45 protein-coding genes, 1 pseudogene and 1 riboswitch (1 of these 47 cut by a window edge) are annotated in these 43,427 nt (G+C 34.2%); of the genes and pseudogenes, 1 reads left to right on the forward strand and 45 read right to left on the reverse strand.

Annotated elements, in window-relative coordinates; all coding sequences use genetic code 11:
• The 45 genes and pseudogenes from rnr to HFD15_RS06850 all read right to left on the reverse strand — a co-directional run.
• Positions 1-866 carry the start of a ribonuclease R gene (gene rnr, locus HFD15_RS06630; protein WP_167593447.1) on the reverse strand. Its footprint begins 1,588 nt before the window's first position, so 866 of the gene's 2,454 nt are visible here — the first part of the coding sequence; it begins with the start codon at positions 864-866; the stop codon falls past the left edge of the window.
• Positions 867-1,115: 249 nt separating this feature from the next.
• Entirely contained in the window at positions 1,116-1,364 is a 249-nt protein-coding gene (secG, locus tag HFD15_RS06635; RefSeq protein WP_003130913.1) for a preprotein translocase subunit SecG, read from the reverse strand.
• 142 nt (positions 1,365-1,506) lie between these two features.
• A complete protein-coding gene (gene trxB / locus HFD15_RS06640; protein WP_010905642.1) occupies positions 1,507-2,433 on the reverse strand; it encodes a thioredoxin-disulfide reductase in 927 nt (308 codons plus the stop codon).
• 194 nt (positions 2,434-2,627) lie between these two features.
• Complete coding sequence (locus tag HFD15_RS06645; RefSeq protein ID WP_004255037.1) at positions 2,628-2,855, reverse strand: DUF4059 family protein; 228 nt, start codon at positions 2,853-2,855, stop codon at positions 2,628-2,630.
• Position 2,856: 1 nt separating this feature from the next.
• Positions 2,857-3,609 (reverse strand): amino acid ABC transporter ATP-binding protein, encoded by a 753-nt coding sequence (locus tag HFD15_RS06650; RefSeq protein WP_058208382.1) that lies wholly within the window; start codon positions 3,607-3,609, stop codon positions 2,857-2,859.
• An 11-nt stretch (positions 3,610-3,620) separates the two neighbouring features.
• Positions 3,621-4,508: an amino acid ABC transporter permease gene (locus HFD15_RS06655; protein WP_004255026.1), complete on the reverse strand. Its 888-nt coding sequence runs from the start codon at positions 4,506-4,508 to the stop codon at positions 3,621-3,623.
• 267 nt (positions 4,509-4,775) lie between these two features.
• Positions 4,776-5,621, reverse strand: coding sequence for an amino acid ABC transporter substrate-binding protein (locus HFD15_RS06660; protein WP_058208381.1), 846 nt, complete (start codon positions 5,619-5,621; stop codon positions 4,776-4,778).
• Positions 5,622-5,758: 137 nt separating this feature from the next.
• A complete protein-coding gene (locus HFD15_RS06665; RefSeq protein WP_047206359.1) occupies positions 5,759-6,334 on the reverse strand; it encodes a C40 family peptidase in 576 nt (191 codons plus the stop codon).
• 126 nt (positions 6,335-6,460) lie between these two features.
• Complete coding sequence (locus tag HFD15_RS06670) at positions 6,461-8,128, reverse strand: formate--tetrahydrofolate ligase (protein WP_167593449.1); 1,668 nt, start codon at positions 8,126-8,128, stop codon at positions 6,461-6,463.
• Positions 8,129-8,283: 155 nt separating this feature from the next.
• Positions 8,284-8,610 carry a heavy metal-binding domain-containing protein gene (locus HFD15_RS06675; RefSeq protein WP_010905638.1) on the reverse strand — a complete coding sequence of 109 codons (327 nt, stop codon included), beginning with the start codon at positions 8,608-8,610 and terminating at the stop codon, positions 8,284-8,286.
• Between the two features lie 83 nt (positions 8,611-8,693).
• Positions 8,694-9,140: an ASCH domain-containing protein gene (locus HFD15_RS06680; RefSeq protein ID WP_004255012.1), complete on the reverse strand. Its 447-nt coding sequence runs from the start codon at positions 9,138-9,140 to the stop codon at positions 8,694-8,696.
• Between the two features lie 139 nt (positions 9,141-9,279).
• Positions 9,280-9,984 carry a purine-nucleoside phosphorylase gene (deoD, locus tag HFD15_RS06685; RefSeq protein WP_167593451.1) on the reverse strand — a complete coding sequence of 235 codons (705 nt, stop codon included), beginning with the start codon at positions 9,982-9,984 and terminating at the stop codon, positions 9,280-9,282.
• A gap of 70 nt (positions 9,985-10,054) precedes the next feature.
• Positions 10,055-10,324: a zinc ribbon domain-containing protein gene (locus tag HFD15_RS06690; protein ID WP_167593453.1), complete on the reverse strand. Its 270-nt coding sequence runs from the start codon at positions 10,322-10,324 to the stop codon at positions 10,055-10,057.
• A 55-nt stretch (positions 10,325-10,379) separates the two neighbouring features.
• A complete protein-coding gene (locus HFD15_RS06695) occupies positions 10,380-11,615 on the reverse strand; it encodes a phosphopentomutase (RefSeq protein WP_004255006.1) in 1,236 nt (411 codons plus the stop codon).
• A gap of 184 nt (positions 11,616-11,799) precedes the next feature.
• The gene (locus HFD15_RS06700; RefSeq protein ID WP_235586249.1) at positions 11,800-12,444 is read right to left on the reverse strand and encodes an LCP family protein; all 645 of its coding nucleotides are present in this window, start codon (positions 12,442-12,444) and stop codon (positions 11,800-11,802) included.
• 326 nt (positions 12,445-12,770) lie between these two features.
• A complete protein-coding gene (locus HFD15_RS06705) occupies positions 12,771-13,490 on the reverse strand; it encodes a DUF4811 domain-containing protein (RefSeq protein ID WP_014570501.1) in 720 nt (239 codons plus the stop codon).
• Positions 13,490-15,034: an MDR family MFS transporter gene (locus tag HFD15_RS06710; RefSeq protein WP_058208380.1), complete on the reverse strand. Its 1,545-nt coding sequence runs from the start codon at positions 15,032-15,034 to the stop codon at positions 13,490-13,492. Before HFD15_RS06710 ends, HFD15_RS06705 begins: the two co-directional genes overlap by 1 nt.
• Positions 15,027-15,491 (reverse strand): MarR family winged helix-turn-helix transcriptional regulator, encoded by a 465-nt coding sequence (locus HFD15_RS06715; protein ID WP_012897558.1) that lies wholly within the window; start codon positions 15,489-15,491, stop codon positions 15,027-15,029. Before HFD15_RS06715 ends, HFD15_RS06710 begins: the two co-directional genes overlap by 8 nt.
• A 148-nt stretch (positions 15,492-15,639) precedes the next feature.
• Positions 15,640-16,293, reverse strand: coding sequence for a DUF4767 domain-containing protein (locus tag HFD15_RS06720; protein ID WP_058208379.1), 654 nt, complete (start codon positions 16,291-16,293; stop codon positions 15,640-15,642).
• A gap of 131 nt (positions 16,294-16,424) precedes the next feature.
• Positions 16,425-17,163: pseudogene (locus HFD15_RS06725) on the reverse strand (class I SAM-dependent methyltransferase).
• A 212-nt stretch (positions 17,164-17,375) separates the two neighbouring features.
• Positions 17,376-17,564: a hypothetical protein gene (locus tag HFD15_RS06730; RefSeq protein WP_021465420.1), complete on the reverse strand. Its 189-nt coding sequence runs from the start codon at positions 17,562-17,564 to the stop codon at positions 17,376-17,378.
• A 105-nt stretch (positions 17,565-17,669) separates the two neighbouring features.
• Entirely contained in the window at positions 17,670-19,625 is a 1,956-nt protein-coding gene (gyrB, locus tag HFD15_RS06735; RefSeq protein WP_003131421.1) for a DNA topoisomerase (ATP-hydrolyzing) subunit B, read from the reverse strand.
• Positions 19,626-19,777: 152 nt separating this feature from the next.
• Positions 19,778-20,425 carry an HAD family hydrolase gene (locus tag HFD15_RS06740; protein ID WP_058209187.1) on the reverse strand — a complete coding sequence of 216 codons (648 nt, stop codon included), beginning with the start codon at positions 20,423-20,425 and terminating at the stop codon, positions 19,778-19,780.
• Positions 20,426-20,478: 53 nt separating this feature from the next.
• Positions 20,479-21,111, reverse strand: a complete 633-nt coding sequence (locus HFD15_RS14275; RefSeq protein ID WP_235586248.1) for a hypothetical protein — start codon at positions 21,109-21,111, stop codon at positions 20,479-20,481.
• A gap of 538 nt (positions 21,112-21,649) precedes the next feature.
• Positions 21,650-22,549, reverse strand: a complete 900-nt coding sequence (locus HFD15_RS06750) for a DMT family transporter (protein ID WP_025016673.1) — start codon at positions 22,547-22,549, stop codon at positions 21,650-21,652.
• Positions 22,550-22,880: 331 nt separating this feature from the next.
• Positions 22,881-24,158 carry a citrate:cation symporter gene (locus HFD15_RS06755; RefSeq protein ID WP_003131417.1) on the reverse strand — a complete coding sequence of 426 codons (1,278 nt, stop codon included), beginning with the start codon at positions 24,156-24,158 and terminating at the stop codon, positions 22,881-22,883.
• A gap of 14 nt (positions 24,159-24,172) precedes the next feature.
• The gene (locus tag HFD15_RS06760) at positions 24,173-25,795 is read right to left on the reverse strand and encodes a malolactic enzyme (RefSeq protein WP_021722333.1); all 1,623 of its coding nucleotides are present in this window, start codon (positions 25,793-25,795) and stop codon (positions 24,173-24,175) included.
• A 416-nt stretch (positions 25,796-26,211) separates the two neighbouring features.
• Complete coding sequence (gene abc-f / locus HFD15_RS06765; RefSeq protein ID WP_167593455.1) at positions 26,212-27,753, reverse strand: ribosomal protection-like ABC-F family protein; 1,542 nt, start codon at positions 27,751-27,753, stop codon at positions 26,212-26,214.
• Between the two features lie 84 nt (positions 27,754-27,837).
• On the reverse strand, positions 27,838-27,999 hold the full coding sequence (locus HFD15_RS06770; protein ID WP_003131412.1) for a hypothetical protein: 162 nt from the start codon (positions 27,997-27,999) through the stop codon (positions 27,838-27,840).
• A gap of 273 nt (positions 28,000-28,272) precedes the next feature.
• Complete coding sequence (locus HFD15_RS06775; RefSeq protein ID WP_012897548.1) at positions 28,273-29,034, reverse strand: (S)-acetoin forming diacetyl reductase; 762 nt, start codon at positions 29,032-29,034, stop codon at positions 28,273-28,275.
• A 29-nt stretch (positions 29,035-29,063) separates the two neighbouring features.
• On the reverse strand, positions 29,064-30,134 hold the full coding sequence (locus HFD15_RS06780) for a 2,3-butanediol dehydrogenase (protein ID WP_058208375.1): 1,071 nt from the start codon (positions 30,132-30,134) through the stop codon (positions 29,064-29,066).
• A 224-nt stretch (positions 30,135-30,358) separates the two neighbouring features.
• Positions 30,359-31,603, reverse strand: coding sequence for an FtsW/RodA/SpoVE family cell cycle protein (locus HFD15_RS06785; protein ID WP_021722277.1), 1,245 nt, complete (start codon positions 31,601-31,603; stop codon positions 30,359-30,361).
• 221 nt (positions 31,604-31,824) lie between these two features.
• A complete protein-coding gene (locus tag HFD15_RS06790) occupies positions 31,825-32,430 on the reverse strand; it encodes a TVP38/TMEM64 family protein (RefSeq protein WP_012897545.1) in 606 nt (201 codons plus the stop codon).
• A complete protein-coding gene (locus HFD15_RS06795; protein ID WP_003131405.1) occupies positions 32,427-32,858 on the reverse strand; it encodes a CvfD/Ygs/GSP13 family RNA-binding post-transcriptional regulator in 432 nt (143 codons plus the stop codon). The genes HFD15_RS06790 and HFD15_RS06795 overlap by 4 nt, the downstream gene beginning before the upstream one ends.
• A 1-nt stretch (position 32,859) precedes the next feature.
• Positions 32,860-33,450 (reverse strand): peptidylprolyl isomerase, encoded by a 591-nt coding sequence (locus tag HFD15_RS14280; protein ID WP_058208374.1) that lies wholly within the window; start codon positions 33,448-33,450, stop codon positions 32,860-32,862.
• A gap of 102 nt (positions 33,451-33,552) precedes the next feature.
• A complete protein-coding gene (locus tag HFD15_RS14285; protein WP_023189829.1) occupies positions 33,553-34,359 on the reverse strand; it encodes a Cof-type HAD-IIB family hydrolase in 807 nt (268 codons plus the stop codon).
• Between the two features lie 70 nt (positions 34,360-34,429).
• Complete coding sequence (locus tag HFD15_RS06805) at positions 34,430-35,059, reverse strand: response regulator transcription factor (RefSeq protein ID WP_003131402.1); 630 nt, start codon at positions 35,057-35,059, stop codon at positions 34,430-34,432.
• Between the two features lie 27 nt (positions 35,060-35,086).
• Positions 35,087-36,085 carry a sensor histidine kinase gene (locus tag HFD15_RS06810; protein ID WP_039115117.1) on the reverse strand — a complete coding sequence of 333 codons (999 nt, stop codon included), beginning with the start codon at positions 36,083-36,085 and terminating at the stop codon, positions 35,087-35,089.
• Positions 36,082-36,711 (reverse strand): cell wall-active antibiotics response protein LiaF, encoded by a 630-nt coding sequence (gene liaF / locus HFD15_RS06815; RefSeq protein ID WP_058208373.1) that lies wholly within the window; start codon positions 36,709-36,711, stop codon positions 36,082-36,084. The genes HFD15_RS06810 and liaF overlap by 4 nt, the downstream gene beginning before the upstream one ends.
• A gap of 165 nt (positions 36,712-36,876) precedes the next feature.
• The gene (gene rpsN, locus HFD15_RS06820; protein WP_058208372.1) at positions 36,877-37,146 is read right to left on the reverse strand and encodes a 30S ribosomal protein S14; all 270 of its coding nucleotides are present in this window, start codon (positions 37,144-37,146) and stop codon (positions 36,877-36,879) included.
• Positions 37,147-37,243: 97 nt separating this feature from the next.
• Complete coding sequence (locus HFD15_RS06825) at positions 37,244-38,542, reverse strand: LCP family protein (protein ID WP_167593457.1); 1,299 nt, start codon at positions 38,540-38,542, stop codon at positions 37,244-37,246.
• A 30-nt stretch (positions 38,543-38,572) separates the two neighbouring features.
• Entirely contained in the window at positions 38,573-39,772 is a 1,200-nt protein-coding gene (locus HFD15_RS06830) for an FtsW/RodA/SpoVE family cell cycle protein (RefSeq protein ID WP_058208370.1), read from the reverse strand.
• Positions 39,773-40,144: 372 nt separating this feature from the next.
• A riboswitch (M-box (ykoK) riboswitch) is annotated at positions 40,145-40,306 on the reverse strand.
• Positions 40,307-41,057: 751 nt separating this feature from the next.
• Complete coding sequence (locus tag HFD15_RS06840) at positions 41,058-41,225, reverse strand: hypothetical protein (RefSeq protein ID WP_014735081.1); 168 nt, start codon at positions 41,223-41,225, stop codon at positions 41,058-41,060.
• A gap of 391 nt (positions 41,226-41,616) precedes the next feature.
• Positions 41,617-42,450 (reverse strand): VOC family protein, encoded by an 834-nt coding sequence (locus HFD15_RS06845; RefSeq protein WP_058208369.1) that lies wholly within the window; start codon positions 42,448-42,450, stop codon positions 41,617-41,619.
• Positions 42,451-42,781: 331 nt separating this feature from the next.
• Positions 42,782-43,228 (reverse strand): CHAP domain-containing protein, encoded by a 447-nt coding sequence (locus HFD15_RS06850; RefSeq protein WP_238785302.1) that lies wholly within the window; start codon positions 43,226-43,228, stop codon positions 42,782-42,784.
• On the opposite strand from HFD15_RS06850, the gene HFD15_RS14290 reads away from it, so the two are divergent.
• On the forward strand, positions 43,209-43,427 hold a 219-nt coding region (locus HFD15_RS14290; protein WP_238785305.1), incomplete at its 3' end, for a hypothetical protein. The genes HFD15_RS06850 and HFD15_RS14290 overlap by 20 nt on opposite strands.

The raw sequence follows: 43,427 nt of genomic DNA on the forward strand, positions 1-43,427 counted from the left end.
TTTTCCAAACGTTTAGCATGCACAGCATCATCAAGGTCTTTTGCGTCTGCTCCATCAATTGTAAAAGTGATTTCATTACGATAATCGACCCGTCCCATAATTTCATTTTCTGGAACTTCTTCTGGAACAGCTTCAGCTTGGTCTAAAACTTCTTTTGGAAATTCAGAAACAATATCCATTGAAGCCAAAACTTCCAAAACGTCAATTCCTTGGTCATCTGCTTGACCAATAATTTCAGTGACTAATCCTTGCATTGTCTGTGGAAATTCCTTATCTGGATAATGAGTGATTTCAACACGAACAATCGCTTTATTTTCAGGAATTAATCCTTCATTTCCTAAATAAACACGATAAGGGATTTTTTTATTCCGAGATTTAACAAAACCAATCAGTCCTGTTTGCTCTTTTTCATCATCATTCAAAGCTACAAAAGTTCCAACAACCTGATGGACGTCATGGTGAATGATTTCGACAACATGCCCTTCAGCAGAAGTTCCTTTGAGCGCATTGGCATTTTTATCAATTTCAATAAAAACTTCGTCACCATCAAGGGCGAAAGCCGTTTGGCCTCTTGCGACAAAAACGTCTGGTTCTTCAGCATCAATGCTGACAAAACCAAAGCCAGCTGCATTGGCCCGGAAAATTCCGCTGATGACAACTTTTGCCTCTTCTTTTTCGGCTAGTTCAACTTTACCTTTTGCAGTAAAATTAAGCAAATGCTCGGCTTCTAGTGAAGCTAAAGTTTTGACAAATACTTTGTAATCTTTAGCCTTATTCATATGTAACGCAACTGACAATTCTTCTACTGACAGTGCTTTTTTTGAACTATTCTCAAGATAGTCCATGATTACTTCTCTAATACTCATTATATTCTCTCAATGAACTTTTTGACCACAAAAATTGGACAAAAAGCCCCTTTCTTTTTTTGTTTCAAATATTAACTTGATTTTTTAGCTAATATTTTAAGAGATTATCAGTGGTATTAATCATTTTATCAGACATTTTTGACTGATAGAATCAATTCTACCACTGACAATTTGGACAATTAAACATTTGACGCAATTAGAAAAACATTTATAAGAAAATAAAATACGGACTGTTTTCAGCCCGCAATTTTAACGTGTTGATAAAACAACAAGAGCAAATCCAATAACTAGCCATAAGCCAATCATGATTGCTGTAAAACGCTGCATCACTGCCTCAAAACCGCGCGCTTTACGACGTTCAAACAATTCACCTGTTCCACCCGAAAAAGCATCTGCTGCTCCATCTTGTTTTGAAGGTTGCATGAAAATCGCTACAATAATAAATGCTGAAACTACAAGCATTGCAACAAGCAAAATGTCATAAATTACTTTTTCCATAGTCTTATAAATTACTTAGGCGATAAACCTAATCTCCTTTTTCAAAATTGCGTTACTTACATTTTACCATATTTTCGATTAAAAGTCATTCCGAATCCTTTAATAAAAAATTACTGACGATTTTGTCAGTAATTTTTTTATTTTAATCAAGTTCAGCTACAAATTTATAAGCTTCTTGAGCTGCTTGCGCTCCATCACCAATAGCTGTAGTGATTTGACGGAAATCTTTTTGACGAACATCACCTACGGCAAAAATACCAGGTAGACTTGTTCTCATATGGTCATCGGTAATAATCCAACCGGCTTCATCAGTAATTCCAAGATTACCAGCAAATTCAGCAACTGGGTCAAGTCCCACATAAATGAAGATTCCACCAAAAGCTTTTTCAGTTACTTCACCCGTTTTAACGTTTTTATAAACAACGGATTGAACTTTTTTGTCATCCCCTTTAATTTCCATAGGAACAGAATCCCAAATAAAGTTGATTTTTTCTTCTTTGAAAGCTCTTTGTTGGATAATTTCTTGTGCACGCAATTTATCACGACGATGCATAATTGTTACTGATTGACCAAAACGAGTCAAGTAGAGAGCTTCTTCAACAGCAGAGTCACCACCACCAATAACTAAAATTTCTTGGTTTCTAAAGAAAGCACCATCACAAACGGCACAGTAGGAAACTCCGCGAGCTCCATATTCTTCCTCACCGGGAATTTCAAGCTTACGGTGATTAGCTCCTGTCGCAATAATAATTGATTTAGTGACAAACTCATCATCTTCTGTGATAATTTTTTTGTAATCCCCATGGTCTTCAATAGCCGTCACAAAACCATAAGCATTTTCTACGCCTAAACCTTCCAAAGGTTCAGCCATTTTCATTGAAAGTTCAGGACCCATGATTGTTTCATAGCCAGGATAATTTTCAATCTCAGCTGTGTTATTCATTTGACCACCAGGAACACCACGTTCTAAAAGCAAAGTTTTCATTTCAGAACGTGCAGTATACATCGCTGCAGTCATTCCCGCAGGGCCTGAACCAATGATGACAACATCATATTTCTTTTCTGTCATTTTTAATCCCTTTTCTAAGAGCTAAAGAACTCCCCTTAAATTCATAAACTCAAGCTAGCATTTCAGCAAACTTGAGCCCTTTTTTATTAGTTCTAAAAACTCTTTTTTCTAATATCTAAAATCTTATAGCACCATTTTACATTGTCAAACGATATTTTTCCATTAATTAGATTTATTTAAAGCATAAATAGAAATCAAAGTCCACGAATTCTTAGTATTACAAGTACTCCTAAAACAGCAAAACTCAGGATAGGCGTCGTTAAAATACCAACTAAAATTAAATCAAAAATTCGATTTCTTCTTTCAGTCCACGGTTTTTTCGTATTTCGCACAAGGTAAGTGAAAGCATATAATCCACCTACCAATAAAACAAAGATAGCTGAAATTAATAGACCTTTTAAATAAAACTGTAAAATCATCATTTTAGTTATTAACCTCTAAATTCTTGACATGACGTGATAAAAACTCTCGTGTACGAGAATTTTTTGGTGAGTAGAAAACTTCTTGAGGAGTTCCCGCTTCAATGATTTTCCCTTGTTCAAGAAAAAGCACTTTTGTTGCTACATTATAAACAAAGTCCATTTCATGACTGACAAGAACCATTGTTTGTTTATTTTGAGCTGCATTTAAAATTACTTCTTGAACTTCACCAACTAATTCAGGGTCAAGGGCAGATGTCGGTTCATCTAAAAGTAAAAGTTTTGGTTGCATCGCTAAAGCACGAGCGATTCCAACCCTTTGTTTTTGACCACCTGATAAAAATTTTGGATAGTAATCTTTCCGGTCAGTTAGACCAACCTTATCTAATTCAGCTTCGGCAATCTCTTTTGCTTGCGCCTTAGATAATTTTTTAACCTGAATCAACCCTTCCATTACATTTTCAAGGGCAGTCCGACGTTCAAAAAGATTAAATTGTTGAAAAACCATTCCAGTCTTTCTGCGAAGTTCAAGCACTTCTTGCTTTGTGATTGTCGAATAATCAATCTTTAAGTCATCAATTTCAATTTGACCACTATCTGGTCTTTCAAGATCATTTAAAGCGCGGAGAAAGGTTGATTTCCCAGCACCAGAAGCGCCAATAAGGGCAACAACATCTCCTTCTTCAATTTCCAAGCTAATGTCATTGAGAACTTGATTACCCGAAAATGTTTTACTTATATTTGTAATTTTAATCATTATCGTCCTCCTTAGGCTTGGTTAAATGGATTTTTGCTCAATGAAATTTGTGCACGATTTTTACGTTTATCATTTGGCATTCTTACGTCTAATTTACGCTCTAATCCACGAATTAAGAGTTCAAAAATAATACAAATTGGCCAGTAAACTAAAGCTAAGGCTAAATAAGTTTCAAATAAACGGAAGGTTGAGCCCCCAATAATTTGAGCACGAGCTGTCATTTCTACCACACCTGCAACGAAGGCAAGTGAAGTTGATTTCAAAAGTCCAATCAGAGCGTTTCCTAAAGGAGCCGTTGCAACGGTTGCTGCTTCAGGTAAAGTCACACGCATAAAAACTTGGAAGTTTGTCATTCCGAGTGATTTGGCTGCTTCGATTTGTCCTTTATCAACGGATTGAATTGCAGCACGAATTGTTTCCGAGTTATAAGCTCCTTCATTGAGTGCGAAAGCAACAATGACAAAAAGCATAGCTGGAATTGTATTGACATTAAAATTCGTTCCATAATTCATATTGATTGCTTTTAAAATCAATGGAATCCCTGTATATGAAAGGTATAATTGTACCAAAATAGGGGTTCCACGAATGAAACTAACAAACAAAGCACGCAATTGATTCAAAATTGGAATTTTATTAATACGAACCAAAGCAAGAATGAGTCCTAAAAGTAACCCAAAGACCATGGCAATTATTGTCATTTCAAGAGACGACGGAATCATTTTTATAATTGGTAAAAAGGCATCTACAAATGCTGACCAACTAAAAATCTTTGTGAAAAACATGGTCCAAAAGTCATGAAAATTATACTGACCTTTGATTAAGAGAAAGGGAAGAGCTGGCAAAATAATTAAAGCCAAAAGCAAGACAATCCCAAGAATTATTTTTTTATTTTTTTTCATATTTTTTATTTTTCTAATAGGGAAAACTCTGTCAGTAAAAAAGTGACAGAGTTTATTCGGATTTATTGAACTTATTATTTAATATTTTTACATTTACTTATAAGTTCGATTTTTTACCTGACCATCACTTCTACTATTATACAAAATTTTGGTCTTTTTTTCTCCTATTTTTTACGAACTGAACTGTCAGTAAATTTTGATTGGTCAAGAGACAAATATTTTACTGACAGCTCTTCGATTTTAGGTTAAATTTCTTGTCAGTAAAATTTACTTAAACATTTCTGCTTTTGGCACGAAATCCCCACCAAGATATTTCTTGGAAATTTTCGCCAAACTACCATCAGCCTGCATTTTTGCCAAAACTCCATTCACATCTTTTTGAAGTTTTTTACCTTGCGAATCTTTGCCAAAGAGGAAATATTCATAACCGTCATGTTCAGCATCACCAGTATCCATACTGATATCTTCAATTTTTAGATTGTCAAAACCTTGTTCTTTAACTGCAGACTCTAAAGAAATCTTATCATAAAGCATGAAATCAATTTTTCCTGATTCAACTTGCGTGAATCTTGTGTTAATTGAAGTAGAATCTGCTGAGTAACTAATTTTGATTTCTTTATCTGGATTGGCTTTGTTCCAATCTTGAATTGACTTTGTATAATTTGATGCTGGATTACCAATTGTCGATTTCCCAGCCAAATCTGCCAAAGTTTTATAAGTCCCAGATTTCACAAGAACTGCATTGTTTGATTTTGAAAGTGGTGATGAGAAATAATATTTTTCAGCTCTACTTTTTTCCCAACCAAAATCATTAGCACCCATTTGGTAACGGCCAGAATCAATCCCTGGTGAAATCCCAGAAAAATCTGTCACTTGAAATTTCACTTTATATTGTGGCAATTTCTTGAAAACCGCACGAGCGACCTCAATATCGTAACCCGTTAAATTCCCTTGACTATCTGAATAAGTAAATGGCTTTGTTGCCCCATCTGTCGCAATCACAACAGATGTTGCTTTATCTGATGAATCTTTTGAACCTGATGAGCATGCAACCAAAGTTCCAGCAGCGATAAGTGAAAGAGCGGCAAATATGACCTTTAGTGATGTTCTCATAAAAGTTCCCCTTTAAAAATTTGATAGACCTATCTTAACACGAACTTAAGACCTTTGCCATAAAAAAAACTTATAGCCAGATTTAGCTATAAGAATAACAAAAAAATAGCAATAAATGCTATTTCCTTCTATTATATTTAATACTCTAATGCAAAATCCGCCGACATATCAGTAACTGAACTGATTTTAACTGACTCACCAGGTTGTGGTGCATGAATCACTTGGCCATTTCCAAGATAAATTCCCACATGGTCTCCGCCATAAAAGATAATCAAATCTCCAACTTTGGCTTGGTCAAGTCCGACTTGTTTTCCACTTGCAATTTGGTCCCAAGTTGTACGACCAATTTCTTTACCTAAAACTTCTCTATAGACGTAACTTGTGAATCCTGAACAATCAAAGCCAGCTGGTGTAGTTCCACCCCAAACGTAGGGAACACCTAAATATTTTTTGGCTGTACTGACAAGTTTGTCAGCTCGTGTCTGAACTTCTTTAGCAGCACTTTGTGTTTTTTCTACTTTTGAAACGGCACTGACAGTATCATTCATTGTTTTTGTTAAAACATCAAGTGAATTTGTTGCTGCTGACAAATCTGTCAGTGAACTTTGTGCCTTATTATCATCAAATACTGAATCTGCTTTTGCAGGATTCGCAATCAGGGCAGCACTAAAACTTGTAAGAAGCGCTGCAGAAATAATTATTTTTTTCAACATTGTTAGCAAGTATAACACAAAAAAACCGCCTGACAAGCGGTTTTACAAGCTTTTAATTTTTTGTAAATTTGTTACCGAAAAAATTTACATTTAATCTTTACGTAACAAAACCACTTAAACTCATTTCTAAAATAATCCTGAGATTTTTCCATCATCAGTGACATCCATTTTTAAAGCTGCTGGATTTTTAGGAAGCCCTGGCATTGTCATCACGTCCCCCAAAAGAGCAACGATAAATCCAGCTCCAATTTTTGGAAGTAGTTCACGAACTGTAACTTCAAAGCCTTCTGGCGCCGCTAAAAGATTTGGTTGGTCTGAAAATGAATATTGAGTTTTAGCCATGCATACTGGCAAATCATTCCAACCATTTTCTTCAATTTCTCTCATCTGACGCTTAGCCTTTGGTGAATAATTGACTTTGGAACCGCCATAAATTTCTGTCACAACTTTGTCAATTTTAGCTGATAATGGCTCTTTTAGGTCATAAAGATAGCTAAAATCAGATTTTTCTTGTAACATTCCTGACAGTTTTTCGGCCAAATCTAAACCACCTTCACCACCCTTAGCAAAGACTTGGGTCAATGAAACTGGAACTCCCAATGCTTCTGTCAGCTCTTTTAATGCTGAAATTTCAGATTTAGTATCTGATGCAAACTCATTAATTGCCACAATTACTGGCAAACCGTAACCCTGCATATTTTTAATATGACGTTCTAAATTAGCAAAGCCCTTTTTAACAGCCTCTACGTTTTCCTTAGTCAATTCTTTTTTATCAAGGCCACCATGCATTTTAAGTGCACGAAGTGTAGCCACAATTACTACCGCATCAGGTTGTTTTCCGAGCTGACGAGTTTTGATATCTAAAAATTTCTCACCACCAAGGTCAGCTCCAAACCCAGCTTCTGTAATGACAATATCCGATAGTTTTAAGGCTGTTTTCGTTGCCAAAACAGAATTACAACCATGTGCAATATTGGCAAAAGGCCCACCGTGAATCAAAGCTGGCGTTCCCTCAATTGTCTGAACAAGGTTTGGTTTCAGTGCATCTTTCAGGAGCATCGCAATAGCCCCTTGAACCCCTAAATCACCAAGGGTTACAGGTTTACGGTCATAAGACTGAGCCAGAACAATTTTTCCTAAACGTTCTTTCAAATCGCTGATTGAAGTTGCCAAACATAAAACCGCCATAATTTCACTGGCTACTGTAATATCAAAACCATCTTCACGGGGCACACCATTTAAAGGGCCACCAAGTCCAACAGTGACATGACGAAGGGCACGGTCATTCAAATCAACAACACGTTTCCAAATGATTCTTCTTGGGTCGATATTTAACGGATTTCCTTGATGAAGCGAATTATCAAGAAATGCCGAAATAGCATTATTGGCAGTTGTAATCGCATGAATATCCCCTGTAAAATGAAGATTAATATCTTCCATTGGTAATACCTGTGCAAAACCACCACCAGCAGCTCCACCCTTAATTCCCATAACAGGCCCTAAAGAAGGTTCACGCAAGGCCACCATTACATTTTCACCTTGTCTTGCAAATGCATCAGCCAAACCGACAGTAACTGTCGATTTTCCTTCACCAGCAGGTGTGGGATTAATTGATGTCACCAAAACAAGTTTTCCTTCAGACTGTTGGTCAAATTTATCTAAAACCTCTAAAGGAATTTTAGCTTTGTATTTACCATAAAGTTCGATATCATCAAATGATAGTCCAATCTTTTCAGCAATTTTGGTAATAGGTTGAATGTCAGCAGCTTGAGCAATTTCAATATCCGTTTTCATAATTCTCCTCTAAAGGCTTCTCATATTTGAGTTTAATTATACTAATTTTAATATTATTCTAACAAAAAATGAAGGAATTTTCCCTTAATAGTATTTCTTTTGGCAGGCTTAACTAAAAATTGTTCGGAAATAAAAAAACTAGCTTTCGCTAGCCTTTAGATTTTTTCAATTTTAACAGCTGTTCCATAAGCAGCGACAGAATCAATATTTTGGAAAGTCGATGAGTCAAAACGCATCGCAACAATTGCATTTGCTCCTTTGGCTTTAGCTTCCTCTCTCATACGATCAATCGAAGTTTCACGGGTTTCATGTTGAAGTTTTGTATAACCATTTATTTCGCCACCTACAACAGTTTTCATCTGTTGACCGGCACTTGAAAATAAATTTCTTGAACGCGTTGTTAATCCGAAAACTTCACCATATACTTCAGTAATTCGATAACCAGCCACTTCATTTGTAGTCACAATAAGTATTTCTTCCATTTTATTTCTCTTTTCATAAAGCATAATTTTAAAATAATTATAGCATGACTAAAAAAATAGTCAACAATTTTTATTTACTACTTTTAGTTTTGGTAAAGAACTTCAAATTCTTCGCAAAGCACTTCCATATTAGGACTATATACTTTTAAGTCACTCCAAAAGTCTTGATGCACTTTCCGCCAGTAGTCTAAACTTTGATCCCCTTCTCCTTCTTTAAAAGCATGCTCAGCGCTGACATCAAAAAAATTTCGCACATAAACTTTAGAAGTTGTAATAGCAGCTCTTGGTTGACCTTTTCCATCTAGTAAAATATCAAATTTTCCATCAACTGAAGGGAATGGTTCATCTTCACCATATTCAGCTACAGCGCTAGCCGTCGCACTTTTCTTTCCTTCTAATACTAAATCTAAAAGTTTATCAGCCAATTCTGGCTCAGTTATTGGACCATCAACCTCATTACAAAATGCCCAAGCCCACCTAAAATTTTCTCTTGCCAATCCTGCTTCTTTGATAAAATCTTCGTAAGTCATCTTTTCTCCTTTGTTTGAAGGAAAATTTAATTTCCTAGTTTATTCCATCATATCAAAATTTTTTAAGCACAGATGATTAAATGCTTTTTTATTGATAATAAATAAAAAAGTCCTGTCATTAAGACAGAACTTTAACTAATTATTCAGAAATCAAAGTTTCCAAACCAACTTTCATCATATCTGTGAAAGTCAATTGACGCTCTTCAGAAGTTGTTGATTCTCCAGTCAAAATATGGTCAGAGATTGTCATAATTCCCAAAGTTTGAACTTTATATTTTGCCCCAAGATAATAAAGGCCAGCAGCTTCCATTTCAACAGCCTTCACACCAAGTTTTCCAACTTTAACTGCATCTGGTCCACCGTAGAACAAATCAGAGCTGAGAATATTTCCAACGTGAGTTGTAATTCCAAGGTCTTTTGCAATATGATATGCTTTATCAAGCAAATCAAAATCAGCAATTTGGGGGAAATCAAAATCAGGGAAATCATTACGAATAATCGCTGAAGTTGTCGCAGCTGCTTGCCCAATGACAAGGTCACGAATATGAACATCTTCATTTACAGAACCAGCAGTCCCAACACGAATTAATCTTTTTACACCGTATTCTGTAATTAATTCATTAGCATAGATTGAGATTGAAGGAATTCCCATTCCTGTTCCCATAACAGAAACACGATGGCCCTTGTGAGTTCCAGTAAAGCCAAGCATTCCGCGAACTTGGTTAAATTGCACAGCATCTTCAAGGAAGTTTTCTGCGATAAATTTTGCGCGAAGTGGATCTCCTGGTAAGAGAATTTTATCTGCGATTTCGCCTTTTTGAGCTTCGATATGTGGTGTTGGCATTTTTAATTTCCTTTTCTTTTAATATAATTATCAAATTTACTGACAGAATTTCCATCAGTAAGTTAAGAACTTAATTTTTCCAGCGTTTCAAACCTTTGAGTTGCATTGGATAAAGCTTTTTGAAAAGCCATTTTTGCATTTTGGGCATTGAATTATTATCTAAACCTTTTCGCCCAGTTTCAACCATTTCAGCAAAAGTAAGTTCTGGTTGGACAAATCGTCCTTGCATATAGCAATAGATACAATAGTCTGTTGAAAACTCTCCATTTGCTTCAGTTCCCTTATAAGAATCATCAGCAATTGGCATTCCACACGACTGACAAAATGCTTTCTTAGCCATAAATAAATCTTTCTAAACTCTGTCAGTAAAATTTACTGACAGAAATTTTTTCCTATTAAACCAAAGCATCCAAGAATGATTCACCAGTTTGAGCCTTCTTAACAGAGAAGTTTTCGGCAACAGTTGCTGAAATATCAGCAAAATGTCCCACTGGTAAAACTTTAGGGTCTTTCAATGATTTAGAGAAAATCACAAGTGGAATATATTCACGAGTATGGTCAGTTCCTACGTATGAAGGGTCATTTCCGTGGTCAGCAGTAATCATCAACAAATCATCTTCTTTCATTGCATCAATGATTTCTGGCAAACGACCGTCAAAGTCTTCAATTGCTTTTCCGTAACCTTCAACATCGCGACGATGTCCATATTTAGCATCGAAGTCAACTAAGTTTGTGAAAGAAAATCCTTCGGTAAACTCAGCTTTTGTCATTGCTTTAAGCAGACGGTCAACCCCGTCCATATCGTTATGATTATGCCCCATATCATATTTCACACCTACTGTGTTGAAAATATCTGAAATTTTCCCAACTGAATAAGTATCAATTCCAGCCTTATAAAGTTTTTCCAAAACTGTTTCAGCAAATGGTGACAAAGCATAGTCACGACGTCCATCAGTCCGTTCAAAGTTTCCAGCTTCTCCAACATAAGGGCGAGCGATGATTCGGCCAATCATGATTCCAGACCCTTCAAGGGTAATTGAACGAACATATTCACAAATTTTATAAAGTTCTTCACGAGAAATGACATCTTCATGTGCCGCAATTTGCAAAACAGGGTCTGCTGAAGTATAAATAATCAACTCACCAGTTTCCAATTGACGAGGACCAAAATCTTCAATGACTGCTGTTCCAGAATAAGGTTTATTTGCTTCACGAATGATTTTACGGCCAGAAAATTCTTCAATTTTTTCAAGTAAATCCTCTGGATAACCTTCTGGATAAGTTGGGAATGGCGTTTGAATATTTAAGCCCATAATTTCCCAGTGCCCAGTCATTGTATCCTTACCTTTTGAAATTTCTTCTAGTTTAGTGACATATGCTGCTGGTTTATCAGCTTTTGGAACCGTTTTGAGCGGACTTTCGCGCGGGATATTTCCCCAACCCAATTTTTGAAGGTTAGGCACATCAAGCCCACGAATTTCTGAAATATGACCAATCGTGTCTGAGTTCACATCATTAATTGCTTCATGCGTTTCAACGTCATGATTAAAGAATTTGTCAGCATCTGGTGCAGCACCAATTCCGACAGAGTCCATTACAACAAGATGAATACGACCAAATTTTTTAGGCATTATATCTCTCCATTTCTGCTGCTATATCAATAGCAAAACTAACTAATTCTATTATACATAAACTCTTCCAAAAAGGGCAGTCAAAGCTGTTAAAAAATACATTCTTTTTGTCAAAAATTGCATTTTCTACTAAATAGATGTCATAAAAAAATCATTAGATGTTTGTCCAATGATTTTTTTCTTTTTATTTTAAACTTTCTTGAAATTGTATTTTCGCCAAATCAAGATTAGCTTGTGAAATTGTCGTCACTTCTGACTGTCCCTCCACTTTATCGCTATGGATATTAATTTTTTTAATCCTTATTGCTCCATGGTAATTTAATGCTAAAGCCTTAACATTTCCAAAGTTAAAACTTGTTTTAAAAACCTTAGGGAATGCCGTCAAAATTTGACCATAATTTCTAATTAAAACACGTGGACTTTTGAGTTTGCTAACGACTGCCATCACTACTTCTTGCTGACGTGCAAAAGCTTTTTTAGTATCTCCAGCATTTAACAAAGTAAAATATGCTGCCACTTCCTCTGCTTTATTTAAAGCAACTGTCCCTTGAGGAAATTTAAATCCTTGTGCCGAAAATTCATTAGCATTTTGAATGGATACGCCACCAATCGCTTGAACTAATTCTCCCATTTGATCGAAATTCATTCCTACAAATTTATTAATTTTAACCTGAAGTAGTTTTTCCATTTCTTTAATAACCGCAGCTTCTCCCTTAGAATTATAGAGAGTTAATAAGGTTTGTTTGTCTGGAAGTATGGCACTTGTAGAAAGATTGATAACGGTTGTTTGTTGTAAACGAGGGTTTGTTGCTGCCAAATTTGCCGACACCAATACATCTTTCCCATCAATAGTAAATAAAAACTTAACTATAACTAAATCCTTTTAATTATATCACTACAATTTTTAAATGTCTATTAATGATTAAAATATTAACCCGAAACATATCTAATACATCTCAGGGTTATCGTTTTGTTATCTTCTGAAGGATATTTTGTGATGTATAAAAATCAGACTCTTTTTATTTATAAATTGTATTATTAGTTTTATTTATTGTCAAGAAAAATAACGCAAAGTAACTTTCTTTGTGCTATTTATATTTACTTAACTTAAATGTAATAAAAAGACCTCAAATAATTTTGAAGTCTTTTTATTATTTATTCAGTAATTCCAAGAAGTTGCTTAATTTGTTTTACTTGCATTTTAGCATATTCTGTTGGATTTGATTTTTGAAGTGCAGCAAGTTGAGCCGCTTTTTGTGGGTCAGCTTTAAGTTGAGCTTCCATTTGTTTTTGCATTGCTGGAGCTTCTTGACTCAATTTTTTAACTTGATCTTGAGTCAAAACTAACCATGTATCTTTAGGTACTGAAACAACTGAATTTTGTTTAACTAATTCATTTTGTTCACCACCTACACTAAATAGTAATTTATAAAAGTCAGATGACCAAACGCGTCTTGTCGTTTTAGTTGTAACTGTTGCTTTAGTATCATCCACTAATTTATAAGTCGCTGATTTTTTAACAGCTTCTGAAATGTGTTTTTCATCAGGTTTAAAATTAGTGTCGGCTTTTTCCGATTTTTCATTATTTCGGTAAACAAAGACATAATTATCAGTGTTTTTACCAATTTCTGCTTTAATCATCATTCCATAAGGAGCTGATTTATCTCCAGCAGTATAAATTTGGTGCGTAGTTGAAGTTGTTACTTCTTTCATTCCCCAGTTATCTCTGATATGCATAGTTAGCATGGTCACAGAACCAGCTAATAAGAGAAAGGAAATTCCACCAACTAACCAATGAGCGATTGTGTTTTTTATAAACATGAAACCAAAGAAAGTTCCAATCATAAACACTACCAATAATAATATAATTAGCATTATTTATTTTCTCCTTTCAAGTCTTGTTCTTCAACAGGGACACCAGAAATCATTCGACCACTCTTCAAGAAGAGAGCAACTCCGATACCAATAATGGCAAAGACGAGTCCAATTGCGAATGAAGCGTGGTAACCTTGTAACATTGCTTCAATTGCTTTATTTGCAAATTGCAATGGATTTGTTGATTTTAATGATGAAGCAGGCATATTGTTAGTAATTACATTTTGAGCGACTGAAGAAAGGAGGGCAACAACAACTGATGACGCGACTTGACGCGCTGTATTGTTTGAAGCTGTTGCTTGAGCGACTTCATTAACTGGAACTGCATTCATGGCACTAGTTGTTAATGGCATCATTACCATACCAACACCAACCATACGTAATCCATAAAGAAGAGTAACAAAGTGGTCAGGAGTCGTAGCTGTAAAGAACATAAATGGTATAGTTCCCAGTGCTAAAACGAGGAAACCAATCACCGCAAGACGTTTTGAACCAATTCGGTCATAAACTCCACCAGCAAGTGGGGCAACAACAGCCATCATTAATGACCCAGGTAAGAGAACCAAACCTGAATTAAAGGCAGAAAGTCCATGAACATCTTGAAGGTAAAGAGGAAGCATCATTTCAACACCCATCATTGCCATTGTACTTAAAGCAAGTGCAAGAGTTACCAAAGTAAACTGTCTAATTTTAAAGACGCGAATATCAAGGAATGGATCGTCCATTTTAAGTTGACGTAAACCAAAGAGGAAGATAATAATCAACCCTCCAACAATTGGGGCGATAACGGTATTAAATTTGCCCCATCCGTCAGTTGCAACATTAGTGAATCCCCAAAGGAAAGCACCAAAACCAACAACTGAAAGTAAAACTGACAAGAAGTCTAATTTCATTGAACGGTTCGGAATAACATCACGCATAGCAAAGATTGAAATAAGGAAAACAACTCCGACAACAATCATTGGAATAAGGAAAATTGTTCTCCAACTTGCTGCAAATGTCCAAAAGATAAGGTTAAATTTATGAGTAATTAACCAACCTGCAAATGTTGGACCTAAGGCTGGCGCAAGGACAAGAACAACTCCGGCAACCCCCATGATTGCTCCCATTTGTTTAGCTGGAAACATGTTAACAAGGGCAACTTGCATCAAAGGCATTGTAATCCCAACTGCAATAGCTTGCAGAATCCGACCTGCTAGGAAAACCCACCAGCTTGATGTTGGAGCCGAGTAAGCAACAAACATTCCGATAAATAAAATTGCGTATGCTGTAACGTAAAGCCAACGTGTAGGGAATTTTGTTGCTAAATATGCTGAAATAGGAACCATAATCCCATTGGCTAATAAAAACCATGTTGTTGCTTGTTGTGCTGTTGACATGGAGATGTTGAAGTCATTCATCAATGTTGGAATTGCTGTCCCGAGTGATGTTTGCATCAACATGGCTCCAAATGTACCAACCAGAATCAAAATAAGCATTCCGATTCGGCTATAATGTTTACCATGTATATCTAAATGGTAATCTTTTTCGTATGTATCAGGCATTTTTTTCCTCCTCTTTTTCTTTGTCTTCTTTAGCTAGCTTCATTCCAATTTCTAAAAATAATTTGAAATTTTCAATGAAACTTTCTGTTCGTTCTTCACCCATTTCTTCAAAAACGCGTGCTAAATTTGAGCAAGCTTCTACTCGAATCTCTTCTGCAACATGACGTCCTTTATCAGTAATGGCTACTAAAATTTTTCGACGGTCTGTTCTTGAAATCTCACGGGTAACTAAATTTTTACTCTCAAGATTATTCAAGATTGTCGCAATTCTTGCAGTACTTGTATGCGTAAATTTTGCAATCTTACTTGGAACAATTTGCTTACCAGCTTCCTTATAAAGATAGCCCAATACCAAATGCTCCCCTTGGGAGTAGGTATTAAAGCGGTGCATCATCTCTGCTTTTCCTCTTTTGATAACAGTTGTGAGGAAAACCTCCGCTGCCTTATTGTAATCCATTTTCACTCCTCCCTAACGGTGATATTTACTAACGACGTTAACTATTATAATCCGTTCACTATCTTTTGTCAAGAATAAAAATTTTAGTTTTTAATTTTTTAAAAAAATAAAAAAACCTATTCCAAAATAGGCTTTTTTATTTTTAAAATTATCCAACAATTCGTGCGAAGGCATTTTTTAATTCATTATTCTCTGTTTCTTTTAGATATAAATAATTATTTGTATTTCCTTGATTTTGTGCGGTATAAAGCACCATGGGATTTCCTGATTTAATAACAAAGAGATAAACATGATTAACACCAGAGTTTTTCTCATTCATATCTGAATAAACATCAACTAATTGATATCCTCCTGAATCTTCTCCTGTTTCTGACCATTTTAATTCGATAGGCTGATTATTTATTGCTGCTTTCCAAGTTGAATTATTATCTATAACTGACCAAGGAATAGAGAGACCATATAAATTAAGATTGTGATTAGGATCATACTGATTGTAAGATTGTCCCATTTCTATCCCCCAAGCTGACATAAACTCTGCAAGACGTTGATTTTTCTCTGGGTTCCATTTTCTTATTTGTGTAGAAGTTGAGGGAGAAATTGATTTTTCTATTGATGAAGAGGACTCTTTAGTAATACTTGATGACTGGGTAGTACTCGAAGTGCTCTCAGTTATTGAAGAGCTTCGTGAGCTTTGGCTACTTTTAGAACTTTCTTTTGTTGTTTGAGAATTTTGTTTTGAACTACAGGCTGACATTCCAAGTGTTGCTACTAAAAAAATTGCAACAAGATATATTTTTTTCATCTTTTCTTCTCCTAACTACAATTTTACTTCAAAAGTAATTAAAAAACTACTAATATCATTAAACGAACTAAATAAAAATAAGAGTCCCATACTTTATTCAAATAGGAACTCTTATTATAGTTACTTTATGACTATGATTTTTTATTTCTTGTAGAAATAAGCAACATCATTGGACGTCTCATCTCATTTTTCATTTCTTCAAGCTCTCTCATTTCTATAGGAGGTTTGGGTTCAATTACATTAGTAAGTTCAAAACCAGAACTTAACAAAGAATTTATATAGCCTGTTAATGTCCGATGATACTTAATAATTGGCTCACCTAAGAAATTGACTTCACGTTTTCCTTCATAATAATAATTTATCAACTGGAAAATGAAGAATTTTACCCTCTGCATCATAACACCAATCTTGTTTCCCTGATGAGGTATAGAGAGGATGTTCAACAGAGAAAATAAATTCACCATTCTTTTTAAGACACTTTGAAATTTTGCAAACCAGGTCTTCAAAATTTGAAATGTAGTGAAAAGCTAATGAACTAAACACAACATCAAAAGTATCTGCAGGAAAGTTAATATCCTCTATTGCGGATTGTTGATAGGTAATTTTTTTATCATTATTAATATCAAGAGCAACTTCAAGCATCTTGTGTGAAAGGTCTATTCCTACTACTTCTTTAGCTCCATGATTGACTGCATATTTACAGTGCCATCCACATCCACACCCTAAATCCAAAACTTTTTTATCCTGAAAATTTGGGAGTAGTTTTTCTAATTCAGACCATTCACCAGCGGCCTTCAATCCCTTTTGGGACCTTGACATTGATGCATAATTTTTGAAAAAACGTTCATTATCATATTTATTTTGTTTCATTTTTTATTCTCCATGTAAATATAGTTCATCATTTTATAAATATTTACATGGAAACTACAATTTTTTGAGCAATAATTCCTTTGTTCATCTATCTTCTTTCATATTCGATTAATTATTTTTTATGTATTTTATAGTCATATTCTATCATAAGCACTTTAAATAATCATTAAGTAGATAAATAAATACATCTTAATAATAAAAAGTAGGAGAACCTACTTTTCTTTATCTTCAACTTCTTTGAGCGCTTTTGAAGCCTCACTAAACAGCTCCTCAGCTTTACTTGTGGTCTTTTCAAAGGTATCTTGAATTCCTGTTTGCGTACCAACTGTTGCATTTCGGAGTGCTTCATCTTCAAGTTCCTTCATTTGCTCATTGCTTAATTTGGGGTTTATTTCAGGCATAATCCACCTCCTTCTTGACTTCATTATATTACACCTTTCGATAAAGCGCTAACATTTCGTTCAATAAAAAAACAACTCAAACAAAAATGAGTTGTTTTTACTATATTATGCATCAATTGTCGAGTACTGAGCATTATTTTCGATAAATTCACGACGAGGTTCAACTCTGTCTCCCATGAGCATATCAAAGATTTTGTCAGCTTCTGCTGCGTCTTCAACAGATACACGTGCCATTAAACGGTGCTCAGGATCCATTGTTGTATCCCAAAGTTGATGGTCATCCATTTCCCCTAAACCTTTATAACGTTGTACAGTAGGCTTTGTTCTTCCTTGTGCCCAACGTGCTAAAGCTTCTTGTAAATCTTTTTCTTGATTTTCACCTGGTTGAATGTATTCTTTTGTTTCTGAACCAACTTTGATACCGTAAATTGGTGGCTGAGCAATATAAACATACCCTGCTTCAACAACTGGGCGCATATAACGGTAGAAGAGTGTTAGTAAAAGCGTACGGATGTGTGCTCCGTCGACATCGGCATCGGTCATGATAACAAGTTTGTGATAACGTGCTTTCGACAAATCATAATCTGCTCCAAAACCAGTTCCCATTGCAGTGAATAGAGAACGAATTTCTTCATTGGCCAAAATTTTATCCATCGTTGCTTTTTCCACATTCAAAATCTTACCACGAATAGGTAAAATTGCTTGGAATTCACGATTACGTCCTGATTTAGCCGAACCTCCAGCCGAATCTCCTTCGACGATGAATAATTCTGTTTGTTCTGGATTATTTGATGAACAGTCAGCTAATTTACCAGGAAGGTTGGAAATTTCAAGCCCTGATTTTTTACGTGTCACTTCACGCGCACGTTTTGCTGCAATCCTTGCTTTACTTGCCAAAATCCCTTTTTCAACGATTTTACGAGCAACTTGTGGATTTTCTAACATAAATGTTGTCAAAGCTTCCGCAAAGAGTTTGTTAACAATTCCTGTTACTTCTGAGTTCCCAAGTTTTGTTTTGGTTTGCCCTTCAAATTGTGGATTAGGATGCTTAACCGAAATAACTGCTGTCAATCCTTCGCGGACATCATCCCCAGTTAAATTATCTTCGTTTTCTTTAAGAATTTTATTTTGTTTTGCGTAATTATTAATAACACGAGTAAGGGCTGTTCTAAAACCTTGCTCATGTGTTCCACCTTCATGAGTGTTGATGTTGTTAGCAAAGGACATCACTACTGAATGATAAGTATCAGTATATTGCATTGCTACTTCAACAGCAATTCCATCCATTTCACCTTCAGTAAAAATTGCTGGTTCAAAAATGACTGTCTTATTTTCATTTAAATATTCAACATAAGACTGAATTCCACCTTCATAATGGAAGTGAACTTCATTTTTTTCATTTCCTTCACGTTTGTCTGTTAAGGAAATGCGAAGACCGCGATTCAAAAAGGCTAACTCACGAACACGTGTTGCAAGCTTATCAAAATCAAATTCAACAGTTTCTGTAAAAATTTCTGGGTCTGGTACAAAGTGAACAGTTGTCCCTCTACGGTCAGTTTCACCAATAATTTTTAAATCATCTCCAACGAGACCACGATGATATTCTTGATAATATTTTTGGCCATCTTTATGAACAGTAACATCTAGTACTGTTGACAAAGCATTAACAACAGATGAACCAACACCGTGCAATCCACCAGAAACTTTATAGCCGCCTCCACCAAATTTACCTCCAGCATGCAACACTGTGAAGACTGTTTCCACGGCTGGACGACCCGTTTTTTCTTGAATATCAACCGGAATTCCACGTCCATCATCAACAACAGTAATTGAATTATCAGGCTCAATAAAAACCTCAATATGGCTTGCAAATCCTGCAAGTGCTTCATCAATTGAATTGTCAACAATTTCCCAGACTAAATGGTGCAAACCTTCTTTTGAGGTTGAACCAATATACATCCCTGGACGCATACGTACTGCTTCAAGACCTTCAAGTACTTGAATTTGACTGGCGTCATATTCGTCTGCAAGCATTTCTAAATTTTTATTTTCTTCGTTCAAAGTTAACTCTCATTTCTATGAAAAACTTACTACTATTATACCATAAATCAGCGATTTTAGCTCTAGTGCATGGTATTTTGTCACTCAAACTTGTAAAAAAAATAAGCAATTTTGACTAAAAATCTGCTTATCATTAATTCATTTTTTTAAGATTACAAAATAATCTCTATCAGCTGATGAATAATGTGAGTTGGCTTGCTATTAAGCGAACCATCACTTACAGTGTTAATCGCTTGTCCTGACAGAGTTGAATCTGTTGAGCTATCAAAATAAATTGTTGATATCCCAGCAGCATTTCCTGCTTCAATATCTAAAGGACGATCGCCAATCATCACTGTCTTCTTTGGATTGAGTTTATATTTATTTAACAAATAGTTAATTGATTCTGGTGCTGGTTTTCGTTTGAAGCCATTATCAGACGTGACAACCTCTGTAAAATATGAATCAATTTCAGCTGCTGACAGAATTGTCAGAACTTGATGATTGCGATGTGAAATCATAAAATTCTTATTTCCTTTTACTGATAGGTCTGTCAGTACTTTTTTAGCACCGGAAAAGAGAATTGGTTTTTCTAATTCCTCTGCTTCTAGCTTTTTGTATTCTTCCAAAAAGCCTGGCAAATCACTGGCATATTTTTCAACAGCGTAAGCCGTTGAAACTTTTAGCGCATCATATACATCAGTGCGCAAAACAACACGCTCTGCCATTGACCAAAGCGTTGCAGCAAATGCATGACTAGAACTTTCATAATTGTCCAATAAAGTTCCGCCTAAATCCCAGATATAATTTTCGTAGTCCATGTTAATATTATAACACACTTTAGTAGCTAACATTTTGTCAGAAATGGATATTTTTATTTTGCTTTCAAAATTTTAACTGGAAATTTTTTACCTTTAAATTGATTCTGAGTTAGTTCCATCTGTGCTGTTAAATAATTCTTTAAAAGTGGTTTTTTTATACTCGTTAATGTAATTTTTTGAAGTTGATTTTTCTTAACATATCTACTGAAATCAAAGGTTTGTTTCCACCAAGTTGGATGACTTGCAGCTACAATTGCAAAATTTTCTCCCGTTAATAATTGATGATCATAATATTTTCTCTCAATATCCTTGAAATAATCCTCTGAATAGTAACTAAGCTCTCTCATAGCTCTGTCAGTAACAATACTCGCTTCTTGTTTTTTTTCAAAAGTTGAAGTTTCAAAGGCAAATTGTACATTATTTGTTTTTGAATCTACAACATAATAAACTTGATTATCCACTAAACTGTAGGTTTCTTTAATTTTATCTTTAAATATTAAACCTCCCAGAGCAATAATAAAAAATACAGCATAAAGTAGAATCCTTTTCCAAGGATTTAATTTTCTTGCTCTAGTGGCCTCATCAATTTTTTCAAAAGGATTTTCTGTAAATAAATCCCTTTGTTCAAAACCACTCTGTTTTAACCATACTTCTTCACAAATAATAGAAAGTTCATTAATATCCATAGATATGATAGAGCCCTGTATCGACAATACAATTTTTAAATTGTGACCTGGGTCAAAATAATTTTGATAAAACTTTAGCCGTTTATACCAAATTTTCTTTTCAATATAGACAGGATTAAATGAAGTTTGTTCACAAATATATAGTACACCTGAACGAACATACATTCCTCGGATGTCTCTCCACTCAATCTTAACTTCACGAAATGATAGCCGTAATTGAATTCCTTCTTCGTTGATGATGACCAACTTTCGTCGAGAATGATTGATGAGAAATATCAAAAAATATATAAGTAATAGTCCAATTAATAAACTTAAAATAATATGGCGCAAACTTTCAGAATTGATAGATTCCTGAATAAAAAAATTCTCGAAAAAAGACAAAAATATAAAAATTGACCAAAGAAATGCTAACTTCCAAACGTCCGTTTTAAGTTCCAATGGTAAATAATACTCTTCCATAAAAATTCTCTCCTAATAAAAATATTATATCAGAATTTTCTAATAAAACAGTTTAAAAAAAGAAACCCCTAGGTTTCTTTTAAGCTTGTTCTGATTTCGATAGAAGAATAACAGAAACGATGACCATAACAATTCCTAGTAATTCAAGTGGGGTTAATTTCAAGCCAAATAATGGAATACTTAAAAAAACAGAAGTCAATGGTTCAGTAGCTGTTGCAACAGAAACAACAAGCGGTGAAATCAATTGAAAGGCTCTTAAAAGCAATAAAAAAGCCAGTGCTGTTCCAACAATAGAAATTGTTAAAACATAAAAAATTGACAAGGGTTCAATTCGAAAATCAATACGCCAAACTGGATAGAAGATATTACAGGCAATCCCCGCAAGCATCATTCCCCAACCTGTCATATTAAGTGCGCCATATTTATCTAATAATGGCCGAGGGATGATTGAATAAATAACAACAGCTACACCAGCGAGAAGGCCTGTTACAAGAGCTAGGGGACTGATTGATAAATGTTTGATATTTCCGTCCGTAATCAACAAAAAAACACCTATCATTGCTAAAATGACGAATAAGACCGATTTGGGTTTTGGTACTTGACGTTGAAAAATGAGTAAATAAAGCATAATAAAAACAGGTGCTGTATATTGTAAAATTGTCGCTGTAGCACTATTTGAAAGTTGAATGGCCACATAATAAAAATATTGAACAGAAAATACCCCACCAAAAACATACAAAAAGAGGGTTGGCATATTCTTTTTTGATTTCCAGACATCAAAAAAACGCTTATGGTCTCGCGAAAAAGACATGGCCAATAAAATAACACCAGCAATCGTTAAACGTGTTGATGTAATCCAAAGCGGGCTACCATGATAATCACGGAAAAAAAGCTGACCAAAAATGCCAGAAATTCCCCACATACAACCGGCAACTACTGCATAAAGTGTGCCTTTAAAAATTTGTTTTTTTACATTCATTTTTATATTATACCATACATCAAGAGGGTTCATTAGGGTTCAATCATCATTATATTTTTATATATTACGTTCTCGATTATTAGTGAGTTTAAGACATAATGGAGTTAAAAGAATAGCTTAATATTTTATCAAACAAGGAGTGTGTATCTTAAAGATTAGCAGAAAATTTGTTAAATCTTTACATTATTTTACTATCAATATGGCTCCAAACTTTTATATTTACTTGAACCACTTCATGCGAGAGGCGATATAGTCCCAACTATTTTATTTCCTTAATCAGTTAATTTTGTAAAAAAAAAAACATTTTATATAAAATGTTTTTTTGGTTATTTTAATAAAAGAATCGGATAAGAATTCCACCGAAGATAAGAACAATTGCACCACAGAGTCTATTAGCCATCTGTGCAAAAGCAATCATTTCCATTCTATCTGATGCAGACAAGACAGCAATGTTACCTGTTCCACCCATAGAATTATTGATCATCCCTGCACCAATGGCAGTTTCGACTGGATAAAGGCCAAAGAGGCGAGCCAAGAACCAACTAGCAAGTCCCATTACAACAACACTTGTCAAGCAAAGTACAACAAATTGCCATGTAAATGCTGAAGCAAGAGTATTCAAGTCAATCAAAGCAAGACCAATACCTGCCAAAACAGCATGAGTAAGGTTTGTCATAATCACTTGGTTAAACATCACTACAGATTCTTCTAAATCTTTAGGAACAGTATTTGTTGCTTTCAAGATAAATACAATAATAATCATAAATGCATATTGATGAATATTAGGGAAGAATTTGTTCAAGATGTCACCAGCCATCAAAAGAGCAAAGGCAAAGAGCATTCCTGTTCCGATTTGTTGAGCATCTAATTTTATTTTAGGTTTAGCCAACTCTTCTTTAGTTGCTGCAACAAGAGTCCCATGTCCATTATATTTAGATTTGTTGAATACTTTAGCGATAGATAAGGCACCAATAATCGCAAGGATATTACCAAAAGTAACTGCTGGAGCAAGTTGAGAGAAGATAGCTGCTTGGTTTCCATGAGCCAATCCGGCTGCATAGATTTGAGAGAGTGGAGTAATTCCGGCTCCCATACCACCTGACATCATTGGCATAGAAACATACATTACAGAATCAGCAAATCCATTACCAATAAGCATTCCTACAAGACCTACTGAGAAGAAACCAATAACCATAGTGATTAAAGCAATCGGAATAAATTTCTTGGAAGCTTTAACCAAAAGATTTCTGTTCATTCCTAAAATAGATCCACAGATAAGTGCAGCTATATAAAAATCAAGAAATCCAAATTTCCCTCCCATAAAATTGGAAACTGCTCCAATAACATTTGAAGGAACAATGTGGAAGAAAGATAATAGAGTAGCACCAATTAAAGTGAAAACAGATCCCCCACCTAAGTATGAATTCATAATAGGGAGTTTTTCTCCTATGAAGTATAATAGGTGACCTAATGTTACAAGTAGGAGAGTTAACCCTACCATATCAAGTGGAAGTTTTCCTAATAGTGTTACAACTATGATGACAGCTACGAAAAAGGCATATAAGGGAAGACTAATTCCCGATATTTTCGTTTCTTTAAGTTTTTTCATTTAAGATATTCCCCTTAGTACTCTGGATACCATTTAAGATCACGAACTGCTTTAGCCATATCAGTTTCTTTAGATTCAGTAAGACCTTGTTCTTGAGCTTTCTTAGCAACTGCTTCTGCAACTTTAATTGATACATCAGCAACAAATTCAAATGGAGGAAGAACAGGAGCACCTGGTTTACCTGGATCTACTAAACCGCTCAATGAATGTGCAGCTGCACCGATCATTTCATCTGTCAAAAGTTTTGCTTCAGATGCCAACATTCCTAAGCCCAAACCTGGGTAGATAAGTGAGTTGTTTGCTTGACCAATTTGATAATCAACACCTTTGTAGTTGATTGTTCCTGAAGGAACACCAGTAGCGACAAAAGCTTTTCCATCAGACCACTCAATAACTTGTTCAGCTGTAGCTTCCATTTTTTTAGTTGGATTTGAGATAGGGAATATTACTGGGCGTTCTGTATTAGCACACATTGCTTCAACAACTTCTTTTGTAAAGGCACCTGGATTAGTTGAAGTTCCTACTAAAATAGTTGGTTTTACTGTCTTAACAACGTTAAGAAGGTCAGTCATATCTCCAGCATCTTTATAATCAGCACGTTTTTTAGCAAATGGTTTTTGAGCTGGTGTAAGGTCTTCCATATCATCAAAAAGTAAACCTTGTTGATCAATCATGAAGAAATGTTTGTAAGCTTCTTCTTCAGAAAGACCTTCACTAACCATTTCAGCATGAACACGACCAGCAATCCCTGCACCGGCTGAACCACCACCATAGCAAAGGTATACTTGATCAGTTAATTTTTCACCTGTAATATCAAGTGATCCGAAAATACCACCTAAAACAACAATACCAGTTCCTTGAATGTCATCATTAAATGTTGGGATTTTTGTTTTGTAGTTATTTAAAATTGTTGCAGCATTTGAACGACCGAAGTCTTCCCAGTGAAGGTACAATTTAGGGAAAATTGATTCTGCAGTTTCTACAAATTGATCGACGAAACTGTAGTATTGGTCACCGTAAATACGTTCTTGATGGTTTCCAAGATACAAATGATCTTCTAAAAGTTCTTTTCTATTTGTTCCTGCATCAATAACAACTGGAAGTACAGACGCTGGATCAATACCTGCTGCGGCTGTATAAATCATTAATTTACCAACTGAGATATCAACACCTTGAGTTCCCCAATCTCCGATACCAAGGATTCCTTCAGCATCAGTTACAACAATAAGACGAATTTCTCTGTCACCTGCTGCATTTTTTAATGTTTCAGTAATGTTTTCAGGGTGGTTAATATCAAGATAAGCAGCATATTGTGGATCTACGAACAAATGACTGTAGTTTTCAATTGTATCAGCAATTGTTGGATCATAAACAACTGGATTAAATTCTACAATATGTTTGTTAAATAAGTAGTAAAACAAAGTACGGTTTGTATTAAAAATTTCCATCAAGAAATGACGTTTTTCTAAATCAGATGGTTTTGTCAAATATTGTTCGTAAGTTTGTTCAGCTTGTTCTTCAATTGTTTGAACAGTTGGTGGAAGAAGACCAATCAACCCCAATTCTTGACGTTCTTTCATAGTAAAAGCTGTTCCTTTATTTAAAAAAGGATTGTTTAAAATTTCATGTGCACGCATCGTACAACCTCCATAAAAATTATAATTAATGTTATTACTTTATTACTATAAACTTCTTTTATCGTTATAGTCAAATCCCTTGGTGTTGATAAATTTTATTTATAACGCATAAATAATGTCAATGTTTATCTAAAAAGCTTGATATAAAAATAGATGATATTAATCAAAGAAATGATAGTAATAATTAGCTTATAACTATTAAATGATGAACTATTCTTCTCCTATTACTATTCCTAATTTATCGGGCTTTCAAACAATTTAAGATTAATATTTTTTGTCAATGGTGGTTGGGTATCTAAAGTATACATTTTTTTAAATAAAAACAAAATTGTGCGCTTTGCTTTATTCATATTTTCTATTATATGAAAGTATTCTAAAAAAGTAGAGTAAAATCACTCTACTTTTATTTTTTAAATTTATGTATCTTTTAGGTTAATAATTTGATTAGAAATTTTTTCAACAAAAGCTTGATCATGTTCGACCAGAAGCATTGTTGGATGATAAGTTTCTAGAAGTTGAATTATTTGTTCACGATTAAACACGTCAAGATAATTAAGCGGCTCATCCCAGAGATAAAGCTCTGCTTCTTGTGATAAACTACGAGCTAATTCAACCTTTTTTTGTTGTCCTTGACTCATCGTTTCTATCTTTTGGCTAAATTGCTTGCGCTCCATCCCCAGTTTTCTGAGATTAGCTAAAAATAATTCATAATCTAATTGATATTCGGTAGCAAAGTCTTTCAGATAACCACGATTATCATAAATCTGACGTACAAATGATAGCCTTATCCCCTTAGGAAATTGAACAAATCCACTGTGCTCACCAGAAAATTCACCAGATAAATATTTAATAATACTTGATTTCCCTTGACCATTTGGTCCGACAATTGCTGCAATCTCTCCCACTTTCAAAGAAAAATCAATCGGCTGGAAAAGTAATTTTTCGGTAAATCCAAGAGAAAAATTTTCAAACTGAATCAGTCTTTTATGATGTGAAGGTTGAAAATTCATGACAAGAGGTTCAGTTTTTTCGATATTTTTGAGTAATTTCTCTTTATTCTCAACTTCCTGTCCCATTCGTTTTTCAATTGATTTTGCTCGTTGATTCTGTTTTTTGGCAACTTTTTTATCCACAAAGGTTGCTCCGGCAACATTTTCTCGTTGATTAGACCAATCTCTTTTTTCTAACGAAGTCTTTTTCAGTCTTGAAATATCTTTACGTAATTTTTCATCTTCAGCAAGTTCAAAGTCATCACGCAACTGTTTCTCTCGTTCATAGGTTGAGAAATTTCCCTGATAGAGAACTATTTTCTGACGTTCAATTGCCAAGGTGTGGTCACAGACTTCGTTAAGAAAATTTCGGTCATGTGATACAACGATAAATCCTGATTTCTTTTGAATATAGTCAGCAACTATTTTTCTGCTTTCCATATCCAAATGATTTGTTGGTTCATCAATTAGTGGAAAATTGTCCTCATCTAAAAATAAAATTGCCAAGAGACACTTGGTTTGTTCCCCACCTGATAAACTTCCAAAAGGACGCCAAAGAATTTCTAAATCAACTTTCAATAAAGATAATTCACGTTCTAATTTCCATTGTTCAAATTCGGCTAATTCATTTAGCACATAATAAGTTAATTGTGAATTTCTGTCAGTAATTTTTACTGACAGACTTTCTACAGAATATTTATCAGCAGTATTTTGTTTTTTAGATTTATCTTTATCATTAAAATCTTCTTCTGTCAGTAATTGGGGGAAGTAAACAAAGTTTTTGTCAGTAATTATCGAGCTGTCAGTAGTTATTTTACCTTGTAGTAAGTTTAAAAGGGTTGATTTTCCACGGCCATTTCGCCCTACTAATCCTAATTTCCAACGGTCATCAATATTTATTTGGGCATGATTGAAAATCAGATTATCCCCGTAGCCAAAGGTTAAGTCTTTAAATTCAATATTTGACATTTAATTCTCCTCTCATTTGTGAGAATTAAGAAATCTAATTTGAGTAGGAAACTCAGAGTGAGTTCCTCTGAATGTTCATAAATCTCAAATTCCCGCTTTTCTTGGAGCATTAATTTTTGCTCCGTGTTGATTTTGCTTGGTTGCTTTTACTGCTGTCATCCCATTAGTATTTTTCCCAGCAAATTGCGGTTTATTCTTCTTAATTTGTTCTAGTTTAGCTTGCATTTCTTTTTGTTTTTGATTCATTATTTTCTCCTTAAATTAAAAAACTCTTTTCACAACTTAGGTGAAAAGAGCTTTAAAAGATACAAATTCTGACAAATTGCCCAATCTGTAAACATAATAAAAGTCTATTCTCTCTAAGTTATGAAGACAACAAAAACACTCGATTTTTACGAATATTTTTAAAGTTCAAAACTTAGATTTTCAATAGACCTTACCTCGTTCATTTATTTAAGACAATTATAGCACAAAATAAAATGAACTGTCAAGATAAAAACTTGACAGTTCATTTTTAGATTAATGGAATTGCATTCCTCCATCAACAATAATTGTTTGACCAGTAATATAGTTTGAATCAGGGCCAGCTAAGAATGAAACAACATTTGCCACATCTTCAGGCTCAGATAAACGTTTCATGGCAATATCTTTTGCGAAAGTTTGCATTCCCCATTCATCATCTTTACCAGCATTTTTACCAACTTGATGCGCAATATCAAACATCATTGGTGTTTTTACAATCCCTGGTGCATAAGCATTAACTGTGATTCCTTCTTCTGCTAAATCACGAGCAGCAATTTGAGTCATCCCACGAACAGCAAATTTTGAAGAAGAATAGAGCATTAGATTTGGATTTCCAACAACTCCAGCTTGTGAGGTTGCGTTGATAATTTTACCTCCATGACCTAATTTTCTAAAAAGTGCTGTTGCTGTTTGTGTCCCCCACAAAACTCCACCAACATTAATATTATAGACCTGATGAAATTGTTCAGGTGTAATTGTTTCAATTGGTGTTGTTGGGGCAATTCCGGCATTATTAACTACAACATTTAAATCACCAAATTTGTCGACAACAGCATTCAAAGCTGAAATAACTTGTTCACGGTCGGAAACATCAGCTTTAACCGCAAATGAGTTTTCTCCAAGTTCTTTTGCTGCTTTTTGAGCTGTTTCTTCGTTGTAATCAATAATAGCTACTTTAAAACCATCATTATAGAGACGTTTTGCGATTGCAAAACCTATTCCTTGACCTGCTCCAGTAACTGCTGCAATTTTAGACATCTTATTTCTCCTTTATTTATTTATTTATTTTATAGACCTTTACCAGTTGGTGAAACTAAAATTTTAACAGCTGTTTCATTATGATGAATCAGCGTATCGAATCCTTTATCAATCAAATCATCCAAACCGATTTTAGCTGTGATGAATTGGTCCAATTTTATTTTACCTGTTGATACTAAATCAATTGTTTTTGGATGAGTGTTATTATAAGCAATCGTTCCTAAAAGGTTAGCTTCTTTGATTACTAATTTTGCCATATCAACACTAGCAGGCTTGCCCCAAATTGCAACAATGACAACTGTTCCACCCATACGAATCGCATCTAGACAAGCGTCAAATCCCGGTTGGACAGAGGTACATTCAAAGGCTGCGTCCACTCCTTTTTTATTAATTTCATGAACTTTAGCTTGAATGTCATCTTCAATTGGATTGAAGAAATAATCAGCAACTTGTGCTTCTTGTGCTTTTTTACGACGAAGTCCACTAGGTTCACTGATGATAACAGTATGTCCTTGCGCTTTTGCAACGGCAGCAGTTAATAGTCCAATTGGTCCAGCACCAACAACTAATACCGTACTCTTTTCACTTAAATTTGCTCGTTCAACAGCGTGATAGCCGACTGATAGTGGCTCAATTAGAGCAGCTTCATCCAATGGTAAGTTATCAGGAATTTTGTGAACCCAACGTTCATCAACAGAAATTTTTTCAGCCAATCCTCCACCATTTCCGCCCAAACCAATAAAGTTTGAACCTTCTGAGAGGTTATAATGTCCAGTTTCACTTGTATCAGTCCCTTCGGGAACGATATAAGGTTCGACAACGACATGGTCACCCACTTTAAGTCCGCTTACTCCTTCACCTATAAAATTTACAACCCCAGACATTTCATGTCCAAGAGTGACTGGTGGTACTTCTCCAGTAATTGGATTAGGATGTTCTGCTGACGGACAAAAAATTGGGCCATCTAAAAATTCATGAAGATCTGTTCCACAAATTCCACACCAAGCCACATCAATGCCAACTTGGCCAGCTTTTACTATTGGTTCATTAATTTCATCAACGCGGATATCCCCGCGGTCGTAAAAACGTGCTGCGCGCATAAAAACGCCTCCTCTATATAGGATGGTTGTCGTTTCAGGCAATCAATTAAATTTAGTATTTGAGATTTCTCTCACGAGTTTATTCTATCATTATTTCTAATAATTTACAAAAATTTAAAGCGCTTTCTCCCTTGGTATATATAGACTTTTAAATATTTTATCGTAATAAAAAAGCTACTGAATTTTCTGTCAGTAACTTTTACTTTTTGTATTCTTATTAATTGTTAATGTCTATTTCTTCGACGATTTTTTCGACTATCACCCTTAACTGGAATTTGTCTTTGTTCCTTGACAAATTCTGGTAATTGATTATATTTCATTGATAAAACGAGCCCTAAGCCGATGATATTTGCCATTAAGGCCGATCCCCCTTGAGAAATGAAGGGTAAGGGAATACCTGTTAAAGGAACAACACCAATCGCTGCTCCAATATTTTCAAAGACATGGAAGAGAATCATCATAATAATACCCGTTGAAATATAGGTATAAAACTGATTATTTGATTTGAAAGTTACTCGAATCATTCGATAAATCAGCATAAAGTAAAGGAAAATCAAAAAGGCTGATCCAACAAATCCGAAATCTTCAGCAATGACAGTGAAAATCATATCTGATTCTCGAACGGGAACATTGACATTAGCTACACCAATTCCTTTACCCCAAAGACCACCAACACCAACTGAAATCAATGAGCGTGCTTGTTGAAGACTGAAAGTCTGAGAATATTCAAAAGGATGTAACCATGCGATAAAACGATTGACCTGATACTGAGCAAAACTGGTACTTTCAAGAAATTTTTGTCCTTCTGGTGAAGCAACTAGAGCAACAATTCCTACAGCTACTGCTGCTACGAAAAGAAAAGCTGGCGCAAGTATTTTCCAAGAAATACCAGCAACTAAAATAATTCCAGCAAAGATAGCTGCAAAGACCAAGAAAGTTCCGAAGTCTTTTTGAAAGACTGATAAAATGGCAACTGGAATTGTTTCAAGTATCAGAAGTCCGATTAAGCGGAAATCATCTTTGAGTACTCGTTTTTTTAGATTATTTTGGAAGGTAACCACAATCCTAGCCGAAAATAAAATATAGGAAAGTTTCATAAACTCCGACGGTTGAAAAAGATTTCGTCCTCCAAAAGCGAGCCAGTTTTTTGCACCTGTTGAAGCATAGGTTGCTTTATCGTAGAAAAAGATCGGTAGAACCATTAATATAAGACCTAATAGGTAAAAAAATGGTGTTAAATTCCATAAAAACCTTGAATCCATATGCATGACAATTAAAGCAACAAAGAGTCCGACAATAACCCAAGTTCCTTGTTGAACAACTAGATTCGTTGCTTGCGTGGGGTGGTCATGACTTACTGCAACATAAAGTGCGTAAAGACCAATCAATATTAACATAAAGGCTGGTAAAATTAGCCCATAATCAATTCGTGAATCAAATGTAAATCTATTTGCTTTCTTGTTTTTCAAAACTAGCTCCAGTCAGTTTAATCTTGTTTTGGCAATTCATTTGGGGCAATTTGCTATCACTTAGTTCTAACTTTTGCTTCAAATTTACAAAAACAATTTTATTATTGAGGTGACTTCTGTTTAAAATCATAAATCCATTCTATTATACAATTTTTTTGGATGATTTGGGCATTCTTTCTCAAAAATTCCAAAAAAAAAACACTGAAAGCACTTTCAGCATTTTATAAAATGTGCCCAAGAAGGTCTCCTCCAAAAATCAGAAGATAAGAATAGAGGAGAATTGGCAATGGTTTACATAATAAGATACTCCAAGTGAAGAATTTCCAACTCATTTTTGTTTGACTTGCTATTAAAACAAGGGCATCATCTGGGGCAATAGGAGATAAAATGAGGAGCGCGAAAACAATATTAAAGCGTTTTTGCCCCTTATCCAACCAAGCCATGTATTTATTATATGTTTTTTCTTTGACAAAAGTTTTGGCTAATGAAGAACCATATTTTTTACCAAAGTGAAAAAGTAAAAAAGAGCCCGCAACAATTCCAAAGTAATTATAAATAAAACCCCAAACTGGTCCAAAAATCATGACCCCTGCTGCCATTGTAATCCCACCTGGTATGATTGGAACAATGACTTGCAAAATTTGCATACAAAGGAAGATTAATGGTCCTAAAAAACGATGTGCCACAATCAATTGTTGTAAGACTGCTTGATTTTGAAATGCACCTAGGCGCCATAAATAAATGCCACCAACAATTGTCGCAACAAAGCCAAGAATAGTAATTAAATTAAAAACTCGTTTGATATATCTTAATACGTTATCATTCAAAGAAAATCCTCACTTTGGGCATTTTTTTTGGCTTTAAGGTAGGCTTCATTTTCTTCAATCCAACCTGGCAAATAATTAGCAAGGGTTTTAAAGCCAATTTTATCCCGAGAATCAGTAAAATGTTTTTTTCGGTAAATATGGTGAACTTGCGGATTTTTTTCCAGACTGCGAATTGACAGGCTAATTTTGCCATTATATTCGTCAATATCAATAATTTGTGCCATCACTTTTTGGCCAATTTTAGCAATATCATGAATACTTTTGACATAACCAGATTGAATTTCAGAAATATGAATCAATCCTTTTTGTTCAATTTTTTCTTTATTTGATGAATTATCCAGGTAAAATTTTACAAATGCACCATAATCTTGCATTCCAATAATTTCAACCTCAACAATATCACCGATTTTAGGACTTTTCTTCTCCATATTATGGCTCGATAATCTCAACTGATTCAATAACGACATCATCGACTGGTTTATCTTGCGCACCTACACGAACAGCGGCAATTTCATCGAGAACTTTATAGCTTTCTTCATCAACCAATTGACCAAAGACAGTGTGACGGCCATCAAGATGAGGAGTTCCACCGCCAGTATATGTTTCAGCTACTTCTTCAGGCCACCCTCCTTGGATAAGTGAATCTTTAGGATAAGGCAAGTTTTTATTTTGAACAATGAAAAATTGACTTCCGTTTGTATTAGATCCAGCATTGGCCATTGACAAAGCTCCCCGAAGATTAAAGAGGTCCATTGAGAACTCATCTTCAAATTTTTCTCCGTAGATTGAAGAACCACCCATCCCAGTTCCTGTTGGGTCTCCTCCTTGAACCATGAAATCTTTGATGATACGGTGGAAAATTACTCCATCATAATACCCCTCTTTGCTAAGTTCAATAAAGTTTTTTACGGTTTTTGGAGCAAGATTATCAAATAATTTTACAGTCATTTTTCCATGATTTGTATTGATAATTGCTGTAGTACCTTTGTAGTTTTCAAGTTCAAGTTGTGGGTAAGTCATATTTTTTAGTTAGTATTTTTATTTCTAAAAATACCTTCCTTTCTTTTTATAAGTTAATAAATTTCTGTCAGTAATTTTTACTGACAGTTTTTACTGATAGCTTTAATCAATAATTTTTAAGGCTTGTAAGGCTTTTAGAATTCCATCATTTTCAACAGAATCAGTAATGTAATCTGCTTTTTCTAAAATTTCAAGATGTGAAACCTTCATAGCTACTGACAGACCGGCAAAATCAAAGAGTTCACGGTCATTAAGTCCATCACCAAAGTTCATCATGTTCTCAGCTTTCAGACCAAGTTCTTGTAAAACTTTTTGACAGCCGATTGCTTTAGAACCTTCCATTGGAACAATATCTGAACTGTTTGGATGCCAACGAACCAAACGAATTTTATCGGACAAAGCTTCTGGTAATTCTAATTGGTCATCATGGTCAGAAATTGTCAACATTTGATAAATTTCATTTGTTTTATAATAATTGGGATTTTCTTCCAATTCCGAATAAACTGGACCAATTGCATCACTAGCAATTTTATCCCATTTTGAAATTTTCAAACTATCCGCAGCTACAAAAGAATATCCACTTTGTTCATTTTTCAGCCAAGTGATAATTTCTTCAATTAATTCCTTAGAAAAAGTATTTTTATATAATACTTCTCCTGTTTGTGCATTTTCAACATAGGCACCATTGATTGCTACATAGAAATCTGGTTTTAATGCCCTAACTTCTGGAACAACTCCGAAAAGATTTCTTCCCGTTGCAATTCCTGTCATAATTCCTTTTTCACGAAGTTTATAAAAAACTTCAGTAATTGATTCAGGCATGAAAGCTGAATCTTTGACCCTCAAAGTATCATCAATATCAAAAAAAATGATTTTTATTTTTTGGGCTTTTTCTAATATTTTTTCCATCTTTTTTTCACTTTAATTTTATTTGTACAAACTTAATTATATCATATTTCTAACTTGTTTTTCCTCAGGTTTAAACTAAGTGATGTTGAATGGCATAAATTGTTGCTTGAGTTCGGTCTGACACTTCAAGCTTATTAAAAATATTAGAAACATGAGTTTTGACTGTTTTTAAACTGATAAAAAGTTCATCAGCAATTTCTTGATTAGAAAGTCCCGTCGCAAGTACTTTTAATACTTCTAATTCTCTTTTTGATAAATCATCATATAATTCATGTTTTCGATGTTTTTGTTGAGCAATCTTTTCCTTGACAGCATCGGAAAGGACATCTTCTCCATTGGCAACTTTTCTGATCGCAGATGCGATATCAGCGGCTTGTGATGTTTTAAGAATATAACCTTTAGCTCCAGCAGCTAAAGCTGGAAAAACTTTTTCGTCATCAATAAAACTCGTTAGAATTAAAATTTTTCGTTCTGGATTTTTGGCTAAAATCTTTTGCGTTGCTCCAATTCCATCAAGTCGATCCATCACTAAATCCATGAGAATAACATCAGGGTCAAGCATTTCAGTTTTTAAAAATCCTGACTCGCCATCGGCAGCTTCACCAACCACTTCGATATCGGGTTGAATATTCATGAAACTTGATAAACCTAGTCGCACCATCTGGTGGTCATCAACAATTAAAAGTTTAATTTTTTCCATTTTGTTCTTTCTAAATACGCATCATTTTTAAAGGCTCGGCTTCGCTTTAGGGATAATGATTTCAACAGTTGTCCCCGCACCTGGTGCCGAGATTACTTTGGCATCTCCGCCGATTAATAAAGCACGTTCTTTGATATTGGCTAAACCGTAACTGGCCGTCTTATCACTAGTAGAAACATCAAAACCAACTCCATCATCAGCAATTTTCAAGAAAATGTTTCCAAGTGATTCTCTTAAAGAAACTTCAATGTGCTCGGCTTGCGAATGACGCAAAGTATTCGATAAAATCTCTTGAGCCATTCGAAATAAATTGTCCTCAACATTACTCGTCGCTTCAATGTTAGCCAATTTAACCGTAATATTTGCTGATATTTTCGCTTGGAGCTCGTCTGTCAGTGCTGACAACCCTTCTGCTAGACTCTTACCATCTAGCTCTACTGGTCTAAGATGTAGTAAGAGTGCTCGCATTTCATTTTGTGCAGAATGGAGCACTTTTAAAACCAATTGTGTCTGTGTTTCGATTTGTTCTTTAGTCAAATTTTGTGTCGAACCAGCAACAGAAGATAAAATCATTGTCGCTGCAAAAAGTTCTTGACTGACAGAATCATGAAGTTCCCGTGAAATTCTTTTACGCTCTAATTCAATAATTTCAGCTTTGTCAGCAGATTTTTGCTTAGATAATTCTTGGAGTTCAGCTGACATATTCATAATTTTATCATGAACAGCTTGTAATTCAGGAGATTCAGGTTGTTGATTTTCTTCTAAAAGTTTAATATCATCTTGAAATTTTTGTTGAATAGCCATATTTTCAATATGATTAAAAAGGGTAAAAATCAGCGCAAGTAATCCTGCAACTGATATAAATATCCATAAACCATAGAAATTATCTCGAAGTTCCCTAATAATATTAGCGGTATTTAGTCCCCCTAAAGGTTGACCACTATTCATCATTATAAATAGTAGAAGGTACATAATAAGTATGATACTAAAAACTGCTAAAAAGGTTGTGAAAAGTGATTTTTTCATCCTCTAATCACCTCAATATTTCCTGAATCAACACGGATATTGATTTTAATTCGTTTTTCCACCTGATCTAAATTTTCACTAAAATAACGAACATTTCCCGCATTAATTTGTGCTGCCTCATTGAAAATCTTTACAAGCCCAGCATTTGTTGTTAAATCAAGCGAAACTCCTACATCCTCAGGAACAATAATTTTTGTATTACCTGTCATTTTTTTAATAGAAAGACTATTTCCAGAAGGTTTAAAAGTAACATCATCAAGATCAATGATATCATTTTGATTTTCATTCATGATTGACTCAGATTCATCTTGAGAAATATCTTCGTAAGAAAAATTTCTTACTCCTCCTTCTCGTGGATTATTTTTCCAAAAAACGATGCAAGCAATCGTAGGGAAGATAATTGCTAACCAGAACCATCCAACTGTGAAGAGAATCATTACCGATATTGCCCAAAAAATGAAACTGATGATACGTAATACACGCGCACGCGAACGAGTCGCCAAGATAGTAAAGAGAATAGCTAAAGCTAGAACTACCCACATACGCGGTGTACTAATCACATGAAAAATCAATCCTAATACAATAAAAATTTCTATAATAAAGATTGCTTTCAATTTTTTATTCATAAATCTATTGTACCAAAAAAAAGCTTACTTTTTCTCGGACTTAAGACTTAAATTTTACTTAAGCAAGATAGAGAAAAAATACTCCATTCATTAAGACGAAGTATTCTTTAAATTACATAATAAAAATATTTTTATCATATCCCATAAAATTTTTCAAAAAGATTTCTACCAGCTTGACTTCTTAACCCCTGGAATCTTACCTTCATGCGCCAATTTTCTAAAATTAACTCGTGACATACCAAATTTTCGCATGTAGGCTCTGGGTCTTCCGTCAATTCGATCTCGCATTTTCATTCGATTGGGATGAGAATCTTTAGGAAGTTTTCGGAGAGCTTCATAATTTTTTTCTTTCTTAAGTTCCTGTCTAAGCTCTTGATATTGAGCAACAAATTTTTGTTGCTTTTTAAATTTAGCAATTTTTGATTTCTTCGCCAAAATATTATCCTTTCATTTATTAATTTAGTTAACCAGTTAAGTATATCCTATAAATAAAACAATGTCAACTGGTTAACATTATTTTATTATCTCTATTTTAATTAGCGACTAAAGCTCCTCCTTGACTTGAAACATAGTCTTGGGCATTCTTCTTATTTATTTTTACTAGACTCCCTTTAGTATCCACTCCATAAGTTTCACTTTTTTCACCTTTGATAGTTACCGTCGCAGAAGGCATATAATATTGGTCAATTTGACTTCCAAAATAGTTTTCATAAGTAATGACACTTTGATCAAGCTTATCAGTGACAGACTCATCATTTGCTTGTCTCATTATATTTTGAATAGCCAAATCCACATTTTCTGGTATGAATTCATAACTTCCACCATCCACCATTTGACTTACCCCTTGATATTGAACAGAAACTACCTTGTTAAGACAATCTTTATAAGCCATAAATGCGGTCAAATTAGCAAGATTTATCGAAATGTTCGTTTTAAAATCTGATGAAATATCATTTAAAAATGATTGATATTTAAAAACACTATTAAGACTAAGCATTTTGTTCATTAATTCAGTCATAACTTCTCGTTGATGAGCGGCGCGTCCATAATTCCCATTGGCTAACGTATCTCTATCTCGAGCAAAAACTAAGGCTTGTTCTCCGTTGATGAGCTGCTTAGGATTTCCTGAAAGATAAGGAACATAAGCTTTATATTCAGGTTCTGTATTTGAGATATAAATCGCTCCACTATCTACAATTTTATCTGAACCAGGCAAAGTTATTTTACCTGAATCAGTCCCTTGATAGACATCTGAGCCATTAGTATCATTGACAACTTCTACTCCTCCAACGTCATTCACAAGATTTACTAAACCGTCCATATTAACAATCATAAAATTATTAAGATTCAGCCCTACTTGATTACCAATCGTTTTCATGGCATAAGTGACAGCAGATGATAACCCACCATTATTAAATCCTAAAGGATAAGCAGCATTCATTTTTTGAGTAGATTGAATTTTTCCAGATGCATCTTCAATATTCGTCATCGTATCTCGTTCCACTGAAATAATAGTGGTTGTTTTTGTCCGAGGATTCAATGTTAAAATAATTTGAGAATCTGAATTTCCATTCCATGAATCTGCACCACCCCGACTATTATCACCAGTATCCACTCCCATAAGCAAAATAGTTAGTGGTTTTTTTGCAGATATACTAGAACTTTTTATTTTTGTATTTACATGAGTTTTCGTTAATGTTTTCTCTGCTTGAACATAGATAACCGCACTAACTGCCACGACTAAAATAACAAAAAGGGACATAAAACGAACAAAATATACTTTTTTAGACCTTTTTATTTTTTTCTTTTGTCTAATTTCTTTTCTTTTCATATCAAGAATACTTCTTTCTTTTATTAAAAATTATAACTTACTTAAACTCTTTAATTTTTCGTCAGCCGAGCTATTCAAAACCAGTCCTACTGCCAAAGTTGAAATTAAAAATGATGATCCACCTTGTGATAAAAAGGGAAAGGTGACACCTGTCTCTGGAACCAAACCAATTGCTCCACCTAAATTGACAAAAACTTGTATCAACAAAAAAGATGAACAACCAATTGAAATCATTGAATTAAATGGATCTTTTGCCCGCATCCCCACCAAAAGCATTCGGGTAATCATGAAAAAAATGACAGCTAGGATTATAATTCCACCAATGATTCCCAATTCTTCTACTATTACTGAAAATATAAAATCTGTATGAGCTTCAGGCAAAAATCCTTGTTTTTCAATCGAATTCCCCAGTCCTCTTCCAAACCAGCCACCATCTACAATCGCATAATATGAATTAGCAAGTTGATGACCCGAAGAAGCCAAGTCAGTAAAAGGATTAACAAATGCTTTAAATCGAGCATTAATATAAGATCCTGGAATCAAATCGCCTCCACTGATAAAAAGAAAGAGCAAAAAACTAAGACTAATCGTAAGCAACATCTTCCCATAACCTGAAAACCATCGCCAAGAAATTCCACTTGCACCAATCATTATCAAGGCTAAGAGTCCAATAATTGCTGTATTTCCTAAATTAGGCATACTGAGTTCCACTATCATTAGTAAGATAATCGGAAATCGCCATCCCCCTACAACTTTTTTTATGAGAGTGTTACCCTTAAAAATTGCTTGAATATCATTTTTCTCAATCTCTTCTTGTCTGTTAGAAAAGATAGAAGCAAGAAACCAAACTGTAAAAAGTTTTGCAAATTCAACCGGCTGAATAGTTCCAATCCCTGGTAAGGGAATCCATCCATGCGCTCCATTCGCTGATGTATTAGGCCCCACCCTTGAATAAATCATCAGCAAGATAATAATTAGAAAAATTATTTTTAAAATCTTTTCATTTTTTATAATTCTTAATTTTACTCGATAAATAATAATTAAAGCCACAAAACTTATAATTATAAAGACTCCTTGAGAAATTGCCAATCGATAAGGAGATAGTCCTCGGTTAATTTGATAGGGGACAGTTGCTGAAAACACCATGAGTAAGCCAACAGCTGAAAGAATCAAATAAGGAATCAAAATAGATAAATCTAAAAAACTATTTTTTGTAATTTTTTTATCCATAAATGAATCCCCCTTCGTTAATTTTCCAAATGAACGACAAGAGTATTTCTAGTTGCAAATCAATGAATAACTTTTTATTTCTTATTTTTTATTGTTGTATGAATTAATATTTTTGTCATCGGCTTGTACCTCAATTTCTGATTTATAGTAGATTTTGATTGTACAGCTCCAACTCAGAGAACTAGGTTAGATTGAAGTGATAAAAATGCTTGTCCACTTTTATGCTATCTTTCTTCCTATAGCTCCCAGGGTCTGAGCCACTGTTATTCTGTGCTTCCATTTTCACCACCTCCTTTTTTATAAAAAAAATGCCTACGCCGGTTGAACGTAGACAAGGTATGATTTCAAAAAGATACACTATCAAGTGAACTAAAGTACCCAGTATCGTTCAAGCTTTAGCTCCGCAGGGCGATGTTGTTGCACTATTTCACGCCTTCTTTTTTCGACGTGAACTGTTGGCCCTCTCATCGTGTCTCCACGACTCTGCGGCAGCAACCCGTATCCCTGTGGTAGCCTCACCTACCGATGGTTAGAAAATCTCTAACCAAAATTGCTTAAATTAAATTTTCAAAATATTTCCTAAGCAAAAAAATTATAACACGACCTATACTTTTAGTCAAATAACAAATTCATTACCTAAATTAAATGTTTTTTTATTAGTTTAAACCTCTTGTTATGACTAAGTTTTTAGAAATTAGAACTAAGACAAAAATATTATTTTTTAAAATAAAATACCAAAGATTAAAATATACAGACAAAAAGCTTATAATTGAATAATGAATTTCGTTAATAAATAAAAAAACTTCCTAGTCAATGCTGACTAAGGAGCTTTTTATTATATTTATCGAATTCCTAAAGCAATACGGGCATAACGACTCATTTTATCAACTGTCCATGCTGGATGGTTTTTGAAAGTTATTTTTTATTTGTTGTTATACCAATGATTATAGGCTAGTAAACTTTAAAAGTCAAGCAATATGTGGTATGGACTGTCTACTGAATGTACTATAAATCAGATTATAAAACACTCTTACTTTTTACCTAAAATTGGTTTAAGTTTTTCATGTAAAACACCTTCAATCATTGCAATATAACCAGCTCTAGGAAATTCTTTTTGATTATCTATCAAATTAAACCTGTGTCATGTAATAAGTAATATCCGACTTCGTCTTTCTACTTTCACCATTTATTTTAAAACAAAATCAGATTTATAACTCGCTCAAAAATAAAGTAAAATTCTTGTATTTATATTATTAATATTTGCACGCGCCTTCCAATTTTATTCCTATAATTTTGGTGTATTTCTGCTAGTAACCATAAAACTAATAGATAAAATTATAAATAATATACCTAATAAGAAAATAGTGTGTTGACTTTGTCCAAATATCAAAAATATAAGACCTGCAATAAAAAAACAAATACTTGCTATTTGATATAACTGTTTATCTTTCATAAATCATCTCCTTCAAATGTCAGACTATAATGTAATATATTATAACAAAATTCACTAAAAGCCAAACGTGCAAACCCTAATTATCTCGTATTATTCAAAAATAAATTTTGTTTAGATTGTCTTATTATTTAGTTTTTATTTTAATAGATTTAATTATGACTTAATAGCACTTTTGAAGTAGGAATATTTTATGAAATCTTTATTGATATAGGATCAATCATTGTATTTTGTTATGTCATTGATATGCTTAGCCTCTTCTTGTTCAGCATGGCTATTGAGGCACTATATAGTTAGTGCTACTTTTTCATAGTTAAGTTTTGGATTCACCACTGTTGTATAAGAGAGATAAAATAAGAAGTTCAATAAATAATTTTTTTTAATGATAAATATACTATATTTTTTTAAATAGAATAAGTTTCGATCCAACATGATCTTCTATAGAGATTGAGTTTTCATCATCTTTAAATGGAATACCTTTCTCTATTATTCTTTGTGAAATTGAGTCATAGTAATCTTTAGATACTTCTAATTCCCATTTTAATATACCATTTTCTAATAAATTTCTTTTATTTATATTTTCACCCTCCCAAATATTTGTGGCAAAATGATGATGATAGTGATTCTGAGAATAAAAGTGAGCCGTATCCCCGACAAATGATACCAAATCGGTATTTAATAGCTCATTAAAAAATTCATCTGATTTAGCAATTGAATTACCCGTGAAATGCAGATGACCAATTTTCATATTTTTAGGATAATCTAAATGGTTATTTTTTTGATCTAATAAAGCTTGAACATCAACTGGTAAAGTCCCCATTTTAACTTTACCATCTTCCCAAATCCACTCAGTAGAGTCTCTATCGTGATATAGCTCTATGCCATTTCCCTCTGGATCATTAATATAAAATGATTCACTTACTAAATGATCTCCAGCTCCTATTGGATAATTGTTTTTAATAATTCTATCTACTGTTGTCGCCTTTGACGATACATCAGGAAACAATATTGCATAGTGAAATAAACCTGCTGTATTTTTCTTTCTAAGTCTACCTCCAAATTCCAGAGTGAGAAAAGCTTCTTCATTTTCCCTGAAAGCGTAAGAAACACTACTATCAGTCTCACTTATCACATGAAATTGTAGTAGATTCTCATAAAAATTTCGCATTACAGAAATATTAGAAGCTCTCAGTGTTATTTTCTTTATAATAAATGGTTTTGTATCCATATCAAGTCCTTCAATTCTTTATCTATTATTTATAAGTATATCAATTAAATTTTTTTAAGTAAAGAAAATCGTTTACAACCGTAAACGTAAAAGCCTTTCCAACCTGAGAACGCTTATTTTTATAACAACAAAGTGTACAAAGCATATTATCTGATCTCACCTTCTTATTTGTTTCATTTTGTTATTTAGGAGGATTATTGCCGTTTAATAAGTATTCTAGTTACACTTGCAAATTAATTTAAGCAATACCTATAATTCTTTGAATAGAAAAAAACATTTAGGATGTGAGATAAATTCCATATCCTAAATGTTTTTTATTTAAATATTAATCTTAAACATGTATAAAGCCATAGTTTGCATCACTTATTTTTACTGTACTGGTTGTGTTGAAATAACCATTCCCTAGGTCAATAGCCTCTCCGATCACCATTGTTCCTGCTGCTTTGTTTACACTCTCAACGACTGCCACATGCCCATAGCTTCCACCTCGAACATTCGGTCCAAATACTGCTATGGTAGATCCTGCTACAGGATTATTATCAACTGTAAATCCATCTGCACTTGCTGAAGCTGCCCAGTCTTCAGCATTCCCCCAGTAGTCTCCGACACGGCTCCCCATTACGGATTTAACATAAAAAGTACAAGTTGCTGCTACATAAGTTCCAGGATTGGTTACGTAGTGTGTTGATGGGATAATATATCCACTAGAATTATTGCTACTAGAACTAGGTGTGGCAGTACTAGGTGTAGAGATACCATTGTTTATAGACTCAAACATCTTTGGATCTATTGCTGGTTTACTTAATGCTGAAGGAAGCTTGTTTATAGATTCAAACATTTTTGGATCTATTGCTGGTTTACTTAATGTTGAACGGAGCTTGTTTATAGACTCAAACATCTTTGGATCTATTGCTGGTTTACTTAATGTTGAACGGAGCTTGTTTATAGACTCAAACATCTTTGGATCTATTGCTGGT

It is taken from the genome of Lactococcus sp. EKM203L (assembly GCF_011800585.1).
GTDB classification, from domain to species: domain Bacteria; phylum Bacillota; class Bacilli; order Lactobacillales; family Streptococcaceae; genus Lactococcus; species Lactococcus lactis.

Coding starts and splice junctions, on each gene's coding strand:
- secG (WP_003130913.1), bottom strand. CDS start 1,364: ATGGAAAAAGTAATTTATGACATTTTGCTTGTTGCAATGCTTGTAGTT.
- trxB (WP_010905642.1), bottom strand. CDS start 2,433: ATGACAGAAAAGAAATATGATGTTGTCATCATTGGTTCAGGCCCTGCG.
- HFD15_RS06645 (WP_004255037.1), bottom strand. CDS start 2,855: ATGATGATTTTACAGTTTTATTTAAAAGGTCTATTAATTTCAGCTATC.
- HFD15_RS06650 (WP_058208382.1), bottom strand. CDS start 3,609: ATGATTAAAATTACAAATATAAGTAAAACATTTTCGGGTAATCAAGTT.
- HFD15_RS06655 (WP_004255026.1), bottom strand. CDS start 4,508: ATGAAAAAAAATAAAAAAATAATTCTTGGGATTGTCTTGCTTTTGGCT.
- HFD15_RS06660 (WP_058208381.1), bottom strand. CDS start 5,621: ATGAGAACATCACTAAAGGTCATATTTGCCGCTCTTTCACTTATCGCT.
- HFD15_RS06665 (WP_047206359.1), bottom strand. CDS start 6,334: ATGTTGAAAAAAATAATTATTTCTGCAGCGCTTCTTACAAGTTTTAGT.
- HFD15_RS06670 (WP_167593449.1), bottom strand. CDS start 8,128: ATGAAAACGGATATTGAAATTGCTCAAGCTGCTGACATTCAACCTATT.
- HFD15_RS06675 (WP_010905638.1), bottom strand. CDS start 8,610: ATGGAAGAAATACTTATTGTGACTACAAATGAAGTGGCTGGTTATCGA.
- HFD15_RS06680 (WP_004255012.1), bottom strand. CDS start 9,140: ATGACTTACGAAGATTTTATCAAAGAAGCAGGATTGGCAAGAGAAAAT.
- deoD (WP_167593451.1), bottom strand. CDS start 9,984: ATGCCAACACCACATATCGAAGCTCAAAAAGGCGAAATCGCAGATAAA.
- HFD15_RS06690 (WP_167593453.1), bottom strand. CDS start 10,324: ATGGCTAAGAAAGCATTTTGTCAGTCGTGTGGAATGCCAATTGCTGAT.
- HFD15_RS06695 (WP_004255006.1), bottom strand. CDS start 11,615: ATGCCTAAAAAATTTGGTCGTATTCATCTTGTTGTAATGGACTCTGTC.
- HFD15_RS06705 (WP_014570501.1), bottom strand. CDS start 13,490: ATGCTAATTATATTATTATTGGTAGTGTTTATGATTGGAACTTTCTTT.
- HFD15_RS06710 (WP_058208380.1), bottom strand. CDS start 15,034: ATGCCTGATACATACGAAAAAGATTACCATTTAGATATACATGGTAAA.
- HFD15_RS06715 (WP_012897558.1), bottom strand. CDS start 15,491: ATGGATTACAATAAGGCAGCGGAGGTTTTCCTCACAACTGTTATCAAA.
- HFD15_RS06720 (WP_058208379.1), bottom strand. CDS start 16,293: ATGAAAAAAATATATCTTGTTGCAATTTTTTTAGTAGCAACACTTGGA.
- HFD15_RS06730 (WP_021465420.1), bottom strand. CDS start 17,564: ATGCCTGAAATAAACCCCAAATTAAGCAATGAGCAAATGAAGGAACTT.
- HFD15_RS06740 (WP_058209187.1), bottom strand. CDS start 20,425: ATGGACTACGAAAATTATATCTGGGATTTAGGCGGAACTTTATTGGAC.
- HFD15_RS14275 (WP_235586248.1), bottom strand. CDS start 21,111: ATGGATATTAATGAACTTTCTATTATTTGTGAAGAAGTATGGTTAAAA.
- HFD15_RS06750 (WP_025016673.1), bottom strand. CDS start 22,549: ATGAATGTAAAAAAACAAATTTTTAAAGGCACACTTTATGCAGTAGTT.
- HFD15_RS06755 (WP_003131417.1), bottom strand. CDS start 24,158: ATGAAAAAACTTAAAGAAACGAAAATATCGGGAATTAGTCTTCCCTTA.
- HFD15_RS06760 (WP_021722333.1), bottom strand. CDS start 25,795: ATGCGTGCACATGAAATTTTAAACAATCCTTTTTTAAATAAAGGAACA.
- abc-f (WP_167593455.1), bottom strand. CDS start 27,753: ATGTCAAATATTGAATTTAAAGACTTAACCTTTGGCTACGGGGATAAT.
- HFD15_RS06770 (WP_003131412.1), bottom strand. CDS start 27,999: ATGAATCAAAAACAAAAAGAAATGCAAGCTAAACTAGAACAAATTAAG.
- HFD15_RS06775 (WP_012897548.1), bottom strand. CDS start 29,034: ATGTCTAAAATTGCAGCAGTTACTGGAGCAGGTCAAGGAATAGGTTTT.
- HFD15_RS06780 (WP_058208375.1), bottom strand. CDS start 30,134: ATGCGCGCAGCACGTTTTTACGACCGCGGGGATATCCGCGTTGATGAA.
- HFD15_RS06795 (WP_003131405.1), bottom strand. CDS start 32,858: ATGGAGAAGAAAAGTCCTAAAATCGGTGATATTGTTGAGGTTGAAATT.
- HFD15_RS14280 (WP_058208374.1), bottom strand. CDS start 33,450: ATGACTTACCCACAACTTGAACTTGAAAACTACAAAGGTACTACAGCA.
- HFD15_RS14285 (WP_023189829.1), bottom strand. CDS start 34,359: ATGGAAAAAATATTAGAAAAAGCCCAAAAAATAAAAATCATTTTTTTT.
- HFD15_RS06805 (WP_003131402.1), bottom strand. CDS start 35,059: ATGGAAAAAATTAAACTTTTAATTGTTGATGACCACCAGATGGTGCGA.
- HFD15_RS06810 (WP_039115117.1), bottom strand. CDS start 36,085: ATGAAAAAATCACTTTTCACAACCTTTTTAGCAGTTTTTAGTATCATA.
- liaF (WP_058208373.1), bottom strand. CDS start 36,711: ATGAATAAAAAATTGAAAGCAATCTTTATTATAGAAATTTTTATTGTA.
- HFD15_RS06825 (WP_167593457.1), bottom strand. CDS start 38,542: ATGAAAAGAAAAGAAATTAGACAAAAGAAAAAAATAAAAAGGTCTAAA.
- HFD15_RS06830 (WP_058208370.1), bottom strand. CDS start 39,772: ATGGATAAAAAAATTACAAAAAATAGTTTTTTAGATTTATCTATTTTG.
- HFD15_RS06840 (WP_014735081.1), bottom strand. CDS start 41,225: ATGAAAGATAAACAGTTATATCAAATAGCAAGTATTTGTTTTTTTATT.
- HFD15_RS06845 (WP_058208369.1), bottom strand. CDS start 42,450: ATGGATACAAAACCATTTATTATAAAGAAAATAACACTGAGAGCTTCT.
- HFD15_RS06850 (WP_238785302.1), bottom strand. CDS start 43,228: ATGTTTGAGTCTATAAACAATGGTATCTCTACACCTAGTACTGCCACA.